General features: G+C 70.2%; 44 protein-coding genes and 2 pseudogenes. 22 read left to right on the top strand and 24 right to left on the bottom strand.

Features of this window, described 5'->3' with window-relative positions; all coding sequences use genetic code 11:
• Positions 1-304 precede the first annotated feature (304 nt).
• Together AB0I18_RS36205 and AB0I18_RS36200 are read left to right on the top strand one after the other, a co-directional pair.
• A complete protein-coding gene (locus AB0I18_RS36205; protein ID WP_363109933.1) occupies positions 305-1387 on the top strand; it encodes a dihydrodipicolinate reductase in 1083 nt (360 codons plus the stop codon).
• Positions 1384-1863, top strand: a complete 480-nt coding sequence (locus AB0I18_RS36200) for a carboxymuconolactone decarboxylase family protein (protein ID WP_363109932.1) — start codon at positions 1384-1386, stop codon at positions 1861-1863. The genes AB0I18_RS36205 and AB0I18_RS36200 overlap by 4 nt, the downstream gene beginning before the upstream one ends.
• A gap of 61 nt (positions 1864-1924) precedes the next feature.
• On the opposite strand, the gene AB0I18_RS36195 is transcribed toward AB0I18_RS36200, so the two are convergent.
• On the bottom strand, positions 1925-3562 hold the full coding sequence (locus AB0I18_RS36195) for a GMC oxidoreductase (RefSeq protein ID WP_363109931.1): 1638 nt from the start codon (positions 3560-3562) through the stop codon (positions 1925-1927).
• Between the two features lie 354 nt (positions 3563-3916).
• On the opposite strand from AB0I18_RS36195, the gene AB0I18_RS36190 reads away from it, so the two are divergent.
• The 7 genes from AB0I18_RS36190 to AB0I18_RS36160 all read left to right on the top strand — a co-directional run bounded on the left by AB0I18_RS36190 (position 3917) and on the right by AB0I18_RS36160 (position 12578).
• Positions 3917-6052, top strand: coding sequence for a hypothetical protein (locus AB0I18_RS36190; RefSeq protein ID WP_363109930.1), 2136 nt, complete (start codon positions 3917-3919; stop codon positions 6050-6052).
• Positions 6053-6138: 86 nt separating this feature from the next.
• Entirely contained in the window at positions 6139-7680 is a 1542-nt protein-coding gene (gene pelF / locus AB0I18_RS36185; RefSeq protein WP_363109929.1) for a GT4 family glycosyltransferase PelF, read from the top strand.
• Entirely contained in the window at positions 7677-9053 is a 1377-nt protein-coding gene (locus tag AB0I18_RS36180) for a hypothetical protein (protein ID WP_363109928.1), read from the top strand. The genes pelF and AB0I18_RS36180 overlap by 4 nt, the downstream gene beginning before the upstream one ends.
• Positions 9054-9196: 143 nt before the next feature.
• Entirely contained in the window at positions 9197-10198 is a 1002-nt protein-coding gene (locus tag AB0I18_RS36175) for an SDR family NAD(P)-dependent oxidoreductase (RefSeq protein ID WP_363109927.1), read from the top strand.
• A gap of 64 nt (positions 10199-10262) precedes the next feature.
• The gene (locus tag AB0I18_RS36170; protein WP_363109926.1) at positions 10263-10976 is read left to right on the top strand and encodes a nucleotidyltransferase family protein; all 714 of its coding nucleotides are present in this window, start codon (positions 10263-10265) and stop codon (positions 10974-10976) included.
• A 7-nt stretch (positions 10977-10983) separates the two neighbouring features.
• Positions 10984-11913: an NAD(P)-dependent oxidoreductase gene (locus tag AB0I18_RS36165; protein WP_363109925.1), complete on the top strand. Its 930-nt coding sequence runs from the start codon at positions 10984-10986 to the stop codon at positions 11911-11913.
• Positions 11910-12578 (top strand): spherulation-specific family 4 protein, encoded by a 669-nt coding sequence (locus tag AB0I18_RS36160; RefSeq protein ID WP_363109924.1) that lies wholly within the window; start codon positions 11910-11912, stop codon positions 12576-12578. Before AB0I18_RS36165 ends, AB0I18_RS36160 begins: the two co-directional genes overlap by 4 nt.
• A 24-nt stretch (positions 12579-12602) precedes the next feature.
• On the opposite strand, the gene AB0I18_RS36155 is transcribed toward AB0I18_RS36160, so the two are convergent.
• Positions 12603-13196: a helix-turn-helix domain-containing protein gene (locus AB0I18_RS36155; protein ID WP_363109923.1), complete on the bottom strand. Its 594-nt coding sequence runs from the start codon at positions 13194-13196 to the stop codon at positions 12603-12605.
• Positions 13197-13288: 92 nt separating this feature from the next.
• On the opposite strand from AB0I18_RS36155, the gene AB0I18_RS36150 reads away from it, so the two are divergent.
• The 3 genes from AB0I18_RS36150 (at position 13289) to AB0I18_RS36140 (ending at position 16582) form a co-directional block, all read left to right on the top strand.
• A complete protein-coding gene (locus AB0I18_RS36150; RefSeq protein WP_363109922.1) occupies positions 13289-13714 on the top strand; it encodes a nuclear transport factor 2 family protein in 426 nt (141 codons plus the stop codon).
• Positions 13711-14565 carry an NAD(P)H-binding protein gene (locus AB0I18_RS36145; protein WP_363109921.1) on the top strand — a complete coding sequence of 285 codons (855 nt, stop codon included), beginning with the start codon at positions 13711-13713 and terminating at the stop codon, positions 14563-14565. The genes AB0I18_RS36150 and AB0I18_RS36145 overlap by 4 nt, the downstream gene beginning before the upstream one ends.
• Before the next feature lie 172 nt (positions 14566-14737).
• Positions 14738-16582 carry an ABC transporter ATP-binding protein gene (locus AB0I18_RS36140; protein WP_363109920.1) on the top strand — a complete coding sequence of 615 codons (1845 nt, stop codon included), beginning with the start codon at positions 14738-14740 and terminating at the stop codon, positions 16580-16582.
• 65 nt (positions 16583-16647) lie between these two features.
• Here AB0I18_RS36140 and AB0I18_RS36135 read toward each other — a convergent pair whose 3' ends face one another.
• The 9 genes and pseudogenes from AB0I18_RS36135 to AB0I18_RS36095 all read right to left on the bottom strand — a co-directional run bounded on the left by AB0I18_RS36135 (position 16648) and on the right by AB0I18_RS36095 (position 26028).
• On the bottom strand, positions 16648-17136 hold the full coding sequence (locus AB0I18_RS36135) for a pyridoxamine 5'-phosphate oxidase family protein (RefSeq protein ID WP_363109919.1): 489 nt from the start codon (positions 17134-17136) through the stop codon (positions 16648-16650).
• Between the two features lie 186 nt (positions 17137-17322).
• Complete coding sequence (locus tag AB0I18_RS36130; RefSeq protein WP_363109935.1) at positions 17323-17946, bottom strand: esterase-like activity of phytase family protein; 624 nt, start codon at positions 17944-17946, stop codon at positions 17323-17325.
• Between the two features lie 52 nt (positions 17947-17998).
• Positions 17999-18397: pseudogene (locus tag AB0I18_RS36125) on the bottom strand (hypothetical protein); the annotation flags it as partial.
• 120 nt (positions 18398-18517) lie between these two features.
• A complete protein-coding gene (locus tag AB0I18_RS36120) occupies positions 18518-18703 on the bottom strand; it encodes a hypothetical protein (protein ID WP_363109918.1) in 186 nt (61 codons plus the stop codon).
• Positions 18704-18830: 127 nt separating this feature from the next.
• A complete protein-coding gene (locus tag AB0I18_RS36115) occupies positions 18831-20504 on the bottom strand; it encodes a cellulase family glycosylhydrolase (RefSeq protein WP_363109917.1) in 1674 nt (557 codons plus the stop codon).
• 253 nt (positions 20505-20757) lie between these two features.
• Positions 20758-22218, bottom strand: a complete 1461-nt coding sequence (locus AB0I18_RS36110; RefSeq protein ID WP_363109916.1) for a GH1 family beta-glucosidase — start codon at positions 22216-22218, stop codon at positions 20758-20760.
• 91 nt (positions 22219-22309) lie between these two features.
• Positions 22310-23251 (bottom strand): carbohydrate ABC transporter permease, encoded by a 942-nt coding sequence (locus AB0I18_RS36105; RefSeq protein WP_363109915.1) that lies wholly within the window; start codon positions 23249-23251, stop codon positions 22310-22312.
• Between the two features lie 13 nt (positions 23252-23264).
• A complete protein-coding gene (locus tag AB0I18_RS36100; RefSeq protein ID WP_363109914.1) occupies positions 23265-24260 on the bottom strand; it encodes a sugar ABC transporter permease in 996 nt (331 codons plus the stop codon).
• Between the two features lie 454 nt (positions 24261-24714).
• The gene (locus tag AB0I18_RS36095) at positions 24715-26028 is read right to left on the bottom strand and encodes an extracellular solute-binding protein (protein WP_363109913.1); all 1314 of its coding nucleotides are present in this window, start codon (positions 26026-26028) and stop codon (positions 24715-24717) included.
• A 284-nt stretch (positions 26029-26312) separates the two neighbouring features.
• Here AB0I18_RS36095 and AB0I18_RS36090 point away from each other — a divergent pair, with 284 nt between their 5' ends.
• The gene (locus AB0I18_RS36090) at positions 26313-27329 is read left to right on the top strand and encodes a LacI family DNA-binding transcriptional regulator (RefSeq protein WP_363109912.1); all 1017 of its coding nucleotides are present in this window, start codon (positions 26313-26315) and stop codon (positions 27327-27329) included.
• Between the two features lie 289 nt (positions 27330-27618).
• On the opposite strand, the gene AB0I18_RS36085 is transcribed toward AB0I18_RS36090, so the two are convergent.
• Positions 27619-28437, bottom strand: a complete 819-nt coding sequence (locus tag AB0I18_RS36085) for a hypothetical protein (RefSeq protein WP_363109911.1) — start codon at positions 28435-28437, stop codon at positions 27619-27621.
• A 412-nt stretch (positions 28438-28849) separates the two neighbouring features.
• On the opposite strand from AB0I18_RS36085, the gene AB0I18_RS36080 reads away from it, so the two are divergent.
• The gene (locus tag AB0I18_RS36080; RefSeq protein WP_363109934.1) at positions 28850-30097 is read left to right on the top strand and encodes a helix-turn-helix domain-containing protein; all 1248 of its coding nucleotides are present in this window, start codon (positions 28850-28852) and stop codon (positions 30095-30097) included.
• Positions 30098-30242: 145 nt separating this feature from the next.
• On the opposite strand, the gene AB0I18_RS36075 is transcribed toward AB0I18_RS36080, so the two are convergent.
• Positions 30243-31061 carry a DUF427 domain-containing protein gene (locus tag AB0I18_RS36075; protein ID WP_363109910.1) on the bottom strand — a complete coding sequence of 273 codons (819 nt, stop codon included), beginning with the start codon at positions 31059-31061 and terminating at the stop codon, positions 30243-30245.
• 201 nt (positions 31062-31262) lie between these two features.
• Between AB0I18_RS36075 and AB0I18_RS36070 the strand changes: the two genes are divergently transcribed.
• On the top strand, positions 31263-33092 hold the full coding sequence (locus AB0I18_RS36070; protein WP_363109909.1) for a TIGR03767 family metallophosphoesterase: 1830 nt from the start codon (positions 31263-31265) through the stop codon (positions 33090-33092).
• A 210-nt stretch (positions 33093-33302) separates the two neighbouring features.
• A complete protein-coding gene (locus AB0I18_RS36065; RefSeq protein ID WP_363109908.1) occupies positions 33303-33536 on the top strand; it encodes a hypothetical protein in 234 nt (77 codons plus the stop codon).
• A 135-nt stretch (positions 33537-33671) separates the two neighbouring features.
• Here AB0I18_RS36065 and AB0I18_RS36060 read toward each other — a convergent pair whose 3' ends face one another.
• The 3 genes from AB0I18_RS36060 to AB0I18_RS36050 form a co-directional block, all read right to left on the bottom strand.
• Complete coding sequence (locus AB0I18_RS36060; protein ID WP_363109907.1) at positions 33672-35405, bottom strand: protein kinase; 1734 nt, start codon at positions 35403-35405, stop codon at positions 33672-33674.
• 49 nt (positions 35406-35454) lie between these two features.
• Entirely contained in the window at positions 35455-36942 is a 1488-nt protein-coding gene (locus AB0I18_RS36055) for a UDP-N-acetylmuramoyl-L-alanyl-D-glutamate--2,6-diaminopimelate ligase (RefSeq protein WP_363109906.1), read from the bottom strand.
• 231 nt (positions 36943-37173) lie between these two features.
• Positions 37174-37326 (bottom strand): hypothetical protein, encoded by a 153-nt coding sequence (locus AB0I18_RS36050; RefSeq protein WP_363109905.1) that lies wholly within the window; start codon positions 37324-37326, stop codon positions 37174-37176.
• Between the two features lie 147 nt (positions 37327-37473).
• Here AB0I18_RS36050 and AB0I18_RS36045 point away from each other — a divergent pair, with 147 nt between their 5' ends.
• Entirely contained in the window at positions 37474-38319 is an 846-nt protein-coding gene (locus AB0I18_RS36045) for an LLM class F420-dependent oxidoreductase (protein ID WP_363109904.1), read from the top strand.
• 24 nt (positions 38320-38343) lie between these two features.
• Here AB0I18_RS36045 and AB0I18_RS36040 read toward each other — a convergent pair whose 3' ends face one another.
• The 5 genes from AB0I18_RS36040 to AB0I18_RS36020 form a co-directional block, all read right to left on the bottom strand.
• Positions 38344-38736: a TetR-like C-terminal domain-containing protein gene (locus AB0I18_RS36040; protein WP_363109903.1), complete on the bottom strand. Its 393-nt coding sequence runs from the start codon at positions 38734-38736 to the stop codon at positions 38344-38346.
• A 27-nt stretch (positions 38737-38763) separates the two neighbouring features.
• The gene (locus AB0I18_RS36035; protein WP_363109902.1) at positions 38764-39213 is read right to left on the bottom strand and encodes a hypothetical protein; all 450 of its coding nucleotides are present in this window, start codon (positions 39211-39213) and stop codon (positions 38764-38766) included.
• A gap of 138 nt (positions 39214-39351) precedes the next feature.
• Positions 39352-39732 carry a toxin Doc gene (locus AB0I18_RS36030; protein ID WP_363109901.1) on the bottom strand — a complete coding sequence of 127 codons (381 nt, stop codon included), beginning with the start codon at positions 39730-39732 and terminating at the stop codon, positions 39352-39354.
• Entirely contained in the window at positions 39732-39968 is a 237-nt protein-coding gene (locus AB0I18_RS36025; protein WP_363109900.1) for a hypothetical protein, read from the bottom strand. The genes AB0I18_RS36030 and AB0I18_RS36025 overlap by 1 nt, the downstream gene beginning before the upstream one ends.
• 119 nt (positions 39969-40087) lie before the next feature.
• A complete protein-coding gene (locus AB0I18_RS36020) occupies positions 40088-40621 on the bottom strand; it encodes a GNAT family N-acetyltransferase (RefSeq protein ID WP_363109899.1) in 534 nt (177 codons plus the stop codon).
• Positions 40622-40911: 290 nt separating this feature from the next.
• On the opposite strand from AB0I18_RS36020, the gene hemC reads away from it, so the two are divergent.
• The 5 genes from hemC to AB0I18_RS35995 all read left to right on the top strand — a co-directional run bounded on the left by hemC (position 40912) and on the right by AB0I18_RS35995 (position 44946).
• Positions 40912-41847 carry a hydroxymethylbilane synthase gene (hemC, locus tag AB0I18_RS36015; RefSeq protein ID WP_363109898.1) on the top strand — a complete coding sequence of 312 codons (936 nt, stop codon included), beginning with the start codon at positions 40912-40914 and terminating at the stop codon, positions 41845-41847.
• 222 nt (positions 41848-42069) lie between these two features.
• A complete protein-coding gene (locus AB0I18_RS36010) occupies positions 42070-42492 on the top strand; it encodes a hypothetical protein (protein WP_363109897.1) in 423 nt (140 codons plus the stop codon).
• A gap of 150 nt (positions 42493-42642) precedes the next feature.
• Entirely contained in the window at positions 42643-43215 is a 573-nt protein-coding gene (locus tag AB0I18_RS36005; RefSeq protein ID WP_363109896.1) for a hypothetical protein, read from the top strand.
• Between the two features lie 152 nt (positions 43216-43367).
• Positions 43368-43850, top strand: a complete 483-nt coding sequence (locus AB0I18_RS36000; RefSeq protein ID WP_363109895.1) for a DUF5990 family protein — start codon at positions 43368-43370, stop codon at positions 43848-43850.
• Positions 43851-44187: 337 nt separating this feature from the next.
• Complete coding sequence (locus AB0I18_RS35995; protein ID WP_363109894.1) at positions 44188-44946, top strand: hypothetical protein; 759 nt, start codon at positions 44188-44190, stop codon at positions 44944-44946.
• Positions 44947-45104: 158 nt separating this feature from the next.
• Here AB0I18_RS35995 and AB0I18_RS35990 read toward each other — a convergent pair whose 3' ends face one another.
• The 3 genes and pseudogenes from AB0I18_RS35990 to AB0I18_RS35980 form a co-directional block, all read right to left on the bottom strand.
• Positions 45105-45581 carry a DUF6069 family protein gene (locus AB0I18_RS35990; protein ID WP_363109893.1) on the bottom strand — a complete coding sequence of 159 codons (477 nt, stop codon included), beginning with the start codon at positions 45579-45581 and terminating at the stop codon, positions 45105-45107.
• 146 nt (positions 45582-45727) lie between these two features.
• The gene (locus AB0I18_RS35985; protein ID WP_363109892.1) at positions 45728-46021 is read right to left on the bottom strand and encodes a hypothetical protein; all 294 of its coding nucleotides are present in this window, start codon (positions 46019-46021) and stop codon (positions 45728-45730) included.
• 61 nt (positions 46022-46082) lie between these two features.
• Positions 46083-46307, bottom strand: a pseudogene (locus AB0I18_RS35980) (GNAT family N-acetyltransferase); the annotation flags it as partial.
• Between the last annotated feature and the right edge of the window lie 95 nt (positions 46308-46402).

The following is a 46402-nucleotide window of genomic DNA, read 5'->3' as shown; positions in this document are numbered from 1 at the left end:
GAACCCCTGTGTCGCCGCAATGAGCCCTTCCGGAAATAAGCACCGGAAATGCAAAAATGCCCGACGACATGAAGTCGTCTAAGGCACTTGAAGTCTGCGGGAACCACAACTGCAACTTCGTCAATACTATCACGGCACCCCTGTCCGGCAACGGCGCACCCTCTCCCTTTTCAGCCGACCCGTCCGAGCGGCCCCGAACCTCGCAGATCGAATACCGAGCGCGGTCGGCACCACGCGAGGCCCGCGCACCGGGAGGTCGTGCAGGCCTCTGGAAACTGACGACTCGTCAGGTTACGCTCCGCGCATGATTTCCACGGTGGTCTGGGGCACCGGCAACGTCGGCCGCGCGGCGATCCGTGCCGTCGAGGCCCACCCGGCGCTCGACCTCGCGGCCGTGCTCGTCCACAACACCGACAAGGTCGGCCGGGACGCGGGTGACCTCGGCGGTCTCGGTCTCGGACTGGGGATCGCGGCGACCGACGACATCGAGGCGGTACTGGCCGACGGCCCCCGGGCCGTCGTGTACGCGGCGTCGGGCGACCTGCGCCCCGACGAGGCGCTGGCCGATGTCGGCCGGGCGATCCGGGCCGGTGCCGTGGTCGTCACGCCCGCGCTGTACCCGCTCTACGACCAGCGCAACGCCCCGCCCGAGTTCCGCGATCCCGTGCTCGCCGCCATCGCGGAGGGCGGAGGTTCGCTGTTCGCTTCCGGCGTCGACCCCGGCTGGGGCAATGACGTACTGCCGCTGCTGATGAGCGGACTCGGCACCGTCGTCGACGTCATCCGCTGCCAGGAGATCTTCGACTACTCCACGTACGAGCAGGAGGAGTCCGTGCGCCACCTGGTCGGCATGGGCCGGCCGATGGACTACGAGCCACTGATGCTCGCCCCGTCGGTCCCGACCATGGTGTGGGGCGGACAGATACGGCTGATGGCCAGGGCCCTCGGCGTCGAACTCGACGAGATCCGCGAGACCCTGCACCGGCGGGCGCTCGACGCCACGGTGAGCACCCGGACGATGGGCGAGTTCGAGGCCGGCACGCAGGGGGCGGTGCGGTTCGAGGTGCAGGGCGTCGTCGCGGGTGAACCGCGCATCGTCATCGAGCACGTCACCCGTATCCATCCGTCCTGCGCACCGGACTGGCCGGCACCGCCCGACGGCGCCGGGGCGCACCGGGTGATCATCGAGGGCCGTCCGCGCATCGAGATCACCGTCGAGGCGACCGACGAGGGCGAGAACCGGGCCGCGGGCGGGAACGCCACCGCGGTCGGCCGGCTGGTCGGCGCGATCGACTGGCTCGTGGACGCCGAGCCCGGCCTGTACGACGCACTCGACGTCCCGCTGCGTCCGGCGGTCGGAAGGCTCGGCAGGAAGGAGTCCCGATGAACATCGACATCCCTGAGGGCAAGAGCCCGATCGAGTACGTGTGGGGCGAGATGGTCCCGGGCATCGGGCCCGCCGCCGCGAACTTCTCGCTGTCCGTCTACTCCCATACGACCCTGGGGCTACGCGAGTTCGAGGCCGCGCGGCTGCGGATCGCGCAGATCAACGGCTGCCTCTTCTGCCTCGACTGGCGGACCGAACGGGACGGGCACAAGGTCGAGCAGGAGTTCGCCGACGCGGTGGTCGAGTGGCGCACCACCGACGCCTTCGACGAGCGCACCCGGCTGGCCGCGGAGTACGCGGAGCGGTACGCCCTGGATCACCATGGTCTCGACGAGGAGTTCTGGGAGCGGATGGCCGCGCACTACAGCCAGGCCGAGATCGTGGAGTTGACGATGAGCCTCGGCTCCTGGCTCGCGTTCGGGCGGCTCAACCATGTGCTGGGCCTGGACGCCATGTGCGTACTGCCGGGCCACTGAGGTGCCCGGGGCCGTCCGGCAACTCCGATCGACCCCGGTCTAGTTCTCTTGTACAGGTCAGCTACAGGTCCGCGGCGATGATCGCTTCGATGTTCCGTTCGGCGAGCGCCGCGATGGTGACGAACGGGTTGACGCTGGTGTTGCCGGGGATGAGCGCGCCGTCGATGACGTACAGGCCCGGATGTCCGTGCAGGCGGCCGTAGTTGTCCGTCGCCCTGTTGAGCACCGCGCCGCCGAGCGGGTGGTACGTGAGGTGGTCGCCCCAGATCTTGTTGGTGCCGAAGAGATCGGTCCGGTAGATCGTCCCCTCCTTGGCGTTGATCTTGTCGAAGATCGTCTTGGCCATGTCGATCGACGACTGTTTCCAGGCGGTCTGCCAGTTCAGGTCGGCCTTGCCCGCCGCGGCGTTCCAGGAGAACTGGGCGCGGTGGGGGTTCTTGGTGATCGACAGATAGAACGAGGCGTACGTCTCGATCCCCGTGGGCAGCGGGGCCACCTCGGCGAACGCGCCGCCCGCGGCCCAGTTGTCGATGCCGGAGCAGGGGATGGACGACTGCAGGGCGCCGGTCGGGTCCCACATGTGGTTGGCGCGGCCGCACATCACATTGCCGTTGTCGCCCCAGCCCTTGCCGACCTCGCTGTTGAGGCCCGGCAGCGCGCCGGTGGCCTTGAGCCTGACCAGGAGCTTGCTGGTGCCGACGCTGCCGGCGGCGAAGAACACCCTGTCCGCGGTGACGGTCTTGGTCGCCGTGGTGCTGCCGCCGGTGTCGAGCCGGTCGATGACGACCGTGTAGCCGCCGCCGACTGCCGGGGTGACCGAAGTGACCTTGTGCAGGGGTGAGATGGAGACTCTGCCGGTCGCCTCGGCCTGGGCGAGGTAGGTCTGCCGCAGGGACTTCTTTCCGTGGTTGTTGCCGTAGAGGATCTCGCCCGCGAGCGCCGACCTGGGGACGGTTCCGGCGGCCTCCTGCTCCATGTAGTCCCAGTCGTACACGTCGGGGACGAAGACGAACGGGAAGCCGGAACGCTGGGCGTGCTTACGGCCGACCCGGGCGTACCGGTAGCAGTCGGCGGTCTCGAACCACGTCGGGTCGACCGTGCCGACTCCGAGACCCGCGTTGGCGCGCGGGTAGTAGACGTCGTACATCTCGTCGGCGTCGACCGACGGCAGGACGGCGCCGAAGTTCTCGCGCCTGGGGGTGACCGCCATGCCCCCGTTGACCAGCGAGCCGCCGCCGACGCCGCGGCCCTGGTAGACGATGATGCCGCCCATCTCCTCGGCATCCAGGATCCCGGTGTAGCGCGGAACGTCCTTGTCCAGCGGGAAGCCGAGGAAGTTGCTGAGCGGCTGCTTCGTCCTGGTGCGCAGCCAGTAGGACCGGTAGTCGGGGGTCCTAGTGTTGGCGAAGATCTTGCCGTCCGGTCCCGGGGTGTCCCAGGCCATACCCATCTCGGCCATGTGCACGTCGACGCCCGCCCGGGCCAGCCGCAGAGCGGCCACCGAGCCGCCGTATCCGGTGCCGATCACCAGAGCGGGCACATGCGCTCCGGGTTCGATCGGTGCGGCTGCGGGGGCCGCGTGGGCCGGAGCGCCGTATCCGGCGAGCGCGGCCACTCCGACAAGAGAACCGGTTTCAGTTATGAATCTTCGACGTGATACGCCTCTCGGGCCTTCCTCACGTGGGGAATCGCCACTCATCTGTAGCCCCTCACTCTCCATTGAGTGAAACGGGTTCTACTGGCGACCACGCGAGAAGTCACGCCATACCATCAGGTAACTTACAAAAGATCAGATACTCGGCATCACGTACATCCCGATACGCCGACACCGGAGGAACGGCTGCCGCTTCGGCCCGCATACCGACCAGTTCGATACCTGCTCTTTTCCGTCACGTTTCGCAACGGATGCTAAAAAACTACGCACAGGCACCACTATGTGACCCGAGGACGCGTTGGCGGCCTACGCCTGAGGGGGGCGATGGCGTCACGCGAGGGGGTGCGTCCGCTCCGGTGGAGCAGTACTCACCCCTGCCTGGGGAGGGGACTTCACCGCATGAAGCGGATCAATCGCTCGACCGCGCTCGCAGTGGGCGCGCTCATCGTCTCGCTCGGCTTACCGATGGGCGCGGCACACGCCGACACCGCCGCGCCCCGCATCGATCTACGCGTTCTGGTCGTGAGCGACGGAGGCCCGGCCACCGACGCCATCGCCGCCGAACTGGACACGGCCGGAACTCCGTACACCGAGATAGATCTCCAGCAGTCCGGCCGACCCGTGATCGACGCCGACTTCCTGGCGGACGCGGTGGACGGCGTGCCACGAGCCAAGTTCCAGGCCGTCGTCCTGCCCAACGACAACCCGTTCCCGGCGGACTCCGCCGAGATGGCGGCCCTGGTCGCCTACGAGCAGACGTACGCGATCCCACAGGTGGACGCCTACACCTACGCACGTCCCGAGGCCGGGCTGGAGTACCCGGTCAACGGCGGATACTCCGGCAGCGTCGACGGCGTACAGGCCCAGGTCACGGCGGCCGGCAAGGCCGGCCCGTTCGACTACCTGGACGGATCCGTTCCGTTCGAGGACAACTCCCCCGACGTGAGCGAGAGTTACGCCTTCCTGTCGGCACCCGCCCCGGGCGCTGACTTCACCCCGTACGTCGACGCGGCCATCCCCGGGCAGTCGGCACGGGGCTCGCTCGTGGGCGAGTACCGCCACGACGGGCGACGCGAGCTGGTCGTCACCTTCGTTTACAGCCGGCACCAGCCGCAGTTCCGGCTGCTGGCGCGCGGAATCGTGGACTGGATGACCGGCGGCGTGCATCTCGGCGCCTCGCGCAACTACTTCGCGGTGCACGTCGACGACGTCTTCGCCGCCAACGCCCGGTGGAACAGCGAGCTCAACTGCACGCCGGGCAGCAACGACTGCGCGCCGGGCGAGGGCACGCCGGACACGATCCGCATGACTCCGTCGGACGTCGACCACGCGACCGCCTGGCAGCGCCGACAGAACTTCACCCTCGACCTCGCCTACAACGCCGCCGGCAGCGAGGACCAGCGCGAGGACAACAACGGCGTCGACGAGCTCGCCGACAAGCTGATCGCCGACCGCGGTCGGTTCCGCTGGATCAACCACACCTACTCGCACCCGTTCCTCGGCTGCGAGCAGGACACCAGCGTGGTGCCGTGGAAGTGCGCCACCAACGCCGACGGCAGCACCAAGTGGGTCTCCCGTGCCGCGATCTCCGACGAGATCTCCAGCAACCGCGCCTGGGGCGAGGCGGCCGGACTGCCCCTGGACAACGGGGAGTTGGTGACCGGCGAGCACTCCGGTCTGAAGGTGCTGCCGCAGCAGCCCGAGGACAACCCCAACCTGGGGCCCGCCCTGGCCGACAACGGCGTCACATGGTTCGCCTCCGACAACTCCCGCGACCCCGTGCAGCGTCAGGTCGGTCCCGCCACGACCGTCTCCCGCTACCCGATGAACGTGTTCTACAACGTCGCGCGGGCCGCCGAGCAGGTCGACGAGTACAACTGGCTCTACACCAGCCGCGCCCAGGGCGGCAGCGGTGTCTGCGAGGACAACCCCGCCACCTCCACCTGCCTGCCGGCGCCGCTCGACACCACCACGGGCTACGCCGACCACATCGTGCCGCTGGAGACGAGCATCGGCCTCGGACACGTCCTGTCCAACGACCCCAAGCCGCACTTCATCCACCAGTCGAACCTGACCGAGGACCGCATCGCCTACCCGGTCCTCGACGGCGTACTCGACACGTACAACGGCCTGTTCACGGCGAACACCCCCGTGGTGAACCTGCGGATGAAGGACATCGGTGCCGAGATGCGGCGGCGTGCCGCCTGGCAGGCCGCGGTCGCCGCCGGCCAGGTCACCGCCCACCGCGTCGGCGGGACGGTGAGCGTCCAGGCACCCGACGGCGTGTCGATGCCCGCGACCATGCCCACCGGCACCACGAACGGCAGCGCCGAGTTCGGCGACGCGTACGCCGGTGACGTGTCCGGATGGACCACGTCGTCCGGGACACCGCTCACGCTCACCCTGCCGGCCTCCACCCCGGCGCTGTCCGCGACCGTCGACGGCAGAGAGAAGGCGGCGGCGACACGCCCCGCGCCGCGCACCCATGTGCCGGCCGGCGTGACCGAGCGCGTGCCCTACACCCCGGACAGCTGAACGGCGCACCGACCGCTCGGCCCGGCCGCACCCTGCGCGGCCGGGACCGGCACGACCACCTCACACACCGGCCGTGGAGCACATCGATGCACGTTCCCCACGGCGCGCGACGCCCCAGCGCAACGCGCGTCACACTACTCACCGAAGGTACCTACCCGCACAGTCACGGCGGCGTGAGTGTCTGGTGCGACCAGCTCGTCCACGGGATGCCCGACATCGACTTCGACGTCATCGCCGTCACCGGCACCGGACGTGAACCGATCGTGTGGGACATCCCGGAACACGTCACGCGCGTCGTCGCGGCCCCCCTGTGGGGGCCGGCGCCCGAGGGCCGCCCGCCCCGCGGACGCCGCCGCAACCAACTGGCGGCCGCCTACGAGCAGTTCCTCACCGCGCTGGTCGACCCGTGTGCCGAGGACAGGTTCGGCCCGGCCCTGTACGAGATGGCGTCGGCCGCCGCCGACGGACTGCTGAGTCCCTTCCTGCGCGGCGACCGGGCCATCGGCATCCTCACCACGGTGTGGAACCGGCCGGGGCCGGCCGTGCGCGAGGCCCGGCCGACCCTGCACGACGCCCTCACCGCCACCGCCCTGCTGGAGCACGCCCTGCGTCCGCTGGCCACACCGCTGCCGGAGCACGGGGTGGCGCACGCGGTCAGTGGCGGTATCGCCGCGCTGCCTGGCCTCGCCGCGCTCGAACGGCACGGCGTACCCCTGCTGTTGACCGAGCACGGCGTGTATCTGCGCGAGCGCTACCTCGGCTACCGCACCGCGCCCTACCGCTGGCCGGTGAAGGCAGTCGTCCTGGGCTTCTTCCGGCTGCTGGCCGAGGAAACGTATCGGCGGGCCTCCCTGATCACTCCGGGCAACCGCTACAACCGGCTGTGGGAGGAACAGGGCGGCGCCGATCCCGAGGCGATCCGGACCGTCTACAACGGCGTGGACCCGAGCGCGTTCCCGCCGGCCGGACCCGAACCGGAGAGGCCCACGCTCAGCTGGGCCGGGCGGATCGACCCGATCAAGGATCTGGAGACCCTCGTCCGCGCCTTCGCCCTCGTCCGCGAGCAACTGCCCGACGCGCGGCTGCGGTTGTTCGGCGGCACACCGCGCGGCGGCGAGGCCTACCGGGAACGGTGCGAGGCCCTGGCCGCGGACCTCGGTCACGCCGACGCGGTCACCTTCGAGGGCCGGGTCGACGACATCAAGGACGCCTACGCGGCGGGCAACGTCGTGATGCTCTCCAGCATCAGCGAGGGCTTCCCCTTCACCCTGATCGAGGCGATGTCGTGCGGGCGGGCGACCGTCTCCACGGACGTGGGCGGCGTACGGGAGGCCGTCGGCGACACCGGTCTCGTCGTCCCGCCGCGCGACCCGGCCGCCATGGCCACCGCCGCGCTGAAACTGCTGGGCGATTCCGGGGCCCGTCGCTCGATGGGTGAGGCGGCCCGGCTCCGGGTCATCGAGCAGTTCACCCTGCGGCAGACCGTCGACACCTTCCGGTCCATCTACCTGGAGCTGTCGGCGCTCGGCCGGATCACCCCGTACGAGCCGCGGGCGGCCGACACCGGCGCCCAACTCACGGCAGTCGGCGGCACACAGGACCCGAGGCCGAGGAGCCTGGCCGTATGAGCGGACCGATGGCCCTCGAACCCGGTGGCACGGAACACGACACACTCGCCCTGCGGCTCGCCGACCACCGCACCCTGGCCCTGCGCCTGCCGGACCACGGCGTGGACCAGGACGCGGTGGACCGGCTCGCCGCCGAACTGGCCGACCACGTCGGACCGGCCGTCCACCCCTACGAGGTCGCCGCACTGCTGGAGTCGGAGGGACTGACCGCCGAGGCGATCCAGGAACGGTACGGGCACCCGGACCTGTTCTCGCTCGCCTCCACACTGTACGAGCGGGTGCCGCGCACCTTCCCCGAACCCCCTTCCCCCGCCGACCCCTGGCGGCCCGACCACGTGCGGTGCGCGCTGCGGGGGGCGCTGTTCGCGCTGCCAGGACTTGCCTACCTGCTCACCGGGCAGTTGTGGCAAGCGGACCGCGACACCGACGTGCTGATCGTGGCCGGACTCGTCTCATGGGCCTGGGGCCAGGCCCTGGGACACCGCGCCTATGTGCGCATGACCACCGGACGGCGCGAGGCGGGACGCACCCTCCTCAAAGGCGCGCCGCTGGGTGCCGTCGCGGCGACGGGCGCCGGGTCACTGCTCGCCGGAAGCGGCACCGCGGTCGGTGTCGCGGCGGCGCAGTCGGTGTATCTGGCGGCGGCCGGCGTGCTGCTGGTGCTGGGCCGGGAGCGGCTGCTGCTGGCCGCGCTCACCCCGCTGATCGCCGGCGCGCTCATGCTGCCGTGGTGGGAGCCGGGCACGCCGCTGCGGGTGGGACTGCCGCTGCTGGCACTGGCCGGTACGGGCGCCGCGGCCGGCTGGGCACTGAAGGCCACACAGACAGTTTCCCCCGTCCCGGACGGCACCCGGCCCCGGCTGCTGGGGTCGATGCCGTACGGCCTGTTCGGCCTGGCCGCCGGAGTGCTGGTCCTGGTGGCGGGGCGGCAGCACCCGTACGCCGTGATCGTGCTGACCGTGAGCATGGGACCGGCCGAATGGCTCCTCTACAAGTACCGCGGCATGTCGGTGGCGGCGCTGCGGGCCACCGCCACACCGGCCGCCTTCCTGCTGCGATCGACCGGCATCCTCGCCCTGTGCCTGCTCGTCTACCTGCTTCCACTGCTGCCCGCGGCGCTGCTCATCGACGCCGAGCCGGTCCCGCTGCTGTTGCTCGCGGCAACGCTGTGGACCGCGCTGCTGCTGCAGGCCTTCGGGGTGGCCTGGCCACCGGCCGCCGTCTGTCTGGCTGCCGCCGGCGGCGCCGCGACGACGGCCGTGCTCCATCCCTCACCTGACACCGCCGTGCTGTCGCTGTGCTGCGGCGCGGCCGCGCTGTGTCTCGCGGCGTGCGTACTGCGGCTGCTGGGACGCCCCGCACCACATGTCTGACCGCCAGTGCGACCACCGCGCACACGGCCGCACCGATCCGCAGGCCATCCGAAAAGGCACGACGGCCGCCCCAGGGCGACCACCTCTGACGCCCTGACACGTAACGGACACGAACACGTGCAACCGACCGGAAGGAACACGAGTTGACCACCGCACCGCTCGCCGCCGTCACCGGAGCCGAGGGTTTCATCGGCTCCCACCTCACCGAGGCGCTGGTCGCCTCCGGGCACCGGGTGAGGGCCATGGCGCAGTACAACTCCTTCTCCTCCTACGGCTGGCTGGAGACCCTGTCGCCCGAGGTGCTCGACCACGTCGAGATCGTCCTCGGTGACGTCCGGGACCCCGGCTCGGTCCGCGGCCTCGTCGAAGGCGCCGACTGCGTCTACCACCTGGCCGCCCTGATCGCGATCCCGTACTCCTACCAGGCGCCGCACAGCTACGTGGACACCAACGTCACCGGCACCCTCAACGTGCTGGAGGCGGTACGCGCCCTCGGCACGCCCCGCCTGGTCCACACCTCCACCAGCGAGACCTACGGCACCGCGCAGACCGTGCCGATCACCGAGGACCACCCCATCAACACACAGTCCCCGTACGCCGCTTCGAAGGCGGGCGGGGACCGTCTTGCCGACAGCTACCACGCGAGCTTCGCCACTCCGGTGGTGACGCTTCGGCCGTTCAACACCTTCGGCCCGCGCCAGTCGATGCGCGCGGTGATCCCCACCGTGATCGGCCAGGTCGCGGCCGGGGAGCGCACCATCACGCTCGGCGATCTGCGTCCCACGCGGGACTTCACCTTCGTCAGGGACACCGCGCAGGCCTTCCTCGCCGTGGGCACCGCGCCCGCCGAGCAGGTCGTGGGCCGCACCTTCAACGCCGGTACCGGCGGCGAGATCTCGGTCGGCGACCTGGTCGCGCTGATCGGCAAGGTGATGGACACCGCCCTCGACGTACGCGAGGACGAACAGCGCATCCGGCCCGCGAACTCCGAGGTGATGCGGCTGGTCGCCGACGCGACGCGGCTCGGCGAGGCCACCGGCTGGAGCCCGGCCCACACGTTGGAACAGGGTCTCGCGCACACCGTGGAGTTCTTCCGCGACCCGGCCAACCTCGCGCGCTACAAGACCGGCATCTACAACATCTGAGCCCGCCAGGCACGTTCCGGAAAGTCCCACGAACTCTCGCGAACACTCACGACGGAGGAGTCCCATGCACGCAGTGATCCTGGCCGGAGGCAAGGGCGTCCGGCTGCGGCCCTACACCACCGCGCTGCCCAAGCCCCTCGTGCCCATCGGCGACCAGCACGCCATCCTCGAGATAGTGCTGCGCCAGCTCAACTCGGCCGGCTTCACCGGCTGCACCATCGCCATAGGCCACCTGGGCGAGATCATCCGCGCCTACGTCGGCGACGGCTCCCAATGGGGCATGAAAGTCGACTACGCCACGGAGGAGAGCCCGCTCGGGACCATGGGGCCGTTGCTCACCATGCGTGAGCGCTTACCGGAGTCGTTCCTCGTGATGAACGGTGACGTGCTCACCGACCTGGACTTCGCCGACGTCCTCCATCGGCACCGGAGTTCGAGCGCGCCGCTCACGATCGCCACGTACGAGCGCAAGGTGCACATCGACTTCGGGGTGCTCACCACCGCGGCGAGCAAGGTCGTCGCCTTCACCGAGAAGCCGAGCATGGACTACAGCGTTTCGATGGGCGTGTACGGGCTGTCGCGGGCGACCCTCGCCGACTACACGCCCGGCCTGCCGCTCGGCTTCGACGAGCTGGTGCTGGACCTGCTGCGCGCCCAGAACCCGCCGCATTCCTACGAGTTCGACGGGTACTGGCTCGACATCGGCCGTCCCGACGACTACGACCGGGCCAACGCCGAGTTCACCACCCGCAAGTCGATGCTGCTCAAGGGAGCCTGACCACCGCATGCGCATTCTCGTCCTGGGCTTCACCGGCTACCTGGGCGGCCATGTCGCCGAGCACCTGCACACCCTGCCGGGCGTGCGGGTGCTCGGCGGCGGCCGCTCTCCCGACGCCGAGTTCGGCATCGATCTCGCCACCACCCGCGTGGACCATCTGGCGAACACCCTGAGATCCGCGGCACCCGACGCCGTGATCAACTGCGCGGGCGCGACCGGCGGCGACGCCGTGACGCTCGCCGAGGTCAACTCGCGTGGCCCCGCCGCCCTGTGCGCGGCGCTGCGCGAGGCGGCGCCCACGGCACGACTCGTCCACCTGGGCTCGGCCGCCGAGTACGGTCCGGGCACCGCGGACATCAGCATGACGGAGTCGGCGGCCACCCGCCCGCTCGCCCCGTACGGCGCCACCAAACTCGCCGGCACGGTGACGGTCGGCGCCTCCGGCCTCGATTCCGTGGTGCTGCGGGTGGGCAACCCGGTGGGGCCCGGCGCTCCGGCCACCGGACTGCCCGGCCGGATCGCGGACCTGCTGCGCGAGGCCGGCCGGGCTCCGGACTCGGTGATCCGGCTGGGTGACCTGTCGGCGTACCGCGACTTCGTGGACGTACGTGACGTGGCCCGGGCGACGGTGCTCGCGGCGACGGCGCCCGGGCCCCTGCCGCCCGTCCTCAACATCGGCGGCGGGAAGGCCGTCCCGGTCCGCGATCTGGTGCGGACGCTGGCGGACATCGCCGGGTTCCGGGGGCGGATCGAGGAGAACAGCGGCGGATCCGCGCGCTCGGGTGCGGTGTCCTGGCAGTGCTCCGACATCACGGCCGCCGGTGACGCCCTCGGCTGGCGCCCTTCCCACACCCTCGACGATTCCCTGTCCGCGCTGTGGGACGCGGCGACCGCGGACGATCCCACCCGACGGCCGGAAGGCGAGCGGGCGCCGTGAGCCTGCTGGTCCCGCTGTACGTGCACCCGGGCGAGGATCCGGGTGCCTGGCATCGCCTGATCACGGCGGCCGGCCGTACGTACGCGGTCGTGCTCAACCCCGCCAACGGTCCGGGCCCGGGCCCCGACCCGGCGTTCACTGCGGCGGCCCGCGCGTTGCGGGCCGCCGGCGCCCGGCTACTCGGCTACGTCGACACCGACTACGGGGCCCGCGCCCCGGACGACATCGCGGACGAGATCGTCCGGCACCGGGAGTGGTACGCGGCCGAGGGCTGCTTTCTCGACCGGGTGCCGGCGACCCCGGCGGCGCTGCCCGCCTTCCGGCGGCTGGTGCGGACCGTCCGCCGACTCGGCACGGCTCCCGTCGTGCTGAACCCGGGCGTCCATCCGGCGCCGGGCTACGCCCGCCTCGGGGACCTGGTCGTCACCTTCGAAGGGCACTGGTCCACGTACGTGTCGTCCTTCAGCAGACCGGCGTGGACCACCCGGCTCCCGCCCGAGCGGTTCTGCCACCTCGTCTACGGCGTGCCCGAGGCACTCGTCCCCCTGGCCGTCCGCACCGCGCGCGACCGCGGTGCGGCGGTCTCCGGGCCGGTGACGGGCGAACTCCCCAACCCTTGGGCCCGGTTGACGCCCGCGGTGGCGCTCGACCCACTCACCGAATGAGCAGTCGAGATCGGTCCGGGGTGTTCAGTGCAGTGGGGCACGGGGTTCCAGGACTCTGGCGGTGAAGGCCGCCAGATGGGCCCGCATCTGCTCACGAGTCGACCGCTGCCGGCCGACGAGGTGTTCCACGAGGTCGGCGCGGGTCGCGGCGAGCAGGGCGTGTGCGGTGAAGTCGCCGTCGGCGAGGCCGGGAATCTGCTCCAGCGCGGCCCGGAGTGTGCCGTGCCACCGCTCGTAGTGCCCTGCCGCGTAAGGGCTGTCGCTGCCGGTCCCCTCCAGCGCCAGGGCAAGGTGCCGGTTGTCGATCTTGAAGCACAGGAGGGCGTCGAGGAGGGCGGGTACGCGCTCCAGCGGCGGGGTGGCGGGGCCCAGCGGCGGCGGCCCCTCTTCGGCGGCGAGCCGGATCGGCGCGAGCCGCATCCCGTACAGCGCCTGGATCAGGCCGGTGCGGTCGCCGAAACCGCGGAAGAGCGTTGCCTTGCCGACGCCGGCCGCGGCCGCGATGTCGGCCATGGTGACCGCCTCAGGGCTCTCGCAACGGGCGAAGAGCGCGTCGGCGGCCGCGAGCACGGCCTCCCGGTTGCGAGTGGCGTCCGCACGTGGCTTGCGGTCGGGCATGCGCTTCCTCCGTTTACAAAGCGGACCCCGGGTCCGTATAGTCATCGCAAGAAACGGACCCAGGGTCCGTATCGTACGGGACGGAGCACCCCATGAGCACGAACACCGCACCGGTGGACCTGTACCGCCATGGTCTGCGGCTGCTGCTGAACAAGGACATCAGCGCCTGGGTCGACCTGTGGGACGAGAACGGAATCCTGGAGTTCCCCTTCGCACCGGAAGGCTGGCCGAAGCGGCTGGACGGCAAGGCGGCCGTCGCCGAGTACATGCGCGGCTACCCCGACCACATCGACCTGCACGACTTCCCCTCCGTGGAAATCCACCAGACCGTCACCCCGGAGACCATCGTGGTCGAGATGCGCGGTGTGGGGCGCCTGGTGGACACCGACGGCCCCTTCGACATGTCCTACATCGCCGTCGTCACCGTCGAGAACGGCCTCATCACCCGCTATCGCGACTACTGGAACCCGCTCGCCGTCCAGGACCCCGCCACCCATTTCGCCGGGAGCAACTCATGACCACGCCCGAGGAGTTCACCCTGGTCATCGGGGCCACCGGCACCACCGGCAGCCGCGTCGCCACCCGACTGGCCGCCGCGGGCCGTCGCGTCAAGGCCGCGAGCAGACGCGCCACCCCTGTGGACGGGGCTCTTCCCGTGCGGTTCGACTGGGACGACCCCACCTCCTTCGAAGGCGCCCTCGAAGACGTGGGCCGGGTCTATCTCATCCCACCGCTCGGTTCCCCGGACCCGGCAACCGTCATGCTGCCCTTCCTCCGACAAGCCCGCGGCGCGGGCGTCCGGCGCGCGGTCCTGCTCAGTTCGTCGGCGATTCCCGCCGGCGGCCCCGCCGTGGGACATGTGCACCGGGCCCTGCCCGGCCTGTTCCCCGAGTGGGCGGTCCTGCGGCCCTCGTGGTTCATGCAGAACTTCACCGGTGACCTCGCGCACGCCCGGACCATCCGAGCGGACGGGACCATCCGAACCGCCGCCGGTGAGGGCCGCATCGGCTTCGTCGACGCCGACGACATCGCCGCCGTCGCCGTGCACGCGCTGACCGAGCCGCAGGCCCCGAACACCGATCTCATCATCACCGGGCCGCAGGCGCTGAGCTACGGCGACATCGCCGCCACCCTCACCCGGGCCACCGGCCGGACCATCACCCACCGCCGACTGACCTACGAGCAGATGCGCGACCGGCTGGCCGCCGACATGCCCGTCGAGTTCGCCGCGATGCTCGCCGGCATGGACCAGGCCATCGCCGAAGGCGCCGAGGACCGCACCACCGACACGGTCCAGCGCCTCACCGGCCGCCCGCCGAGCAGCTTCCGCGCTTTTGCGGAACGGGAGTTGAGCCGTCTCACGGGCTGACCACCCGGATGAGAGCAGACTCCGGGCAGGAGCAGAGCGGCAGCTAAAACGCTTGGACTCCGGGGACGCCGTCGCGGGACACTGCCATTCCTGGCCTGCCCGTACTCGCATGTCGGCGTCGGCGCGAGCTGCGAACCGATGCTCCCAGGGCCATCGACGCAACGGGGTTGGGATGGGATCGCCACAGTCGCGCGAAGCTCCGCCGGGCAAGGGCTCGGTGCTCCTCGCACTTCGCTGCTACGGACGGGAAATGGCCCGGCTCCGGCGGCTGACGGTGCCGGCGATGCTGCTGCCGGCGCTGGGCAACATCGGCATCAGCTACATCGCACCGCTGATCGTCGCGAAGCTGGTGGGCCGGATCGCCGACGACGCCGGCATCGCCATCGGCTCGACCCTGCCCTACGTTCTCGGCTTCGCCGGTGTCCTGCTCCTCGCGGAGGTGCTGTGGCGCGTCGGCCTGCATTTCATGAACCGCCTCGACGCCCTGGGCATCGAGCATCTGTACGTGATCGGCATGGACGAGTTGTTCGCCAAGGACTCCGCGTTCTTCCACGACAACTTCGCGGGCTCGCTGACCAAGCGGGTGCTGAGCTTCGCCTCCCGTTTCGAGCAGTTCGTCGACACGCTGACGTTCCAGGTCGTGGGCAGCCTGGTGCCGCTGCTGTTCGGATCGGTGGTGCTGTGGCGCTACGAACCGCTGCTCGTCGTGGGGCTCTTGGCGATGATCGCGCTGACGGCGCTGTGCGTGACACCCCTCATCCGTCGCCGTCAGGCGCTCGTCGACCAGCGCGAGGCGGCGATCGCCCGGGTGTCGGGCCATGTCGCCGACAGCCTGATGAACATGGACACGGTCCGGGCGTTCGCCGCCGAGGAACGCGAGGCGGCCGAACACCGGTCCCGCGTCGCGGAGTCGCGGCGGCTCTCCCTGAGGTCGTGGGACTACGGCAACCTGCGCATCGACACGCTGGTCGCGCCGCTGTCCGTACTGACCAACGTGCTGGGTCTGCTGCTCGCGGTCGCGCTCGGCGGGGGCAGGCTCGGTGTGGAGGCGGTCGTGGTCGCCTTCACGTACTACACCAACGCGACGCGGATCATGTTCGAGTTCAACCAGATCTACCGCCGCCTGGAGAGCGCGATGACGGAGGCGGCGCAGTTCACCGAACTGCTGCTGAAGCCGCCGACCGTGCTCGACCCGGCGTCGCCTGAGCCGCTGCTGTCCCGGGCCGCCGACGTCCGCTTCGAGCAGGTGACCTTCGCCCACGCGGGCGCGGGGCCGCTCTTCGAGGGCCTGGACCTGGCTGTGCCGAGCGGGGCGAAGATCGGTCTTGTCGGCCGGTCCGGCGGCGGCAAGACCACCCTCAGCCGGCTGCTGTTGCGGATGACGGACATCGACGCCGGCCGGATCCTGATCGGAGGTCAGGACATCAGCAGGCTGCGCCAGACCGACCTGCGCGGCCTGATCGCCTACGTGCCGCAGGACCCGGCGATGTTCCACCGCACGCTGCGGGACAACATCGCGTTCGCCCGGCCGGACGCCACCGACGCCGAGATCCGCCGCGCGGCCGAGGCCGCGCACGTCACGGAGTTCGCCGACGCGCTGCCGGACGGCTTCGACACCATGGTCGGCGAACGCGGCATCAAGTTGTCCGGCGGACAGCGCCAGCGGGTCGCCCTCGCCAGGGCGATCCTGCGCGACGCGCCGATCCTGCTGCTCGACGAGGCGACCAGCGCCCTGGACTCCGAGAGCGAGATCCTCGTCCAGGAGGCGCTGTGGCGGCTCATGGAGGGACGGACTGCGCTCGTGGTGGCGCACCGGCTGAGCACCGTCGCCACCATGGACCGGCTCGTCGTCCTCGACCGCGGACGGATCGTCGAGCAGGGCACGCACCAGGAGCTGCTCTCCTCGGAGGGTGCCTACGCGAAGCTGTGGCAGCACCAGTCGGGCGGCTTCCTCGACGACGACCCTGTCGACGACACACCCCTGGACGACAGCCCCGCGCGGGCCGACCTGCACTGACCCGACCGGGAGCCCGACGGGTGTGAGGCCCTCCTTCCGCGGTCCACCGCATCCGCTCGGTGAGGTCAGACGAGGTGGGCCGGGATGCGGTGATCCGGTCGGCCGTCCTTGGCCAGGATCCAGTGTTCGTCGGGCACCGCGCGGTACAGCGTCAGGCCGGAGTCGCCCCGCACGTCGTCGGCCGTCCAGACGGCGCCGCCGTGCTGGACCGAGCGGCGGGAGAACACCTCGATCGCGCGCTCGGTCCCCGGGCCGTCCACCGATTCGGCAACGGCGGACATGTACACGCCTTGGCCGGTGCCGATCGGTGCCGACGAGTCGAAGACCACGATGCTCACCTGGGGGCGCACCGTGATGTTGCGTGAATGTGCGGCCAGCGGCGAGGAGAGCCAGAAGAACTCGCGGCACTCCAGGTGAGCGAAGTACACCGGCGAACTCCATGGCCGCCCGGCCTCGTCGGCGGTGGCGAGCACCATGTACAGGCTCGCCTCGACGATGCCGCGCGCGATCTCGGCAGCCGATCCGGATGATGAGGATGCTTCGGCGGTATTCATGTCACCGGTCCTTACCGTAGGTGAGGGCGAAGTCCTGCTCCCGTGTGGCGGAGTCGTCGGTCGACATCTCCTGCTCGTCGACCGTTGACGCTCGTCGGGTGTAGGACGGCAGCGGCGGAAGAAACTCATCGGTCCCGCCAGGCGAGTGTCGGACACCTGCCGTGCGGGGCCCCCGCGGCCGGGCTCCTACGGGTTCAACCGCACCGCGATCGAGTACAGGCGCGTGATCTGCTCTCCACTGCTGTTGTCGTCGGAGATCAGATACAGCGGGCGCCGGCCTTTGTACTCGCCGGTGGTCCATTCCTTGCCGAGCGTCATGCCCTCCACGTTGTCGACCAGCGGATTCACCTGTGCCGACCCGGGGGTGGTGACAACTCCCGGGCCGCCCGGCGGGCAGTCCGCCAGGTCGAAGACGGCCTCGTCGCGGGCGAAGACGTCCACGGGAAGGCCGTAGAGGGATCCCTTCCCTGCCACGTTCACCGCCTTTTCGAGAGACAGCTGGACGACGCGTATCGTCGTGCCGAGACCGGCCACGTGCTGGCGCTCCAGGGCGAGGAGCCCTCCCTTGTTGTCGAGGGCGACCGGCTCCACCAGGTTCAGTCCGTCACCGGACAGGTAGGTGTACTGCTCGTCCGGGGTGTAAGTGCCCCCGGACGAGCGGCTGTAGCGCTGGATGCGGATGATCCCCCGGCCGCGCTTGTCGCCGTCCTTGGCCAGCGGTGCCTCCCGGGGAACCGCCTTCAGGGAGTTCGTCTTCCGGGGAAGCGCGGTCTTCGCCCGGGTCTGTCGTGCCGGTCCCGGGGGCGTCACCGTCCGTCCCGGCTTCCGCACGGAGCCGGCCGAGCATGCGGTCCACCTCGGCGGAGTCCGCACCGAGAACGTTGATGGTGACGGGGGCCTGTGGTCGGCGGCCCTGGCGCCAGGCCAGGTACGACAGCGGGAGTTGGGCCACGCCCACCGCGGTGGAGAGCACGGCCAGCACCGCTTCGAGGTCCGGCCCCATCCGTCCCGGAGCGTCTGCGACGACTCGCTCCACGCGGGCGTGGCCGCGCAGCGACCGGTCGTCCGAGAGCCATGCGTACAGAGACCGGAGGTTCTCCTCACGGTCCGGTCCGGTCGACTCGAATCTGATCTCCCCCGACCCGCTCCTCGGTCCCCCACCCGACGCTGTGCCGCAGGCTGTACCCGCACGTTCAGGTTGGCACAAGTGCCCTGCACACAGGGGGAGTTCCCACGCACGGATGAACGACGAGGGAGTCACGTGGCGCCAGGACCGTCAGATGGAGTCCCGTCCACGACGAGCCGACCGGGAGCCGGCCGGGCGGTGATCGGTTCAGGGCAGGGCTACAGGGGCGGTTCGGGTCTCTTCAGAGACCCGGATTCACTCGTCTCCCTGACTCCCACCGCCGCCACGGCGCTTGTCGGAGCTCTTCACGAGTTCGCCCACCGCGAGCGTCGCGGTCGCCACGACGCGGACCCACCGGGGCCCGCCCCTCGCCGCCCACACCACACAGGCGCACCCTGCGACGACGAGTAGCAGGACGCCGAGCAGCACGACGATGATCATGAGTCTCCCCCTGTTTGCGCGTACGTCCTGATCTTCTCAGCCGAGGGCGGCGACGGCATTCGGGGGTCCGGGCAGCGTGCCGCCCGGCGGGGGCGATCACCCCCGCCGGGCGGCAGGAACAGCCGGGTCAGGCGGTGGCGCAGGTGTTGCCGCTGAGAGTGAACGCGGTCGGGGCGGTGTTGGTGGCGCCCTTGGCCGCGGTGAAGCCGACGGTGACCGAGCCGCCGGCCGGGATGGTGGAGGTGTAGGAGGCGGGAGCGACGCTCACCGTTCCGCCGTTCTGGGTGGGGGTTCCTCCCCACATGTTCGAGATGGTCTGGCCGTTGGCGAAGGCGAAGCCCAGCGTCCAGCCGCTGATCGTGCTGGTGCCGGTGTTGCGGATGGTGAGCTCGCCCTGGAAGCCGCCCGGCCACTCGTTGGCGACGCGGTAGCCGACGGAGCAGCCCCCGCCGGGTGTGCCGCCGTCCTCGTCGGTGGTGACGTTCACCGTCGCCGAGCGGGCCGAGCGGTTCCCGGCCGCGTCGCGGGCGTAGACGGCGAAGGTGTACGCCGTGTCGGCGGTGAGGCCGGTCACCGTGACGGTGTTGGTGGGTGAGGCGGCGACCGTGGTCTCGGAGCCGCCGCTCACGCGGACGATGTCGTAGCCGGTGACGCCGGTGTTGTCGGTGGCGGCGGTCCAGCCGAGGGTGACGGAGGTGGCCGCCACGGCGGAGGCGGTCGGGGTGCCGGGGGTGGTCGGGGCCTGGGTGTCCGGGGTGCCGCCGCCGAAGACGGTGGCTTCCTTGGAGGTCTGGCCGATGCCGTTGACGCCGTGGAAGATGCGCTGGCCCCAGGAGCTGAGCCGGCTGGGGTCGAAGTCGATGGCCAGGTCGAGGATCGGGTCGGTGTTGCCGCTCCAGGACCACGCCAGGTAGCCGAGGTCGAGCTGCTCGGCGGCGGCCATCATGGTGTCCTCGTCCGGGTCGCCCCATTGGTCGGCGGGTCCTCCGAACTCGCCGATGAGGATGGGCAGTCCGGCGTTGACGAAGGCGTTCAGGTAGTCGGTGATCTCCTGGGCCGTGTCGTAGACGCTGTACATGTGGATCGAGAAGATGAGGTTGCCGGTGGGGTCGGCGTCGTAGACGGACTGGGCGTTGGCGCGCATGACGCCCTGCCAGTCCTGGCCCCAGTTGGGCGCGTCCACCATGATCGTGTGCTCGAACCCCGCGCTGCGCAGCTTCTTCACGGCGGCGGTCGTGGGCTCGGTCCAGCCCGCGGGGTTGGTGTTGCCCCAGGGCTCGTTGCCGATGTTGATGATGACGTAGTTCTCTTCGCCGGCGAGCACGTCCTTGAGGCCGATCCAGTAGTCGGCCGCGTGGTCGAGCGTGCCGGCCGCGGCCTCCTCGCCGTAGCCGGTGGTGTCGTGCACCTCCAGTACGCAGATGAGCCGGTTGGCCTTGCACTGGGTGACAACGTTGGCCACGTCCGCGGCGCTGTTCTCGGTCCAGCGGTGGCCGTCGGAGAGGACGACGCGGACGGTGTTGGAGCCCAGCGCCTTGATGTCGGACAGCGACTGCGTCTCACCCGGATACCAGGTGTGGGCGTGGTTGACGCCGCGCATGACGAAGTCGTTGCCGTTGCCTTCGAGCAGCCGGCCGTCGCTGATGTGAAGGCCGGTCGCAAGGGTGCCGGGCGACTGCGCCAGGGCGGGGGTCGGGCCGAGGCCGCCCAGGACGACGAGTCCGAGGAAAGCGGCCAGGGCGGTCAGCAGAGTGGTGACGGGGCTCTTTCGTGTGCGTGTCGTGCTTCTTGTTGTTCTCACTGCGACTCCAGAAAGTGAGCGCCAAGAAACCTGAGCATCAGAAGAATCGTGGGAGCGCTCCCATAGAGCCACCATGCCAGGGACACGTCAATACCTCGCGCACGTTCCGTACGTGAATGGCCGAGCCGAGTGCCCCCGGATCCAGCAGAGCCCGGCCGCCGGAGCCGTCCTGAGCGGCTCCTCGGGAAGGAACGCGAAGCGCCGCGCGGCAGACCGGCGGACCGACGGCCTGCCGCGCGGTGCTCCCCCGCACTCACCCCTTCGCGCCGCCCCCGTCCGGCAGGGCGCCGGTGCGGGCCACGTCGGCGTACCACCGCGCGCTGGCCTTGGGGATGCGCTTACCGGTCGGATAGTCGACGTAGACGGCACCGAAGCGCTTGCTGTAGCCGTAGCCCCACTCGAAGTTGTCGAGGAGGGACCACAGGAAGTAGCCCCGGACATCGACGCCGGCCATGATCGCCCGGTGCACGGCCGACAGGTGGCCGTGGAGGTAGGCGATGCGTTCGGGGTCGGCCACCTCGCCCTCCGGGTTGACGTAGTCGTCGAACGCGGCCCCGTTCTCGGTGATCATCAGAGGCATCGCGGGGAAGTCCGCCTTGAGTCGCATCAGCAGGTCGTACAGACCGCTGGGGTCGACCGCCCAGCCCATCGCGGTGGTACTGCCCGGCGGCCGGTGGAAGGCCACGTTGTCGGCGCCCGGCCAGGGGCTGTGCTCGCTCGCCCCGTGACCGTCGGAACCGTGGCTGGCCTCACCGGTGGCGGCGGAGACGAGGGTGGGCGTGTAGTAGTTGACGCCCAGGAAGTCCAGCGGCTGGTGGATCGTGGCGACGTCGCCGTCCCGTACGAAGGACCAGTCGGTCAGGCTCGCCGTGTCCTGGAGGAGATCCTGCGGATACCGGCCTTCCAGCATCGGGCCGGTGAAGACCCGGTTGGCCAGCGCGTCGATCCGGCGGGCCGCGTCGAGATCCTCGGCGGCCTCGGTCAGCGCGCGGACGTGGTGGATGTTCAGCGTGACGGCCGTCCGCGCGCGGGCGGGCAGTTCGGCGCGCAGCGCCTGAACCGCCTTGCCGTGGGCGAGGTTGAGGTGGTGCGCCGCGCGCAGCGCCGCGACCGGGTCGGTACGCCCGGGCGCGTGGACACCCGAGCCGTATCCGAGGAAGGCGCTGCACCAGGGTTCGTTGAAGGTGGTCCAGGTCTTCACCCGGTCCCCCAGCGCGCGGGCCGCCAGCGCCGCGTAGTCGGCGAACCGGTCGGCGGTGGCACGCTCCGGCCAGCCGCCCGCGTCCTCCAGCTCCTGCGGCAGGTCCCAGTGGTAGAGCGTGACGACCGGCTCGATGCCCTTCTCCAGCAGTGCGTCGGTCAGGGCACGGTAGAAGTCGAGCCCCTTCTCGACCGCCGGGCCGCGGCCGGTCGGCTGCACGCGCGACCACGACAGGGAGAACCGGTAGGCGCTCACTCCGAGGTCGGCCATGATCTCGACGTCCTCGCGCCAGCGGTGGTAGTGGTCGGTGGCGACGTCACCGGTGTCGCCGTTGCGCACCCTGCCGGGCGTGTGCGAGTAGGTGTCCCAGATCGAAGGGGTGCGTCCGTCCGCGGAGGCGGCACCCTCGATCTGGTACGCGGCGGTCGCCGTGCCCCAGGTGAACCCCTGCGGGAACCTGATGACGGCGGTGTTCTCCGGGGCGGGCGCGACACGTCGGGTTACGGTGGTCACGTGGGTCCTTCCAGCTGTCCTGCGGAACGGGAGGGGCGAAGCGGGGTGGCGGGCGTCGAAGGGCCGCGGCAACGGGGGGACGGCGGAGCCTTCATCCCTTGACCGCTCCCTGCATGATCCCGCCGACGATCTGACGGCCGAAGACCACGAACAGGGCGAGCAGGGGCAGCGTGCCGAGCAGGGCGCCCGCCATGATCAGCGACTGGTCGCGTACGTAGCCCGCGCTGAGCTGGGTCAGCGCGACGGGGACCGTCGGATTGCTCATGTCGAGCACGATGAACGGCCAGAAGAAGTCGTTCCAGGCATGCACGAACGTGATCATGAACAGCACGGCCATGGGAGGCCGGGCGATCGGCAGCACGATGCTCCAGAAGATACGCAGCGAGTGCGCACCGTCCACCCGCCCGGCCTCGACGAGTTCGTCCGGCAGCGCCTCGGACAGGTACTGCCGCATGAAGAACACACCGACGGCGCTGACGAGCGTGGGGAAGATGACGGCGGGCAGCCGCTGCCCCCAGCCCAGCTCGGTCATCATCATGAACAGCGGTACGACGCCGAGTTGGGGCGGCACCATCATCGTGCCGATGACCAGCATCAGCAGAATGTTGCGGCCCTTGAAACGGAGTTTGGCGAACGCGAAGCCGGCCAGCGTGGCGAACAGCACCGTGGACAGAGCGATCACACCCGCCACGATCAGGCTGTTGAGCATGGCCTTGCCCAGCGCGGCGTCCTGCCAGGCCTTGCCGAGGTTCTCCAGCAGGTGAGGTCCGGGCAGGAACGGCGGAGGCGTCTGGGTGACACGCGTGTTGTCGGTCGATGCCGCCACCATCGTCCAGTAGAGCGGGAAGAGCGAGAACAGGGCCGCGATTCCCAGGAGGATGTAGGCGACGGGACCCGCGTGGTGCTGGCGTCCGGCGCCCGGATGCCGGAACAGTTGCCGGCGCCGTCCGGCGGGCGGGGCGGACTTGCGGGCCTTCCGCTCGGTCCCCGGGCGCGCGTCCGTCGTCTGGACCGGGATGCTGTCTGTGGTCATGGAAATCTCCCGGTCAGGCCCTGCGCGCCAGGACGCGCTTGACGATTCGTTGGACGACGAACACGAGAATGAGCACCAGGAACATCGCCCAGGCGACCGTGGCGGCCCGGCCCATCTGATAGTTCTTCCAGCCCTCCTCGTACAGCAGCAGACCCAGCGTCTGGTACTGGTTGTCCGCTCCCCCGGTGATGCCGTTCGGACCCTGGCCGAAGATCAGGGGCTCACCGAAGAGCTGGGTGGCGCCGATCGTGGACAGGACGATGGTGAACACGATGGTGGAGCGGATGCCAGGGACGGTGACCTTCAGGAACTGCTGCCACCGCGAGGCGCCGTCGATGGCCGCGGCCTCGTACCGGTCGCGCGGGATCGCCTGCATCGCGGCGAGGTAGAGCAGGGCGTTGTACCCGGTCCAGCGCCAGATGACGATCGAGGAAATCGCCGCCTGCGCGGCCCACTTGTTGTTCTCCCAGTCGATGTTGTCGACACCGAACAGGCTCAGCATCCAGTTGATCATGCCGAAGTCGCGTTCGAAGAGCATCGTGAACACCAGGGCCGCGGCACCCACCGACGTGGCGTACGGCGTCAGGGCGGCGACACGGAAGAACGTCGAGCCGCGCAGCCGGTAGTTGAGCAGGTGCGCCAGTCCCAGTGCCATCAACAGCTGCGGCACGGTCGACAGGACACCGATGGTGAAGGTGTTGAGCAGCGCGTTCCAGAAGCGTTCGTCCTCCCACAGCGCCGTGTAGTTGTCGAAACCCACCCACTCCATGAGGTTCAGGGTCGACAGTTCGACGCGGTGCAGGGAGATCCACGAGGTGTAGATGAGCGGGTAGAAGCTGAAGGCGGCGAAGACGACGAAGAACGGGGCGACGAAGGCGTACGGCGCGCCCCGGACGTCGAGGCGGTGCAGCAGTGTGCGGCGCCGCTGACGCTCCGCGCCGCTGCCGGTCCCGGCCGGCGGGGCGGTGCCGGGCGCGCCGTCTGAGGGTGTCGAGGTGGAGATGGCCACCGGAAGGCGTCCTTCCTGGAGGGTGAGAGCCTGTTTCTGAACCCCCGTCGTCCGCGCAGCGACCGCGGCGGCCGTCGGACACAGCCGGTGCGTGCCCTCGCGGCGTGCGGCGTTGCGCAGGCAGGGGTTCAGAAACAGGTTCTGCGGGAGGCGAGCAGGGGCCCGGCGGCCCATACATACGGGCCGTGCGTGGGGCGCCGGGCGACTGGGTGGGGCCTGTGTCGGAGGTGGCGTCGTCCGCCCGAAGGGGTGGGCCGGGCGGCGGCGAGAGGGCCCCGCGCGAGCTCGGGTTCGAGCGTGCGGGAGCGTGCTCTGGGGGTCCCCCGGCCGAAGGCCGGGGACTGCCGGGTGGAAGGCGTCGTCCGCCCGAAGGGCATGGACGCACTTGGGTTTTCGCCCGGCAGGCGCCACTTTCGACACAGGCCTCAACGGAGCTGGACGACGGGACCCGAGGTCACCCGGCAGCCTTCTCGATGCGCTTGTCGCTGGTCTCCCATGCCTCGTTCGGGCTCTTGTTCTGCGCCTCGATCAAGGTCAGGCCCTGCGAGAAGATGTCCTTGATGGTGCCGTCCTTGCGGCCGAGCACCTGCTCGTCGGGGATCTCCTGGGCCGCGGCGCCGAAGATCTGCCCGATGGGCGCGCCGCTGAAGTAGTCCGACTTGGCGTTGACCACTTCGGGCATCTCCAACGCGGTCTGCGACGAGGGGAGGTTGCCGAGCTTGTTGAAGATGTAGGCCTGCTGCTCAGGGGCGGTGAGCCAGGCCACGAGCTCCTGCGCCTCCTTCTTGACGGGGCTCTGCTCCATCACGCCGAGGAACGCTCCGCCCCAGTTGGCACCCTTGGGTGCCTTGGCGACGTCCCACTTGCCCTTGTTCTTCGGGCCCGCCTTCTCGCTGATGTGCGCGAGCATCCACGCCGGGCAGACGGTGCTGGCGAAGGTGCTGTTGGCCAGACCGGGGTCCCAACCGGGCTGGAACTGGCGGAGCTTCGCGGTCAGATCGGACGTGGCCGCCTCGGAGGCCAGCTTCCACGCGTCCTTCACGACAGGGTTGGTGGCGTAGATCAGCTCACCCTTCTTGTCGTAGAACTGCTGGGGGGCGCCGTAGATCATGGCGTTGAACAGCCCGCTGGAGCTGTCCATGAAGGCGACCTTGTCGTCCTTCGAGTTCTTCTTGAACCGCTTGCCCGCGTCGACGTACTTCGACCAGTCGCCCTCCCACAGCTTGGCGACCTCGTCGCGGTCGGTGGGCAGGCCGGCCTGCTCGAAGAGGTCCTTGCGGTAGCAGACCGCCATCGGGCCGATGTCGGTGCCGAGGCCGATGACCTTCTTGTCCGAGGTGGTGACCTGGCTCTGCTTCCAGGGAAGGAAGTGGTCCGTCCCGGTCATGCCGGCCATACCGACGAACTTGTCCTTCTGGGTGTCGGACAGTTCCTTGGCCCGACCAATCTCTATGCCCTGGATGTCCTTCAGCCCGCTGCCGGCGGCCAAGTGGGTCTGCAGGGCGGTGTAGTAGGTCTGCTCGTCGCCCGCGACGTCCGCCTTGATGGTGACGTTCGGGTTTTCCTTCATGTACCTGTCGAGCAGATCGGTCTCCTTGAAGCCCATGACGCCGAACAGCCCCATGGTGATGGTGACCTTGCCGTCCTTCTTCCCACCGCCGGTCCCCCCGTCACTGCTGCCCCCGCAGCCCGCGACCAGACCGAGAGCCGACACAGCCGATACGGCGGCCACCAGCCTCGTACGCAACTTCCTTCGGAACTTGTCCACTTCGTCCTCCTAGCGGCGGCGCTGACGCACCGGAGTTCGAGCCCCACGGTCCGCTCCGTAGGCACGATTTGTCTGGTGGGTACGTTCCCAAACGGCAATGGGAACGTGCCCACTCAGAAGCTCGAAGCCTGGCCGCCGTGAAAGGGGTCTGTCAAGAAGTTGAATCCACTTCGTTGCGGGAAGGTGTCCTGCCCCCTTGCCCGGACCCTGCGGACGCTCTGCCTCGGTCTGGCACAATGCGCAGGTGAAAGCCCGTCCGAGCAGCGCGGATCAAGGGAGTCGTCATGGGGGGCAGGCAACGCCCGACCATCAAGACCGTGGCCGCGCGTGCCGGCGTCGGACGCACCACGGTTTCACGAGTCATCAACGGCTCGGAGCTCGTCAGCGACAAGGCCAGGGCCGCCGTGCTCGCCGCCATCGCCGAGCTGAACTACGTACCGAACTCGGTCGCCCGGGGGCTGGTGACGAGCAGGACGAACTCCGTGGCCCTAGTGATCCCCGAGTCGGAGAGCAGGCTGGGCTCGGAGCCCTACTTCTCGGCGGTCATCCGCGGCGTCAGCACCGCCCTCGCGGAGACACGGACGCAGCTCCAGCTGGTACTCGTACGCGACCAGGCCGAGCGGGACCAGCTCACCGAGTCGGTGGCGGAGCGCCGTGTCGACGGAGTTCTCCTGGTCTCGGTGCACGAACACGACCCGCTGCCGGGGCTGCTGGAGGACATGGGGCTGCCCACGGTGCTCGCCGGCCGCCGCTCCCGTGACGAGTCGCTCAGCCACGTGCACTCCGACAACGCGGGCGGGGCCGCGGCGGCCGTCGACCACCTGCTCGCGCGAGGACGGCGGACCATCGCCACGATCAGCGGGCCCCTCGACATGGACGTGGCGCGCAGTCGGCTCCAGGGCTGGCGTGAGGCCTTGGAGAAGGCGGGCCGCGACGCATCGGACCGTTTCGTGGCCTCGGCCGACTTCACCGAGGAGGGCGGCGAGGCCGCGATGCGTTCACTCCTTGAACAAGTCCCCGATCTCGACGCCGTGTTCGTCGCCTCGGACGTCATGGCGGTAGGGGCGCTGGCGGAGTTGCGCAGGCAGCGGCGCCGCATCCCCGACGACGTGGCAGTGATCGGATTCGACGACTCCATCATCGCCCGGCACAGCAACCCGCCCCTCACGAGCGTGCGTCAGCCCGTCGAGGAGATCGGCAGCACGATCGCCCAGATCCTCCTGGAGGAGATCGACGACCCCGACGAGCCGCGTCGGCACGTCGTTCTTCCCACCGAACTCGTGGTACGCGAATCGTCCTGAGACGCCGGTGGACGGGCCGCGCGGGTGGTGGTTCAGCGATCGGTTCGTCGTGCGGGTCTGTTCCGGTCAGCAAGGCATCCGGCGCCCCGACTCCCTTGCCTTTTCGCGCAGTCCCGACTCCCAGGCTTGTCCCCCTGCTGGGGCGGCCATCCCGGTAACAGCCGAGACCTGCAGAACCAAGGGCGGATTCCAGCGATCATCCGCGAGTCGCGCCGGCCGAGGGCTGTCTCGGCCGGCGGATAGCGGGTCCGGCTCCCACCGGGGCGGGCAGGTGGGGCGGAGTGAGGAATCAGTGATCGTCGGTGATGGTGGTGGCGGTGCCGTTGCTGATCTTCACCTCGGCGGAGACGCCGGCGCCCTGGGCGGCCTTCTCGAGATCGGCTTCGGTGCACTCGGTGGCGGCCTGCCCGTCCTCGTCACCGCAGATGTCGCCCGTTCCCCAGATCTTCGTGTCCTCGGCGATGAAGAACTGCTGCTGGGTGCCCTTCATGTCGGACACCGTGTACTTGCCCGGCGCCAGGTAGGACACCGTTCCGAACCATGTGCCGTTGACGCCCTTGCCCTGGTTGATGCCCTCGATCGTGCCCTCGCCGGACCTGTCCTCGCCCTCGGGAGTGGAGTTGCCGGGCGCGGGCGTGGAGTTGTCGGCACTGTCGTCGACGGCGGGGCCCTCGTCCGGCGCGGCCGTCTCGGTGATCTTCGTGGCGATGCCGTCCTTCATCACCACGTCCGCCGACACCGACCCACCCTTCAGGACCTTCTCCAGCTCATCGGTCGTACAGGCGGTGTCAGCCGTCGGGTAGTCGCCGCAGATGACGCCCGCCCCGAACACCTTCGTGTCCTCGGCGACGAAGAACTGCTGGTCCTTCTCGATGGTGTTGACGATGTACTTGCCCGGAGCCAGGTACTCCACCACGCCACCGGTGAAAGTCCCGCTGACTCCCTTGGCCTTCGAGACCGCCTGCGCCGAGGCCGCGGCACCGGCGGCGTTGTCGACGGACTTGCCCGCGCCCTCCGCGGAGTCGTTCTGGCACGCCGTCAGCAGCACAGTGCCTGCGGCTAAGGCGGCGGCGATCACGACGGACTTGGTACGGCGGGTGGAGATCATGGGTGATGCGGTCCTTTCTCACACGGGCCGATCCTGTGTTCTCGGCCCAGCCAGCAATCTGCTGTGCCATCACCATGCGTCACCCCAGAGGCCTCGGGAAAGCGATGTCCTCGACCTCTGACACCGTTGTCACCATTCCAGGACACCGCAACATCCGTGCACCGACGGAAAGGTGAGGCAACCTCAGCGCCTTCCTGCCCGTCCGCCCCGCGCGGCGCGAGCCGCCCCACTTCCCGCCCCACTTCCCGCCTCGTGACCCACGCCCGGAAGAAACTGCTGCACACCCCTAGGTACCGACTGGACGGTATGCCATTCTTCGATCCCACAAGGGTGCGGAGCCGCGGCCACGCTCCGCACCGGAGCGAGCCGTATTCGGCGGAGGACCGCAATGCACAACGCCGTACGACACCAGATGCGGGCGCTTCCCCAGCAGCCCTCGGTCCCGTCCTCGCGCGCCGGGCGCAGGCGCTCGCTGGTCGACGCCGAGGCGCTCGACGTGCTTCATCGAGCCGCGCGCGAGCTGCTGGGTGACCTCTCCGCGTTGACAGACCGGTTGATGGCCGCTCTGCGCGAAGAGGAACCGACGTACCGCGCTCTCCTCAGGGAAGACGCCGAGGCCTCCCGGCAAGAGGCGTACCGGTCGCTGGAACACAGCGTCGGTTCGCTGCTCGGTTCGAGGACGACCCGGGACACGGCCCGGCACTGCTCACGGAACATCGCCGCCGCGTGGGCCGAGCGCGGCCGGCCGCTGGAAGCTCTGCTGCACGCCTTCCGGCTCGGTGGATCCCTGGTGTGGCAGGGCCTCCTCGCCGCGACCGCGCGCCGCGCTCCCGAGGACGTACGCCTGCTGGTCCATGTGGCCGGCGATGTCTGGGCCTTCGTCGACGAGCACTGTGCCATCGCGGCCGACACCTACCGGGAGATGCGGCGCCGGGAGGCCTGGCGCCGCGAGAACCGCCTCCGCCTCATGACGGCCGCCCTCCTCGCGGGCACCACCCGCATCGCCGAACTGCCCGAGGTCGCCGCCGCCCTGTCCCTTCCCCAGCAGGACCACTACGCCGTTGTCGGCGTCACCGCGGGCACTGCGCTCGCCCACAGCCGCGCCGCCCCGGCGCCCGCATCGCTCGGCATGCGACTCCTGTGGCACCGGGGCGATGCCGTGGAGTACGCGATCGTCGCGGTGGGAGACACGGGCCCCGAGCGCCTTGCCGAGGAGTTCGGCGGGCAGCCCGGCAGACGGGTCGGGATCAGTACGACCGTCGAGGGCCTGGCAGCCGTGGGCGAAGCCCGGCGGCAGGCGGAGATGGCCCTGCGCATCTGTCCGGACACCGGTGGCACCGTGGCACTCCGGGATCACCTGGCCTCCGCACTGCTGGTCACCGCGCCGGAGTTGGGGAACTCCCTCGCGGATCAGGTGCTCGGACCCCTGCTCGATCTGGAGCCGTCCGACCGAGACGTGCTCCTCGACACCTTGGCCGTCTGGCTGGAGTGCGACGGCTCCGCACAGCGCGCGTCCGAACGCCTCTACTGTCATCGCAACACGGTCCTCAACCGCCTGCGCCGATGCGAACAGCTCACGGGCCGGTCCCTGGCCCGCCCGACCGACCTGGTGGACGTCAGCCTGGCGCTCAGCGCGCGCCGGCTCCTGCGCCGCCGGTAGCGATACACGGCGGTGTCACGGTCCGCCGCCGTGCCGCCGGTGCGTGAACTTCGACAACTGCCGGCTGCCCTCCCCCGGCCGGGGCAATGCCCCTCAGAGCACTCCCGATCCGATCCACCCGCCAGTCACCGGCCACGGCCGGCGCTCACTGTTTAGGCGGCTTGATGAATTCGGTGACCGGACGCTCCAGGTGCTCTCCGTCGACGATGAGGTCGACGGCTTCGTTGTAGAAGGCCACCAGGTTCTTGATGTTGCTGACGGCGGGCAGTGGGTCGGGGTAGCTCCACACGATGTTCGTCAGCGGATCGTTGCCCTCCCACGACCAGTATTCGGTGGCCACGCCCTTGTAGGGGCAGCGGGTCTCGTGATCCGCGGGAGTGAGCAGGTCGAGGCGGACGTCTTCGCGCGGGATGTAGTACCGGACCGGGAGGTGGGTCTCGAAGAGGAGTATCGGCCTGTGGGTGTCCGCGACGAGGCTGCCGTCGATGCGGACCTGGACGTGCCGGGTGCTGGGCACGGCGTCGACCCGCTTGTGGGGGTCGCGCGGATGCACGAAGATCTCCTCTTCCTCTTCGTACCAGTGGTCGAGCACGTCCCGCCCGAACCACTCGAAGGAGATGTGGCCTGCCAACTCCTCACCGGGGTAGGTCCATGCCGCGCTGTGGATGGTCTCACCGTCGACTTCGAGGTCGTAGAAGAGTGTCGCGCCGGCGTGCCGCCGGGTGGCGGGCCGCTCGGCCTTTCGCAGCAGGTCGGTCCGGACGTCGTCGTGCGGGAACGCGTACAGCGGCACCGGACGGCCCGGTTCCCAGACCAGGATCGGCCGTCGGCTGTCGACGACGGTGACCTCGCCCTTCCTCCCGCGCACCCAGCGCTCGCTGGGCTCCCAGACGACGCTGTCGGCGGGTTCCGGTGAGCGGCGAAGCACCGGGACGGCGGGCGAACTGTTGCTCGGTGGGTTCATGTGTGCCTCCTGACCGGAGCGTACGGGCGTCCCGTACTTGATCTCCATCGGTGACGCCGATCACCGAACTCCCCGCAACTCGGCCCACCGGCGGGCGGCGAAGTTCCGGTGGCGTTCACGGCGGCGCCACGCCGGTGCCCCTGGGATCTGACTGAGTGATTCCACTCAGTGAATCACTCGGAGGCACCGGAGGGCCGCCCCATGATCGGCACCGATCCCGCATCCCCGATCAACCGCCGTCGTTTTCTGCTCGCTTCCGGCGCCGCCGTGGCGGGAGCGGCCGGAACGGCGGCAGCTCTCGTGCCCCGGCAGCGGCGGCTACCCCCGGTACAGCAGGCGGTGCGGGCCACCGCCGGACATCCGGCCCGCACCGTCCGCCGGTCGGCGCCGTATGCGGCGACCACGCTGGAGACGACAGCCGTCCTCGGCGGCGGACCCGCCGACCGCTTCCGGCGGCTGGTCTCCGGACCCGGCTGGCCCCTGGCCGTACGGGGAGAACTCGCCGCTGCCGGCAGCGGCCGCGAGGACCGGCGTACCGCGCTCGCGTGCTTCGTGCAGTTCACCGACCTTCATCTCACCGATGTGCAGAACCCGCTGCGTACGGAGTTCCTGCGCGCCCGCACGCTCACCTCGTGGCGGGCGCAGGAGGCGCTGACGGTGGCGGGTGCGGTCGCACTCGTGGAGCAGGTGAACGCGCTCGGCAAGGGCCCGTACACCGGCCTCGCGCCGGCCTTCGTGATGACGACGGGCGACAACGTCGACAACAACTCGATGATCGAGCTGGAGTGGTTCCTGACGCTGATGAGCGGTGGCCGGATCACGCCCAACACCGGTGACTCGACGGCCTACGAAGGCGTTCAGAGCTCCGGCCTGCCGCTCTACTGGCACCCGGACGACGCGGCCCTGCGCGACGTCGACAAGCGGCGCGGCCTGCCGCGGATACCCGGCTTCCTCGACGCGGTGACGCGACCCGTGACCAGCCCGGGGCTCCGCGTTCCCTGGTACTCCACGGTCGGCAACCACGACGATCTGCCCGGCGGTTGTCTGTCGCCCCTGCTGAACGAGTTCGCCGTCGGCTCCCGCAAGCTGCTGTCGGTGCCGGATTCGGACGCGGCCGCCTACGGGAAAGCGCTGCAGACGGGCGACGACCCGAAGAGCGAGGTGCTCAGGGCGATCCTGGGCAGGCACGCGGCCTCGGCGCGGACCGTGACGGCCGACGAGCGGCGCCGGCTGTACACCCCGCACGACTATCTGGCCGCGCATCTCGACCCCGCCCATGCCGGTGCCGGTCCGGTCGGCCACGGCTACGCGGAGGACAACCTGGACGGCGACCGGATGTACTACGCCTTCCGGATCGCCGAGAACGTCATCGGTATCAGCATCGACACGACGTACCGCAGCGGCCACTACGAGGGTTCGCTCGGCACCGGTCAACTCCGTTGGCTGGAACGGACCCTGGCCGCGCACAGCTCCCGGTCCTACGACGCCGACAGCCGTCTGGTACGCAATCCCGGGGCCGACGACGCTCACATCCTGGTCTTCAGCCATCACCACAGTGCAGGCATGACCCGCCGTCCCGACGCGGCCCGCACGGAGGAGCCGCGTCACGACGGCGCGGAGGTCCTCGCCCTGCTCGGCCGGTACCCGAACGTGGTGGCCTGGATCAACGGCCACAGCCACGTCAACCGGATCACACCGCATGCGCACGCGACGCCCGCCCGCTCGTTCTGGGAGGTCAACACCGCCTCCCACCTGGACTATCCGCACCACGCTCGCCTGATCGAACTGGCCGACAACGGGGACGGGACACTGTCCCTGTTCACCACCCTCATCGAATCCGCCGCACCGCACCGGACCGAGCCGGACTTCGCCGATCTGTCGGCGGTGGGTCTTGCCTCCCTGTACAGGGAGTTGGCGTACAACGCTCCCGGCCTGGCCGAGGGCATGACGGCGGGGGTCCACGAGGGCTGGGCGGGCGGCGCCGGGGACCGCAATACGGAGCTGTTGGTGGTCTCGCCCGCGTCGGGGTGACGTCCGCCGCCGACCCTACGGCCCACGCGAGCGCCCGCCGGTCCGACCACTGCCTCCCGTCCCCTTCTCGGAGGCCGCACGGAGGCGTACGGCAGGACTCCTCGGGTACTCGTCAGCCGCTTCGAAGGTTCACCACGTGCAGGCCGCGGCAGGCAACACCCTCCTGTCCCCGGGAGGGACGCCCGATCAACGACACGGAGGAGATCCAGCATGGCGAGCAGCACCGAAACCGGTGACGTCACTGGCACGCGGGACAAGGACTACAACCTGATCTGGTACGTCGAGGCGTGCCTCAACAACGCACTTCGCCTGGAGAACTACATCCAGGACGCGGAACGCACCAAGGACACCGAGGTAGTGGAGCTGTTCCGCAAGGCGCAGGCCGACAGCCGCAAGGGCGCCGAACTGGGCAAGAAGCTGCTGCGGACCCGGCTGCACGACTGACGCTCGGCGTTGGGCGGTCACGGACACGAGGCAGCCCAGGACAGTTCAGCCCCGACGGGCGGGGGCACCTCAGCCGGAGGTGTCCCCGCCGGGTCTCACCCCTGGGTGGGTTCCAGGCCGGGGACGGCCACGGGATCATCCGTCGGCGGGCATCACCTTGGTCACCTTGCCACGGGTGTCGGCCGTCAGATAGCCGCTCTCGCTGTATTCGTTGCTGAGGTACACGGCCATGCCGGCGGGGGTGTCGAACACGTCGTTCGGCTGCTCGACCAGCAGGTACCGGCTTGTGACATCGTCGACGTTCAGCCTCTTCCCGGCCTCCGCCAACAGCGCGGGAACCGCGTCCCAGTCGAAGCCGTCCAGGCTCACCGGTTGTCGGCCGCCGGCCAACGTGCCTTTGATGATGCCTTTCTCCACACCCCGTTCGACGCGGTACGTGTAGGTGTCGTACCTGGTCCGGCTGCCCTTGACCATCACGTAGGCGGAGACGTGCTCGGGGTACACCGAGAAGCTGCCGAACCGGTCGCTGCCCGTCTCCGCCTTGAACGCCTTGATCGCGGTGCGGATGCCGTCCGGCGTCAGCAGATCGGTGGTTCTCCCCGGTTCGGTAGGGCCGGAGGTGGGCGTGGAAGAGTTGCTCGGCCGAGAGGTGCTGCTCGGCGTTGGGTCACCGCTGGTCGACGGTCTCGCACTCGTCCCGTTCGCCGAATCCGGGGCGGCCGAGGATCCGGACTGCTCGGCGTCCGGCAGGAGCGACCACACCAGAACGCCGGCGAGCACGGTTCCAGCGGCGGACAGGACGACCGCGGCCCAGCGGCTTCGCCGGGCCGGGCCTACGGGCGCCGGCGCACCGGGCGGACCCGACGGATACGAATACGGCATGGGCGCGGCGGGCGGCCGGGGGACGGCGTCCTGCGGTGTCGGATACCCCGTCGGCGGACCGAATCCGATCGGGCCGGGCGCGGGCACGGAGGAGGTCCCGGTCCCGGCATCCGACGGAGGCGTCGGCCAGGACGGGGGTTCCGCACGGCCTTCGGCCACCGCCGCGAGCATCCGGTCCACGCTCTCGGCATCCGGCCGCGCCGACGGATCCCGCACCAGTACGCGCATCAGCACGTCCGTCAGAGGCCCGGCCTGCACCGGCGGCGGGACCTCGTCGTTGAGGACGGCCGCGAGTGTAGCCAGCGTCGAGCCACGACGCAGCGGATGGTGGCCCTCGACTGCGGCGTACAGCATCATCGCCAGCGACCACAGGTCCGCTGCCGGCCCGTCGTCATGGCCGGAGATGCGCTCCGGTGCCATGTAGTCGGGCGTACCGATGATCGATCCGGTGACGGTGAGGGCCGTCGATTCGCGGATCGCCGCGATCCCGAAGTCCGTGAGCACGGGGCGGCCGTCGAGGCGCAGCAGCACGTTGGCGGGTTTGACGTCCCGGTGCTGGATGCCCACGTCGTGCGCGGCGCGCAGCCCGGCCAGCACGTCGCGCCCGATGCGTGCCGTCTCGACCGGGTCCGTCGGTCCTCGGTCCAGCCGGTCGGCCAGTGAGCCGCCGCTGACCAGTTCCATGACGATCCACGGATAGGTGCCCTCGCCCGCGTCGACGATGTGATGGATCGTCACGACGTTCGGGTGATCGATCCTCGCCAGTGCCCTGGCCTCGCGGAGCACCCGTTCCCGCAGCATCCGCGCGCCGTCCGGGTCGTATTCGGCGAGTGCCGGGTCGGGCGGCCGCACCTCCTTGACGGCCACGTTCCGGTGCAGCGCCAGGTCCGTGGCCCGCCAGACCGTACCCATCCCGCCGCCGCCGAGCCGGGACTCCAGCCTGAACCGTCCGTCGATGACCCGTCTGCCGGAGTCCGCCTCGTTCATGCGCGGAGCTTAGAGGAGAGCTCGGACAGCGGTTTGCCCAGGCGGGGTGCTATCCCCTGGTGAGTTCGAGCACGGTCGCCATGTCGCTGAAGGGGAGCAGTTGTTCGCCGACGATCTGGTGGGGCTCGCTGCCCTTGCCCGCGATCAGGATGATGTCGTCCGGTCCTGCGGCGGAGAGTGCGAAGGCGATGGCCCGGCGGCGGTCGGTGAACTGTTCGAACGGCGTGCCGGTCTCCACGATGCCGGGGGCGATCTGGTCCAGGATCGCCTGGGGGTCCTCGTTGCGGGGGTTGTCCGACGTAAGGACGCACAGGTCGGAGTGGGTTCCGGCGATCCTGCCCATGTCCGCCCGCTTGGTGGTGTCCCGGTCCCCGCCGCAGCCGAAGACGGTGATGATCTGGCCGCGTGCGAAACCGCGGATGGTGGTGAGCACCTTGTTCAGGGAGTCCGGTGAGTGGGCGTAGTCCACGATCACCGAGGTGCCGCGCGGCGTATGGACGCGTTCGAACCGGCCCGGGATCGCGGGCATCCGCTCAAGGGCGGCGACCAGCCCGCCCAGGTCGTGGCCCAGAAGGTGGCAGGCCGCCACGGTGGCCAGCGCGTTGGCCACCGAGAAGTGGCCCGGGACGGGGATCGCCGCCGGATACTTGCGGCCGTCGTGGTGCAGGATGAAACGCGTGCCGAAGGCGTCCACGGAGATGTCGGTGGCCCGGTAGTCCGCCTCGGCCTCCAGGGCGTACGTGGTCACCGCGCCCGGCATCATCGCCTGGATCCCGGCGCCCACCGGGTCGTCGGCGTTGACCACCGCGCGCTCGCACAAGCCCTGGAACAGGCGGAGCTTGGCGTCCCGGTAGTTGGCCATCGTTCCGTGGTCGTCCAGGTGGTCCTGCGTCAGGTTGGTGAAGACGCCGACGTCGATGAACGTGCGGTCCACCCGGTGGGTCAGCAGGGCCATGGACGTGGCTTCGAGCACCGTGCTGCCGACTCCGCGGTCGCGCATGCACCCCAGCAGATACTGCAGGTCCGGCGACTCCGGCGTGGTCAGCACGGACCGCGGCATCGGGATCAGCTCGTCGCCGATGCGGCTGCCCGCCGTCCCGATGACCCCGACCTTCGCGCCCTCGGAGATCCGCAGTACCGACTCGACCATGTACGACACGGACGTCTTGCCGTTGGTGCCGGTGATCGCCACCATGTCCATCTGCCGGCCCGGCTCACCGAAGTAGCGAGAAGCGACGACCGCGGCCGCCGTCCGGGTCTCCGGCACCCGTACGACACACACCTGCGGGGCCGACGCCCATACCGACGCCGCGGGTTCCGGCGCCGCCGCGTCGACGAGTACCGCCGCCGCGCCGCGTGCGAGGGCCGGTGCCACCGAGCCGGGGCCGCCTTCCCGGTGGCCGGGCACGGCGATGAACAGCGAACCCGGTGTCACCCGGTCGGCGTCGAAGGCCGTTCCCGCGGTGATCTCCGTCCTCGCCGGGTCGCCCTGCAGAACGTCGTGTTCCTGCCCGGCCAGCAACTCGCTCAGCTTCACAGTGATCCCTTCGAAGGTGGCTCGGCCGTCGTGCGGCCGTCGCCGGGCGGCAGCCCCGGCGGTGCGCCGGACGCTGCGGTGGTGCCGTTGAGCGGGTGAGCAGATGCCGCGGACGCGCCTGGTCAGAGCCCGAGGTGACGGCTCGGACGGCGGCGGAGGTTCTGCGGTGTGGTGGAAGGTGCAGCGGGCCGGGCGGGGCCGTGGCCCAGCTCGGGAGGGCGCGGAGAATCGCTAGCCGTGGCCGTGCAGCGCGTTACGGCCGGTCTCGGGCGCTTCGATATCAGCTGCGGTCGCCGGGCCGACGGTCACCGATCCTGCGGCGACCGGGCACAGCCGACGGGCAGCCCGTTGCAGGCTCTCCCTCTCGGCATGTGTGCGACCCATGTGGCGAGTGTACGTCCGCCGGAGCGGCCCGAGAGCCGCGCTTCCCGGCCCCGCCCGTCCATAGCCGGAAGTTATGACGACAGGTCTTGGACACCACCCAGCCTTACGCGCCAGCATCGGTCCCCGGAGCCGAGCGGGAGGTCCCTGATGGAACTGGGAGTCAACGGGTTGAGCGCCAAGGCGACGCTGCACCCCGACACGACGGCCAAGTTGGCGGTGCGCGCGGAGGAACTCGGCTACACCTCCTGGTGGGCGGGCGACCATGTCGTACTGCCCAGCCCCCGCGTACCGGACTCACCGATGGAGCCGACGGATCCCATCCTGGACCCGCTGGTGCACCTGGCATACGTCGCCGCTCTGACCCGACGGCTCGAACTGGGCACCGGAATCGTCATCCTGCCCCAGCGCAACCCCCTGGTACTCGCCAAGCAGGTCGCCAGTCTCGACGTCCTCAGCGGCGGCCGCGTGATCCTCGGTGTCGGCGCCGGCTATCTCGAACCGGAGATGACCGCGGTGGGGTTGCCCATGGCCGAGCGCGGTCGCCGCACCGACGAGTACCTCGACGCGATGACCGCCCTCTGGAACGACCCCGCCCCCTCCCACCACGGCCGGTTCGTCTCGTTCGAGAACGTGGATGCGCACCCCCGGCCGGTCCGGGACGGAGGGCCGCGCATCATGGTCGGCGGCCACAGTCCCGCCGCCTTCCGCCGCGCGGTCGCCCGCGGCCACGGCTGGATCGGCAACGGCGGCTCCCCGCAGGACCTCGCCGCGCATCTGGCCGGCCTGGAGCGCGCCGCCACCGAAGTCGAACGCCCGGCCCGCCTGGGCCGGTTGACCATCACCTTCATGCCGTTCCCCGGGCAGGTGTCCCCCGAAGCCGCCCGCGAGTACGCCGGGCTCGGAGTCGACCGCCTGTTGATCTATCCCCTGCCGCTGGAGGACCCGGCCGACGTCACCTCGTACCTGGAGCGGCACGCCGACCTGCCCCGCTGACCCGGTCACGGGGTGGCAGGTCCGTCACCGGTGGCGGCCCGGCCTCAGTCCAGCCGGCAGTTGGCCGACCAGCACGGTCGCCAGTTCCTCGTGGAGCGGCTCGTGGCCGAGCAACAGCCGGTGGTGGACGGGCGCGAAGAGCTGGTCGACCGCGACGGGCACGTCCGTGCCGGGGGCCGGCTCACCGCGCCCGACCGCCTCGTGCAGGAGGTGGGCGGCGATGTCCCGGCGCGGTCTGATCCAGTGCTCGTCGACGGCCTGCCTGATGTCGGGATCGGCCTGCGCCGCCGCGACGAGGTCGGCCACCAGCGGGCCCACCGCGGGGTCCCGGAACAGCCCCGCCGGCGCCCCCACTTGGGACACCAGGACGTCGGCGAGCGCCCTGGCCGGCGGATCGGCGGGGACCCCGAGGTGCACGAGGAGTTCTGACGCCGCGCGTACGTCCTACTCGGCGCGACGGCGAACCGCCGCGAGCAGGCGCCGCATGCCCTTCACGTGCCCGCCCGTCCCCATGATGAGCCGTCGGTAGAGGCTGCCGGCCAGGCCGGGAAAGGCCGCTCGGCTTTCGGCGCGCAGCCGTGACCGGCCGGGGTCGACGGGTTCGAGGCGGAAGATGAGGGCGTAGGACGAGAAGTGGTGGCGCCCCTCCAGGACCAGTTCCCGTCCCGGGATCGCGGACACCACTCGGAACCCGGGAAACGTCGAGCCCTCGGCGAGCGGCCGTGGCCCGGACGCCGCGCGGTCGGCGGCCCTGACCAGTCTCGCGTAGCCGGCCGCGCCGGGACGCGAGAAGGACCGGTCCAGTGTTTCGCCCAGACTGCGCCACACGTCGTCGACGCCCGCCGCGATGTCCGTCGCGTGTTCATCGAGGTACGGCATCGAAGCGATCCGCATCAGAGCCTCCGTTCGGTCCGATCGCGGTCGGCACACCGGTCGTTCGGTGTGGTCCAGATCCAGCATGTGGTTGTGGCGCCCGGAGAAGCAGCGTACTCCGGGCGATCCCGGCGTCGCTGTCGGTGAGCGGTCGCGGCGTCATACCTTCCAGGAGCGGAGCTGCTCCGCCACCACGACGACGCCGAGGCGGGTGTCGCGGATCTTGCGTACGAGATCGGACAGGGCTCCGTAGGGCGGGTCGATACCTTCGCCGGACTGGTCCATGTACTGGGCGGCGACGAACGCGGCGTACAGGCTGTTGCGGTACGGGAGCGGCTCCAGGCGCACGATGGTGTGCATCAGTGCGGCCGCACGCCACGCGGTGTCCGGGTCGGAGGCTTCGAGGGTCGGCAGTTTGGTCCGGTGCCGGGCGACGGCCGCCACGAGCGCGGAGTAGTCCGCGACCGACATGTCCTCACGGTCGAGTGCGGCTTCCTGGACGTCCAGGAGCCAGGAGACGTCGATGTAGAGCTTGGGCATCAGGCGGCCGCGGCCCCGTCGCGCGCGGAGGGCGGCAGCTCGTCGGGGAAGGCGTCGTCGAACTCGGTGCGCAGCCGGTCGGCCCATGCGCTCGCTCCGGCGACGAACCGCTGACGGTACATCTCGCGGACGCCCAGGTCGTGCAGGTACTGCTTGAGGCTCTTGCCCTCGGCCGCGGCAGCCGCGCGCACGCCTTCGAGCTCCTCGTCGGTGAAGGACACGTTCAGGGATGGCATACCGCGATGGTACCTAGTTGGTGCCTGTTGTGCAGAGGGTCGGTGACTCGACGGTCGTCGCCGGCGGTCGAGGGGCATCCGGCGCCCACGATCGCCGCCGAGAGCCCCTGACGTGATTGTCAGCCCTCGAACTCCGTTAGGTCGATCCCGTAGATCCGCAGGTCGTGCCCGTGAACGGGGTCCTGCGTCGCGGTCTCCTCATGCATACCGAGCTTGTCCAGTACGTTCGCCGACGCGGTGTCGCCCGCCCGGCTCACGGCGACGACCCGGTCCAGACCGCGGTCCTGCAAAGCGAACTCGAGCGCGGCCTGGGCCGCCTCCGACGCATATCCCTGCCCCCAGAACATGCGTCCGAGCCGCCAGCTGATCGCCACCTGACCCGCGACCTTCGGCGGAGAATCCAGAACGTACAGACCGACCGCACCGGCCAGCTCCCCGGATGCGAGGAGCTCGACGGCGAAGAGCCCGAAGCCCTCCTCGTCCCACTCCTCCTCCCACGCCTCGATGTCCTCGGCGGTCTGCTCCAGGGAGCGCGGCTCGCCGTCCCCGATCCAACGCATCACCTCCGCATCGGCGTGGATCTCGGACAGGGGTACCAGGTCGTCGTCCAGCCAGCGGCGCAGTACAAGACGGGGGGTGCGGATCTCGCTCATACCCCCATCTTGTCGATACGCGGACGTGAGCGCGAATATCCGCACGACGAGGGGTGCGAGCGGTGTGCCCGTCGGTCGGGGCAGGGGCCCGGAGTGCCACGCGGCGGGGCCGTGGCGCGCGGCGCAATGACCGTGGTCGTGCGGTGCGGCCGTCGGACACCGCGGCGCGCAGACCGACGGAAGACAGGCCCCGAACCGGTCAAGACGTGCTCGATTTCCTTGCCATCCCGAGGAGACGGGCGTTCGGGTTGGGCGTCGGCGGGTGGATCTGACGGTCTATCGTGGTCGGCATGTCCGTCCCTGAACTGATCCGTATCGTCTCCCGCGACTCGCCGATGGCCCTGGCCCAGGTGGAGCGCGTGCGCGCCGAACTGGCCGCGCTCCACCCTGCCATCCGTACCGAGGTCGTGCCCGTGAAGACGACCGGCGACAAGTGGATGGGCGACCTGGCCCTGGTCGAGGGCAAGGGCGCGTTCACCAAAGAGGTGGACGCCGCGCTCCTGGCCGGTGCGGCGGACCTGGCGGTGCACTGCGTCAAGGACGTGCCCGCCGACCGGCCGCTCCCGGCGGGCACGGTGTTCGCCGCGTTCCTCAAGCGGGACGACATCCGCGACGCGCTCATCCATCCCGGCGGGCTCACGCTCGACGAACTGCCGGCCGGAACGCGGATCGGGACCTCCTCGGTACGCCGCGTCGCGCAGCTGGCCGCCTCCCATTCGCACCTGGAGTGCGTGCCGTTCCGCGGCAACGCCAACCGGCGGCTGGCGAAGCTGGCGGCCGGCGAGGCGGACGCGCTGCTGCTCGCCGTCTCAGGCCTGGAGCGGATCGCCCGTACGGACGTGATCACCGAGGTCCTCTCCCCCGACACGATGATGCCGCCGATCGGCGCGGGCATCCTCGCCCTCCAGTGCCGCGCGGACGACACCGCGGTCATCGACATCGTCAGCGACCTCGGCGACCCGGACACCTACCGTGAAGCCACCGCCGAGCGCATGTTCCTGCACGTCCTGCAGGGCCACTGCAACAGCCCCATCGCCGGTTACGCGAAGACCGAGCGGAACGGCGAACTGTCCCTGCGCGCCTGCGTGTTCACCCCCGACGGCAAGACCCAGCTCAACGCCCACGAGTGGGCCGGCCGCCTCGACCCCGCCACCCTCGGCACCTCCGTCGCCGTCGCACTGCTGCGCCAGGGCGCACGCGAACTGATCGACAACATCGCCCACTGACCCGGTACGGGATCCACTGGGCCCCGTCCGAACCCTGTCCGGACCATCTGGGCGGCGGCGCCACCTGCCCGGGCGGATTCCCACGGCCTGCCGCGGAATCCCCGGCCACTGCAACCTTCGGCGCCTGCCGCACGTCCACCTGACGCGAGCCGAATCCAGCGGCAGGCGCGGACTACTCAGCGGGCCGGCCGAATCGGTCCGCCTCACGCGTCGGGGGACGATGTGACATCGGACAACGAAGAGCACGGTTTCACAGGAAGCGTGCGGCGGTTCTTCTGGCTGCCGCGGCACGCCCCGCGACATGCCGCACCGGTCTGGCCCCTGGCGCGGGTCTGGCTCTTCATCGTGGCGGCGGGGGCCGGTGCCGCCGCCCTCGGCTGGGGGGACCTGGTGGTGGTCCTGATGTTCGTCGGCATCGTGCACGCCCTGCTCGACGACGTCATCAACGGGGTCCGGCATCGCTGGCCGGCCTTCGTGGCCGGACTGTCGGCAGGGTGGTGCGTGGACAGGCTCGCCGAAGCCGTTCTGTCCGCTCCCGCCGATCCCCATTGGGCCGACTGGGCCGGCCTCACGTGCGGGAGTCTGGCCGCTTTCGCGACCTTCGTGGCTGTCACGCGCCTGCCGGCCGCTCGCCTGCGCGTCTGAGGAGTACCCCAGCGCGGCGGCACCGCCGCTCGTAAGGCACGGCGGCTGATGGGCCGGCCACGGCCGCCGACAGCGGAGCGGTTGGCGGCGGAGCGGCTGCCATGACAGGGTCAGCCGGATCGTGAACGTGCCGTTGGTGAGGGGAAGTTCGTGGACACGCAGGTGTGGGACGCACTGGTCGGATCGATGAAGAACGCATACGCCACAGACCTGGCCGAGGGCGCGGTGCCCCGCCCGGTCATCATGCCGCTGGTGCGCGGCGAGCTGGTCGGACTGGTCTGGGTACGCCCCATCAAGGCCGGCGAGGACGCGCTCACCGGCATCGCCGCGCTCTCGAACATCGCCGCGGCGGCCGGCGCGGACGAAGTCGTCCTCGCCTGGGAGACCCGGGACCTCGCCACCGTCTGCCGGTTGCCGGTCGTCGGCCCGGCGCCCTGCCTGAACATGGTGCACGCCACGCAGGACGGCCATGTCCTTCACCGGTTCCCCTACACCGAACAGCCCCCGGCCCGCTCCCCCGAAGACTCGGCCTCGGTCGAACCCCACTGGCTTCCCGCTCCCGAGCCGCAGCCGGGCGGCGAGCTGGTCCCGCCGATCCGGGCCGCCGTCGACTTCTCCTTCACCCCGCTCGAACTGGACCACCCCTCCCCCTTCGGCGTCACCGTCGTCCTGATGGAAGAAGACGGCTACAGCATCCGCCTGGCCGAGGCGTTCGCCGGCTGACAGTCGCACCCGGGACGCGGGCGCGGGCGGCGCCGGGAGGGTCCGTCCCAGGCTCCCGCCCGACGGAATCGGAGCCGGTACGAGCGTCAGGCGACCAGGGCCCGCGGACCCCGCCGCATCGGACGCGGACGAGGGCCGGGATGATGGCCGGTATGCGTATCCGCATCGAAGCCGTCGACCTGCCCGGTCTCACCTGCCCGGCCCTCGCCGACAGCAACGCCCCCGCGTACGGCAACGTCCATGTCGCCGTCCAACGCCGTGACCGTCCGGCCGAACTCCTGGAGCCGCACCCCGGCGACGCCCCGTCCGCGACCTGGACCCTGGAGTGCACCGCGACCGCCTCGCCGACCGGCACCGAGGTGCAGGGCCCCTACGTGCAGGACCGGCTGGGCCGCCGGTTCATCTACCTGTCGTGGGGCACGGTCGACGAGTCGGGTGTCTTCACGATGTTCCGCCGCGCCAAGCTCATGCTCGACGTCGTGCCTGCCGAGGTACTCGCCGCCGCTCGCGACGGCCTGCTGGTCGGACGCCTCGGCCTGACGGACCCGCGCGGCGGACCCCTGTGCGCACGGGTCGAGCCCCCGCACATCACGTGGACCGCGCAAGCCGCCGAACGCGCCGAACCCGCCAAGTAGAAGCAGAAGTAGAAGCAGCGGAAGGACGACAACAAGCCAGTCGTCACACCTCCGGTCCGCCCCCGCCCCGCCCCTGGCGGGGAGATCATCTTCCCGTGTGCAACCAATAGACTGCCGCGGCGCGTCCGTCACACCAGTCGCAATCGGGGGAACCGAAGCAATGAACGCATGGAACCCGCAGGGGCAGCCACCATATGACCCTTACGGTCGCAACGCGCCCCCTCCCCCTCAGGGCCCGAACCCGTACAACCCCGTGCCGCCGCAGGGCGGTTACCCGCCCAACCCGCCATATCCCCACCCGCCGTACCCCGGATATCCGCAGCCGGGGCCCGTACCCATGCGTCCCGTGGGACCGATCGGCAGACTGTTCCGCACCGTCAACCCCATCGCGGTCGGACGCAGGGTCTTCAAGCCGTCACGGCCGGGCCGGGTCGACGACGCGGTGGTCGCCCGTATCCAGAAGATCCGCACCATCGTCGGTCTTGCCGCCGTCTTGTGGGTGACGCTCTCCTACAAACTCGCCCAGTCGGCGGGGGACATCGCCAACGACCGCTTCAATCAGTCCTGGATCAGCACCCTCGTACTCTCGGTGACCTTCCCGGTGGTCGTCGGCCTGCTGCTCGCCTCGGCCCGTCCGGCTGCCCGTCGGGAGTTGCTGCGCCGCGCGGCCAAGCCCTTCGGCTCGATCCTGGCGATCATCGCCGGTGTTGCCGTCTTCCCCGCGTTCGTGCTCACCGGAGTCGTCGAGGGCCGGTTCGCGACGAACCCTCCGATGACGGTGATCACGTATGTCGCCACGCTGTTCACGCTCTTCTGGGTCTTCCCGTTCGTCATCTACGGCATCGGAATGTCCCTCGTGCACGTCTTCCGCACCGCGGACATCCACGAGACGGTGCCGCCGCTGCTGACGATGACGCTCGTATGGGAGATGGCGTTCATCGACCTTCTCACCGGCGCCTACGAGACTCTGCCGGGGCCCGTGCGGATCGTGCTCATGCTCGGCGCCCCGCTCTCGGTCACCGCGGTGGCCCTCTGGGAGATGCGGCGACTCCGCGTCAACTACGGCCTCACACTGCGCGGCGCACTCATGCGCTGAGCGGCGCCTGTTCCCGGAAGCCGTCTCCGCGGCCCGCCCTCACCACTGTGCCGCACAGCCGGACACCTTCGGCGAGTGCCGAAGGTGTGGCCGGGTCTGACAGAAGTTTGTTCACTGCGGGGCCACAGTCGGCGCCCCGGGCCGGCCGGCGGCCTGAGTCACCGATGCTGGTGGGAGAGCCGCCGCGCCACCGGGGGAATGATCACAGCGGCGGCCACCAGGTGGGACACGGCCAGGACGATCTGGGTGGACGTGGCGGTGTGCGGGGCGAGGGCGGGGCCGGCGAGGGACAGGACGGTGAGCGCGACGGTGCTCACCACGAACGTGCGGGCGGGTCGCTTGGCCCAGCGGGCCAGGGCCACCGCGAGGACGATGCCGGCGATCGACCAGAACAGCACGCCGCCGGCGAAGCCGCCCACCGGGATCGCCGCGGCCTCCGTCTCGCCGGGGCTGGCCGCCTCCATGGGCACGCCGACGCCGCGGGCGATGAGCGCGAAAGCCTCGGTCACGACGGCACCGGCGAGGATCGCCAGGGCACCGACCTGCCATACGCGATACGTGGCGAGCGCCCGTACGAACCGGGACGAGGACGACGACGGGGTGGTGTTCTGGGCCTGGGACGCGGTCACGCTCATGTCACTGACTCCTGCTTCGGCGTTGGCGGCTGGTAAGCCTTTCGTGTAGTTGGACCGAGCGGCGCCGCACAACTCATCGGTCACCGGACGACGTTTTCCGCGGATGCCTGCGAACGATGCGAAGGAGCCGTGCCAGGGGCGCCCGCCTACCGGGCCGCCGCAGAGTCGATCGCCGCCTGCACCGTCTCCAGGAACCGGGCGAGGTCAGGCAGTTCGTCCCACTCTTTCGCGGAGTACCTCCATATATGGCGGTTCCCCGGTACCTCCGGCCGGCCGTGGCAGATCTCCATGGTCCGGTTCCCCTTGCGGTCAGGGCCCTTGACGCGGATATGCATGTGCCGCACGTGGAAACGGGCACCGCTGCCGCCGAAAACCTCAAGTACCCGGCCGTCGAAGGAGAAGAGCTCTCCGCCGACCGTGGTCGTGATCTCGTCGTTCATGGGGCGACGTTAGCGGGCACAGCCGCCGATGACAGACGAGGCGTTCGAGAAGACGCAGACCTCAAAACCTTTCGGGGTCCTTCGTCGTGCGCCCCAGGTAGGTGACGGGTCCGGGGTCCGGCACCTCGATCTCGTGGAAGCCCAGCCGGTCGTAGAAGGCCCTGGCCGCGGCGTTGACCGTCACCATGGACAGGTGGACGGCGGGCACTCCCCCGTCCCGCAGAGCCCGTAGGAACGTCCGCATCAGCGCACGACCGTGGCCGCGGCCCTGCCACTCGGGGAGCATGCTCGTCCAGGGGGCGCACCTCGCGATGCGCCGGATGGCCCGCGTGCGCGAGACAGACGGCACGCAGCGACTCGCGCAGCTCGCGCGCGCCCGCC

The organism is Streptomyces sp. NPDC050704 (assembly GCF_040654355.1).
GTDB lineage: Bacteria > Actinomycetota > Actinomycetes > Streptomycetales > Streptomycetaceae > Streptomyces.
The sequence above is the reverse complement of the archived record's forward strand: the minus strand, read 5'-3'. Positions and strand labels throughout refer to the sequence as shown.

What these genes read in the sequence shown, in the direction of transcription:
- AB0I18_RS36205 (WP_363109933.1), top strand. Translation starts at nt 305, where the DNA reads ATGATTTCCACGGTGGTCTGGGGCACCGGCAACGTCGGCCGCGCGGCG.
- AB0I18_RS36200 (WP_363109932.1), top strand. Translation starts at nt 1,384, where the DNA reads ATGAACATCGACATCCCTGAGGGCAAGAGCCCGATCGAGTACGTGTGG.
- AB0I18_RS36195 (WP_363109931.1), bottom strand. Translation starts at nt 3,562, where the DNA reads ATGAGTGGCGATTCCCCACGTGAGGAAGGCCCGAGAGGCGTATCACGT.
- AB0I18_RS36190 (WP_363109930.1), top strand. Translation starts at nt 3,917, where the DNA reads ATGAAGCGGATCAATCGCTCGACCGCGCTCGCAGTGGGCGCGCTCATC.
- pelF (WP_363109929.1), top strand. Translation starts at nt 6,139, where the DNA reads ATGCACGTTCCCCACGGCGCGCGACGCCCCAGCGCAACGCGCGTCACA.
- AB0I18_RS36180 (WP_363109928.1), top strand. Translation starts at nt 7,677, where the DNA reads ATGAGCGGACCGATGGCCCTCGAACCCGGTGGCACGGAACACGACACA.
- AB0I18_RS36170 (WP_363109926.1), top strand. Translation starts at nt 10,263, where the DNA reads ATGCACGCAGTGATCCTGGCCGGAGGCAAGGGCGTCCGGCTGCGGCCC.
- AB0I18_RS36165 (WP_363109925.1), top strand. Translation starts at nt 10,984, where the DNA reads ATGCGCATTCTCGTCCTGGGCTTCACCGGCTACCTGGGCGGCCATGTC.
- AB0I18_RS36155 (WP_363109923.1), bottom strand. Translation starts at nt 13,196, where the DNA reads ATGCCCGACCGCAAGCCACGTGCGGACGCCACTCGCAACCGGGAGGCC.
- AB0I18_RS36150 (WP_363109922.1), top strand. Translation starts at nt 13,289, where the DNA reads ATGAGCACGAACACCGCACCGGTGGACCTGTACCGCCATGGTCTGCGG.
- AB0I18_RS36145 (WP_363109921.1), top strand. Translation starts at nt 13,711, where the DNA reads ATGACCACGCCCGAGGAGTTCACCCTGGTCATCGGGGCCACCGGCACC.
- AB0I18_RS36140 (WP_363109920.1), top strand. Translation starts at nt 14,738, where the DNA reads ATGGGATCGCCACAGTCGCGCGAAGCTCCGCCGGGCAAGGGCTCGGTG.
- AB0I18_RS36135 (WP_363109919.1), bottom strand. Translation starts at nt 17,136, where the DNA reads ATGAATACCGCCGAAGCATCCTCATCATCCGGATCGGCTGCCGAGATC.
- AB0I18_RS36120 (WP_363109918.1), bottom strand. Translation starts at nt 18,703, where the DNA reads ATGATCATCGTCGTGCTGCTCGGCGTCCTGCTACTCGTCGTCGCAGGG.
- AB0I18_RS36105 (WP_363109915.1), bottom strand. Translation starts at nt 23,251, where the DNA reads ATGACCACAGACAGCATCCCGGTCCAGACGACGGACGCGCGCCCGGGG.
- AB0I18_RS36090 (WP_363109912.1), top strand. Translation starts at nt 26,313, where the DNA reads ATGGGGGGCAGGCAACGCCCGACCATCAAGACCGTGGCCGCGCGTGCC.
- AB0I18_RS36085 (WP_363109911.1), bottom strand. Translation starts at nt 28,437, where the DNA reads ATGATCTCCACCCGCCGTACCAAGTCCGTCGTGATCGCCGCCGCCTTA.
- AB0I18_RS36080 (WP_363109934.1), top strand. Translation starts at nt 28,850, where the DNA reads ATGCGGGCGCTTCCCCAGCAGCCCTCGGTCCCGTCCTCGCGCGCCGGG.
- AB0I18_RS36075 (WP_363109910.1), bottom strand. Translation starts at nt 31,061, where the DNA reads ATGAACCCACCGAGCAACAGTTCGCCCGCCGTCCCGGTGCTTCGCCGC.
- AB0I18_RS36070 (WP_363109909.1), top strand. Translation starts at nt 31,263, where the DNA reads ATGATCGGCACCGATCCCGCATCCCCGATCAACCGCCGTCGTTTTCTG.
- AB0I18_RS36065 (WP_363109908.1), top strand. Translation starts at nt 33,303, where the DNA reads ATGGCGAGCAGCACCGAAACCGGTGACGTCACTGGCACGCGGGACAAG.
- AB0I18_RS36060 (WP_363109907.1), bottom strand. Translation starts at nt 35,405, where the DNA reads ATGAACGAGGCGGACTCCGGCAGACGGGTCATCGACGGACGGTTCAGG.
- AB0I18_RS36050 (WP_363109905.1), bottom strand. Translation starts at nt 37,326, where the DNA reads ATGGGTCGCACACATGCCGAGAGGGAGAGCCTGCAACGGGCTGCCCGT.
- AB0I18_RS36045 (WP_363109904.1), top strand. Translation starts at nt 37,474, where the DNA reads ATGGAACTGGGAGTCAACGGGTTGAGCGCCAAGGCGACGCTGCACCCC.
- AB0I18_RS36035 (WP_363109902.1), bottom strand. Translation starts at nt 39,213, where the DNA reads ATGCGGATCGCTTCGATGCCGTACCTCGATGAACACGCGACGGACATC.
- AB0I18_RS36030 (WP_363109901.1), bottom strand. Translation starts at nt 39,732, where the DNA reads ATGCCCAAGCTCTACATCGACGTCTCCTGGCTCCTGGACGTCCAGGAA.
- AB0I18_RS36025 (WP_363109900.1), bottom strand. Translation starts at nt 39,968, where the DNA reads ATGCCATCCCTGAACGTGTCCTTCACCGACGAGGAGCTCGAAGGCGTG.
- AB0I18_RS36020 (WP_363109899.1), bottom strand. Translation starts at nt 40,621, where the DNA reads ATGAGCGAGATCCGCACCCCCCGTCTTGTACTGCGCCGCTGGCTGGAC.
- hemC (WP_363109898.1), top strand. Translation starts at nt 40,912, where the DNA reads ATGTCCGTCCCTGAACTGATCCGTATCGTCTCCCGCGACTCGCCGATG.
- AB0I18_RS36000 (WP_363109895.1), top strand. Translation starts at nt 43,368, where the DNA reads ATGCGTATCCGCATCGAAGCCGTCGACCTGCCCGGTCTCACCTGCCCG.
- AB0I18_RS35995 (WP_363109894.1), top strand. Translation starts at nt 44,188, where the DNA reads ATGCGTCCCGTGGGACCGATCGGCAGACTGTTCCGCACCGTCAACCCC.
- AB0I18_RS35990 (WP_363109893.1), bottom strand. Translation starts at nt 45,581, where the DNA reads ATGAGCGTGACCGCGTCCCAGGCCCAGAACACCACCCCGTCGTCGTCC.
- AB0I18_RS35985 (WP_363109892.1), bottom strand. Translation starts at nt 46,021, where the DNA reads ATGAACGACGAGATCACGACCACGGTCGGCGGAGAGCTCTTCTCCTTC.